This window comes from Pseudarthrobacter sp. Hb11 (genome assembly GCF_059383655.1).
Genome location: NZ_JBWZCM010000006.1, coordinates 1 through 56,778, shown reverse-complemented (window position 1 = coordinate 56,778; position 56,778 = coordinate 1). Strand labels below are relative to the sequence as shown.

Genomic DNA, 56,778 nt, shown 5'->3' with positions numbered 1-56,778 from the left:
GAGGAGATCACGCTCCGCCGGGCCCGCCAGGCCTTCCTGGACATCGAGTTCCGTCCGGGTATCCTGCGTAACGTCTCCGCCATCGACCTGAGCACCGAGATTCTGGGCGAGCCCTCCCGCCTCCCGGTGGGCATCGCCCCCACCGGCTTCACCCGGATGATGCAGTCCGAGGGCGAGTATGCCGGGTCCCAGGCCGCCGAAGCTGCCGGGATCCCCTATACCCTCTCCACCATGGGCACCGCCTCGATCGAGGACGTTGCCGCCGCCGCCCCGAACGGCCGCAACTGGTTCCAGCTGTACCTGTGGACGGACCGCGACCGGTCCCTTGAGCTCATCGAGCGTGCGGCCAAAGCCGGCAATGACACCCTGATGGTCACCGTGGACACCGCTGTGGCCGGCGCCCGCCTCCGCGATGTCCGCAACGGCATGACCATCCCGCCGGCGCTGACCATCAAGACCGTCCTGGATGCCTCCTACCGCCCGGCCTGGTGGTTCAACTTCCTCACCCACGAGCCGCTCACGTTCGCCTCGCTGTCCCGCTACACGGGCACCGTGGCCGACCTGATCAATTCCATGTTCGACCCGACCCTCACCTTCGAGGACCTGGACTGGCTGCGCGAAACCTGGAAGGGCAAGCTGGTGGTCAAGGGTATCCAGACCGTCGAAGACGCCCGCCGGGTGGTGGATCATGGCGCGGACGGTGTAATCCTCTCCAACCACGGCGGCCGCCAGCTGGACCGGGCACCCATCCCGTTCCACCTGCTCCCCGAGGTCAAGCAGGCCTTCACCGCGGACAACACCGACGCCGCGATCATGCTGGACACCGGCATCATGAGCGGCGCGGACATCGTGGCAGCCCTTGCCCTCGGCGCGGACTTCACCCTGATCGGCCGCGCTTACCTCTACGGCTTGATGGCCGGCGGCCGCGCCGGCGTTGACCGCACCATCCAGATCCTCGAAAAGGACATGGCCCGCACCATGGCCCTGCTGGGTGTCAGCAAGATCTCCGAGCTGACCCCCGACCACGTGCGGCTGCTGAACAAGTAGGGCGCACCCCAACCTGACTCGCAGTCAACGCACCCAAAATGCCATTTGGGGACGGTATCTGCGAGTCAGTTGGGTTAGGCGGCTACTTTTTGCGGCCGAATTTGGGAAGGTTGGGCAGGTTCGCCAGCAGGTCGGCCGCCTTGGTGGCGGCGCGGCCTACTGTCCGGCCGATCTGCTGGGGCACGCTGTCATCGCTGAGCGGCGCGGTTGTTCCGCCAGGGATCACGACGGCGGGACTCAGGTCAGTGCCGTCCGGTGCCAGCACGCCGGCTGAGACAGCGTCGGCGGCGACTGCATCGGCTGTGACGTCTTCCCGTGTGGTTTCAGCAGCAGGCGCCGCGGAGGCGCCGTCCGGGGTGGGGGCAACAGCCGCCGGTGATTGCGGAGCGGGAGCCGCAGCGCCGACGTCGAACGTCTCAAGCCAGCTGGCGATCCCTTCCAGCGGCTTGCGGTTCAGCGCGTAGTAGCGCTTCTGGCCCTGCGCCCGCATGCTCACCAGCTGGGCTTCACGCAGGACCTTCAGGTGCTTGGAAATGGTGGGCTGGCTTGCCGCCAGTTCCTCCACGAGCTCCCCCACTGCCTTGTCTCCGGAACGAAGGGAGGTCAGGATGTCCCGCCGGGTCGATTCCGCAATGACGGCAAATACGTCGTCTGTCACCATGCCTCCCACCCTAGCGACATATGCCCCGAAAGGCATCAACTATTTCGCCGGGTCAGGGGCATGAGGAAGAGGAGGTCCTCAATCGAACCAGGGGTCCAGTCCGTGCAGCGGAAAGACTGCCTTGCGGGTGGCCATAACTGTGCGGTCCACGGCGTCGTTGGGGTCGAACCCCACTTCCCAGGACCGCCACCAGAGCTCCACGTCATCCCCCATCAATCCAGGCGCCTCGGCCCCGAACTTCTCCTCGACGTACCTCCGCCAGTCCTCCGGCACCGGGGTCCGCAGCGGCACCGGCCTGCCCGCGGCGATGGCAATCAGGTGGCTCCAGGACCGGGGAACCACGTGCAGTACGTTGTACCCGCCGCCGCCGGTGGCAATCCAGCGGTTGCCGCAGTAGCGGGCCGCAAGGTTCCCGACGGCGGTGGCCGCCTCCCGCTGCCCGTCCACGCTGAGGTTGAGGTGCGTGAGCGGATCCGTCCGGTGCGAGTCGCAGCCGTGCTGGCTCACGATCACCTCGGGCTCGAACGCTGCCACCAGCTGCGGCACCACGGCGTGGAAGGCCCGCAACCAGCCGGCGTCATTCGTCCCTGACGGCAGGGCGATGTTCACGGCAGTCCCCTCAGCACGGGGTCCGCCGATTTCGTTGGAAAACCCGGTACCGGGGAACAGGGTGAGTCCGCTTTCGTGCAGGGACAAGGTGAGCACCCGGGGATCGTCCCAAAAGATGCTTTCCGTCCCGTCCCCATGGTGGGCGTCCACATCGATGTACGCCACCTTGCGGATGCCGCCATCGAGCAGCTTCTGCACGGCAAGCGCGGCGTCGTTATAGATGCAGAACCCGCTGGCCTTGTCCCGGGCGGCATGGTGCATGCCGCCGCCGAAGTTCACCGCGTGCAGGGCAGACCCGTCCAGGATCCGGGAAGCGGCGAGCAGAGAGCCGCCTGCCAGCCTTGCGGCGGCCTCGTGCATTCCGGCGAACGCGGGATCGTCCTCTGTGCCCAGGCCGCGCGACTCGTCAGTCGCGTACGGGTTCTCACTGACCCTGCGGACCGCGGCCACGAATTCGGCCGAGTGCACGGACTCGAGCTCGGCGTCGGTGGCGACGTCGGGGGCTGCCACTGCGAGGTGCTCGAGGTCGAAAAGTCCCAGGCTTTGGGCAAGGCGGGCCGTGAGGTCCATCCGTTCGGGCGCCATGGGGTGGCCCGGACCGAAGTTGTAGGCAGTCATGTCAGCGCCCCACACCACCGTCGTTGGCGGCGCGGGCTTGCTGAGACCGGGCAGATATGTCATCAATCACAGGCTACCTGAGCCTGCAGCCCTTCCCGCCCGGCCATTACGCGGGCATAAGTGGTTTACTACTGAGGGAAGCAAACCAACCGAGGAAAAAGCCACACATGACGCAAAGCCAGTCGAGGCCCCGGACTCCGGCCAGCTGGCATCCCGCCGCGCAGGAACGGGAGGGCCTCTGGGTTCTCACGCGGATCCGCGACTTCATCGACGACATTGCCAACACGTCGCCGGCCCGGCTTGCCCTGAGTGCGTTCGCTGCTGTGTGCCTGGTGTTCACGTTCCTGCTGTCCCTGCCCATTTCCTCCGCCGCCGGCATTGTCACGCCACCCCACCAGGCTTTGTTCACGGCCGTCTCGGCGGTCTGCGTTACGGGCCTGACGGTGGTTTCGACGGCGGTGCACTGGTCCTTCTTCGGCCAGCTGGTAATCCTGATCGGCATCTTCATCGGAGGCCTCGGCACCCTGACCCTGGCGTCGCTGCTGGCGCTGATGGTGAGCAAACGCCTCGGTGTTCGCGGAAAAATCATTGCCGCGGAATCCATGAACAACGCCGGCCGCCTCGGCGAAGTGGGTACCCTGCTGCGGATCGTTATCACCACCTCCGTGGTCATCGAGGGAATCCTCGCACTTGCCCTCATCCCACGGTTCCTCACTTTGGGCGAGCCGTTCTGGCAATCCGTCTGGCACGGCATCTTCTACGCCATTTCCTCCTTCAACAACGCCGGTTTCACCCCGCATTCGGACGGCATCGTCCCCTATGAGACAGACCTGTGGATCCTGGTTCCGCTGATGCTGGGCGTCTTCCTGGGCAGCCTCGGTTTCCCCGTGGTGATGGTCCTCCAGCAGAACGGCCTGAACTGGAAGAAATGGAACCTCCACACCAAGCTCACCATCCAGGTGTCCCTGATCCTGCTGGTGGCGGGCACGTTCCTGTGGGGGCTGATGGAGTGGGACAACGCCCGGACCATCGGCGGGATGGACCTGGGTGAGAAGATCACGCATTCGCTCTTCGCTTCGGTTATGACGCGGTCCGGCGGATTCAACCTGGTGGACCAGAACCAGATGGAGTCCACCACCATGCTCCTGACCGACGCGCTGATGTTCGCCGGCGGCGGATCAGCCTCGACGGCGGGTGGAATCAAAGTGACCACGATCGCCGTGATGTTCCTGGCCATCATCGCCGAAGCCCGTGGCGACGCAGACGTGAAGGTTTACGGCAGGACCATCCCCCAGGGCAGCATGCGCGTGGCCATTTCGGTGATCGTCGCCGGAGCCACCCTGGTGTCCGTCTCCGCGTTCCTCCTGCTGCAGATCAGCGGCGCTTCCCTGGACCGGGTGCTGTTTGAAACCATTTCCGCGTTCGCCACGGTGGGGCTGAGCACCAACCTCAGTGCCGAGCTGCCGCCGTCGGGCGTGTATGTCCTCAGTGCCCTGATGTTCGCCGGCCGTGTGGGCACTGTGACGCTCGCCGCTGCCCTGACCCTGCGCCAGCGCAGCCAGTTGTACCACTACCCCGAAGAGAGGCCCATCATTGGCTAGTTCACCAGACGCTCCCAGGCGCCCCGCCCACAATGCCCCGGTGCTGGTCATCGGGCTGGGCCGCTTCGGTTCCTCCACGGCTGAGCAGCTCGTCAAGCAGGGCCGTGAAGTGCTGGCCATCGAACGCGACAGGACCCTCGTGCAGAAATGGGCGCCGCTCCTGACGCACGTGGTGGAGGCCGACGCCACCAACATCGACGCCCTCCGCCAGCTGGGCGCACAGGAGTTCAGCTCCGCCGTCGTGGGAGTCGGCACGTCCATCGAGTCCTCGGTGCTTATCACCGTGAACCTGGTGGATCTTGGCATCGAGCACCTTTGGGTGAAGGCCATTACACCTTCGCACGGCAAGATCCTTACCCGCATCGGCGCCAACCACGTCATTTATCCTGAGGCCGACGCCGGTGTCCGGGCAGCCCACCTGGTGTCCGGGCGCATGCTGGACTTCATTGAATTCGACGACGACTTCGCAATCGTGAAGATGTACCCGCCGCGCGAGACAGTCGGGTTCACCCTCGACGAGTCCAAGGTCCGGTCCAAGTACGGCGTGACAATCGTGGGCGTCAAGTCGCCCGGCGAGGACTTCACCTACGCCCGGCCGGAGACCAAGGTGTCCTCCCGCGACATGCTCATTGTGTCCGGGCACGTGGACCTCCTGGAACGCTTCGCCGCCCGCCCGTGACCACTGGGCCCTACCCTCGCAAGCTCGGCCAGGTCAACCGAGCTGTTTGGTGATCTCCGCGGCCCTGTCTGCAGCAGCACGTGCACCGGCAGCGATGATGGACGGAATGCCCCGCTCGTCGAAGGTTGCGATGGCCCGCTCCGTGGTGCCGTTGGGGCTGGTCACCGCCTTGCGCAGTGCCGAGGGATCGGCGCCCGGCTCGGCGAGCATGAACCCGGCCCCCGCCACGGTCTCGCGGGCAAGAAGCAGGGACAGTTCGGCGTCGAGGCCCAGCTCCCGGCCTGCGGCTGCCATGGCCTCGGCCAGGTAGAAAGCGTAGGCCGGTCCTGAGCCGCTGATGGCTGAAAGCGCGTCCACCTGCTCCTCGGGAACTTCGACGACGGTTCCCGCACCCTGCAGGATGTCCTTGACCTTCTGGAGTTGTTCGGGGGTGCAGTTGGAGCCCGGCGAGACTGACACCACGCCGCGGCCCAGCTTGGCAGGAGTGTTGGGCATGGTCCTGATGACCGGCTGGCCGGCGGGGAGCGCGGCTTCCAGTTGGGCGATGGATACCGCCGCGGCCACGCTGACCACCACTGTGTCCGGCGCGAGGGCGTCGCTGATTTCCCTGGCCAGGTCCGTGATGCCAACCGGCTTCACACCCAGAATCACGACGCCGGACCCCTTGGTTGCCTGCTTGTTGTTGTCCGGCTCCTCCTCACCGGCGATCGCCGTGATGCCGTGATGGCGTTCCGCCAGTTCCGCGGCACGCTCGGCGCGGCGGACGGTGGCGACGATGTCAGCCGGGTCCGTCCCGGCTTCCAGCAGACCGCCAAGGATGGCTTCGTTCATGGATCCACAGCCAAGGAATGCGATTCGGTTGCTCATGGCTCCATCATTGCAGTTCGGCCCTGCCCGTGCAGAAATCCGTTAGGCGGCAGAAACTCGGTGTCCGGGAACTCGCAAAATTAGGTTCACAGGTGGCTCACATGTTGAATGCAGCTTCTTCACAAGTGGCGTCCCTAATGTAGTTATTACCTCATTGAGGGTGCGAGTGATGCGGCAGGCATGGGGATGCCTGCCCGGGCACCGGCGTACGCAACAGGTTTTCCCCCATTTTCCTGTCGCGGCCGCCGGTGCTTCCGCGTTTAAGCAGCGAAAGAACCGGTAAGCAGTGGCTTTCTTTTCAGACCGCAGCTTCAATGGCCGCCGGCGCAACGTGCGGGGCGGGCTCCAGGGGCCCGGAGAACACGAGCTGATCGAGGCGGCGCAGGATCAGGCCCTCGCGGAGTGCCCACGGGCAGATCTTGATCTTTTTGAACTTGAAGAGCTCCAGCGCCGCCTCCGCCACCAATGCACCTGCCAGCAGCTGATGCGCACGCGCTTCTGAAACGCCCGGCAGATGGAGCCGGTCTTCAGCTTTCATGGCCGATATCCGCTGTGCCCAGACCCCAAGATCCGAGGCGTGCAGGTCGCGCTTGACGTAAGGGCCGGCAGCGCTGGGGGCGGCACCCGCGATCCGGGCCAGCGACCGGAATGTTTTGGAGGTTCCCGCGACGACGTTGGCCCGGCCGAGCCCGTCGAATTCCCGGACGGCGGGCTTGAGGGTGGCCTGGATGTAGCGCCGCAGCTCTTTGACACTCTTGGCCGAGGGCGGGTCCTCAGCCAGCCAGTCCCGGGTAAGCCGGCTCGCACCCAAGGGCACAGACGTGGCAACCTCCGGCAGTTCGTCCTGGCCGAAGGCCATCTCGAAGGAGCCGCCGCCAATGTCCAGGTTCAGGATGGGTCCGGCGCCCCAGCCATGCCAGCGCCGGACGGCGAAGAATGTCATGGACGCTTCTTCGCTTCCCGTAAGCTCTTGCAGCGTCACGGTGGTTTCGTGCTTGACCCGGGCCAGGACCTCGGGGCCGTTGGTGGCCTCTCGGATGGCTGAGGTACAGAAGGCAAGCAGGTCCTCGGCCTTGTGCCGGGCCGCAAACTCCCACGCTTCCAGCACAAATTCGGTGAGCTCGTGCTGCCCCGCGTCACTGATGCTGCCGTCGGCCTCCAGATACTGCACCAGGGAAAGCGGGCGCTTGTGGGAGGCGAACGGAACTGGCCGCGCGCCGGGGTGGGCATCCACCAGTAGGAGGTGGACAGTGTTGGACCCGATATCGAGGACGCCTAGCCGCATGCTGCCATTATTCCCCGGCGCGGTGGTTCTGGCCCAACCGGGACGTCATGTCAAACCACTCCGGGGAGAAAGTCAGTTCTCGGCCGGGTCGGCAGGTGCGCCGTCGGGAAGCTCATCGGCGCGCTTGAAGTCGCGCTTGATGTTTGCAACGCCTTCGGGGTTGATCTCGAAACCGTAGGCTGCGCCCGGGTTGATTACCATGCCCAGCTCCTCGCCGATGTTGGCGATGATGGCAGCACCCTGGGTGCCGAGGACGTTTGGCGCTGCCTCCAGGTACTGCTGGTCAACGCGACTGGGGTGGGAGAAGACGGCCAGGACGGGGTCACCGTCGGCATTGGCCAGGACGAGCGGCTCCACCTGGGAATCCTCGCCCTCGATGCCGTCGGAGCTGATGATGTAGACCTCGCTGTTCAGGAACGACAGGATGACGTCCACCGGACTGGCATCAGGCTGTCCGCCCTGGGCGAGCTTTTCCTCGAGGTCATTAAGCGGAGTGGTGTCGGCAATTCCGGGCTGTTCAGTCATACATCTACCCGACCACGTTGCGGTGCGCTGCGCAAACGTGGCCGCCCCTACTTCTTTGCGGTGGCCTTCTTCTTGGCCGGAGCCTTGCGGGTGGCGGTGCGCTTGACCGGACCCTTGGCCCGCTTCTCGGCGAGGAGCTCAACGGCCTGTTCACGGGTGAGTTCCTCCAGCGAAGTGGCCCGTGGAACGGTGATGTTGGTGATGCCGTCGGTGATGTAGGGGCCGAAGCGGCCTTCCTTCACCACGATGTTCTTCTCCGACACTGGGTCCGGCCCGAACTCCGCCAGCGGCGGCACGGCTGCACGGGCACCGCGCTGCTTCGGCTGGGAGTAGATCTCCAGCGCCTGCTCCAGCGTGATGGTGAAGATTTCCTCTTCTGAGCCGATCGAGCGGGAGTCAGTCCCCTTCTTCAGGTACGGACCAAACCGGCCGTTCTGCACGGTGATGAGGTTGCCTTCGGCGTCCTCACCCAACGCGCGCGGCAGGCTCATCAGCTGCAGTGCCTCGTCCAGGGTCACGGACTCCACGGTCATGGACTTGAACAGTGAACCCGTCCGCGGCTTGGCCTTCACCGGTTTCTTGGGCGGCTTGGGCTTGCCGTTCTTGTAGTACTCCACCGGCTGGTTGGCGATTTGTTCCTCGGTCATCTCGGGAATGACCTCGGTGACGTACGCACCGTAGCGGCCGTTCTTGGCGACGACGGTGTGCCCAGTGTGGGGATCGGTGCCCAGCACGCGCTCTTCGGGAGCTGCGGTCTCCATCAGCTCGATGGCCTTGGCAGCGGTCAGTTCGTCCGGTGCGAGGTCCTCGGGCACGTTGGCCCGCGCCGACTCCACAATCTCCCCCGTCTTGGGGTCAACAGTGGCAGCGGAGCTTTCAAGGTACGGCCCGAACTTGCCTACCCGGAGCGTGATCTCGTCCGTGATGGGAATCGAGTTGATTTCCCGTGCGTCGATCTCGCCCAGGTTGTTGACGATGCTCAGCAGGCCCGGATCGGCGTCCTCGCCGAAGTAGAAGTGCCGGAGCCAGGAGGCGCCCAAGGCCTGTCCGTTGGCGATCTTGTCCAGGTCGCCTTCCATGTCGGCGGTGAATTCGTAGTCCACGTAGTCGCTGAAGTGCTGTTCCAGCAGCCGGATCACGGAGAACGCGATCCAGCTGGGAACCAGAGCTGAACCCTGCTTCCGGACGTAACCGCGGTCCTGGATGGTGGAAATGGTGGAGGCGTACGTGGAAGGGCGGCCGATGCCCTTCTTTTCCAGTTCCGCCGTCAGTGATGCTTCGGTGTAGCGCGGCGGAGGGGACGTTTCGTGGCCGATGGCGATGATGTCGGCGGCGGTGAGGGAATCGCCCTTGGCGACGTTCGGCAGGCGGCGCGCCTCATCCGAATCGTCGTCGCCGCGGGTCTCGTCCTTGCCCTCCTCGTAGGCAGCCAGGAAGCCCGGGAAGGTGATGACAGTACCGGAGGCGGAGAACTCTGCGTCCCGCCCGTCCGAAGCCACGGCACCCAGCCGGATGGTCGCCGTCGAACCCTTGGCGTCAGCCATCTGGGACGCGACCGTCCGCTTCCAGATCAGCTCGTAGAGCCGGAACTCGTCGCCGGAGAGCTGTTTCGCCACCTGCGCGGGGGTGCGGAACGAGTCGCCGGCGGGGCGGATGGCCTCGTGCGCTTCCTGCGCGTTGGCTGCCTTGCCGGTGTACACGCGCGGTGACTGCGGGATGTACTCGGGACCGTAGAGCTCGGAGGCCTGCCGCCGGGCAGCCGTCACGGCCTCGTCGCTCAACGCCGAGGAGTCAGTACGCATATAGGTGATGTAGCCGTTTTCGTACAGCCGCTGGGCCACCTGCATGGTGCTCTTGGAGGAAAAGCGCAGCTTGCGGCCGGCCTCCTGCTGCAGCGTTGAGGTGGTGAAGGGTGCAGCCGGACGCCGGGTGTAGGGCTTGGTGTCGACGGAACGGACACGGAACTCCGCGTCCTGCAGCCCGGCGGCCAGAGAGGTGGCCAGCTCCTCGTTAAGGTGGGCGACGTTCTTGGACGTGAGGACGCCGTCGTCGTTGAAGTCCCTGCCGCTGGCCACTTTGGCGCCGTCAACGTTGGCGAGCTTCGCCTTGAAGGAACCGGCGTCGGCGCCGAACTGGCCGGTGAGGTCCCAGTAGGAGGCGGCCTTGAACGCCATGCGCTCGCGTTCCCGGTCCACCACCATGCGCGTGACCACTGACTGCACGCGTCCGGCGGAAAGGCCGCGGGCCACTTTGCGCCAGAGCACGGGGGAAATTTCGTAGCCGTAAAGGCGGTCCAGGACACGACGGGTTTCCTGCGCGTCCACCAGCGCCGTGTCGACGTCCCGCAGGTTGCCCATGGCGCGCTGGATGGCTTCCTTGGTGATTTCGCCGAACGTCATCCGGTACACCGGGACCTTGGGCTTGAGCACTTCGAGCAGGTGCCACGCGATGGCTTCGCCCTCGCGGTCCCCATCGGTTGCGAGGTAAAGTTCGTCGGCGTCCTTGAGCGCAGCCTTGAGCTCAGTCACCTTTTTCTTTTTGTCAGCGGACACCACGTAGTAGGGCTTGAAGTCGTGTTCAATGTCGACGGCGAACTTGCCTACCGAAGTTTTCTTTAGTTCGGCAGGGAGCTCCGACGGCTGCGGCAGGTCGCGGATGTGACCAATGGAGGCCTCTACGATGAAGCCCTCGCCCAGGTACTTGGCGATGGTCTTGCTCTTGGCCGGAGACTCCACAATCACGAGTTTCTTGCCGGTTTTGGCCTTGCTTGGCACGGTGCTCCTACAGAAAAAGGTTGCTCGGGCAGATGCGCCCATACTGGCCTAGTTCACCATATTTTGGACAATTTTGCGCATTCATGTGGAAAACAAGGGGGTTATCCGGTAGGCCTTCCGCGCCTTATTCAGGGACCGGTATCAGGAAGCCGTCGCGGACCAGGTTGGCCACTTCGGCGAGCAAACCAGTCCGGAACGAGCCGGCGTCGAACCCTTCCCCGCCCGCTCCACCGCCGCCCAACAGAGCCTCCAGGGCACCGGCAATCTGGCCGGCGCTCAGGTCGCCGTCGCAGGCTGAAATGAATCCGGCGAGTTCCGTGCTGAGGAGGTTGGTCCGGCGCAAACCTGCGCCCTGGCGGAGCAGGATCACCCCGGGGTGCTCGGCGCCGGGCCGCTGGTGGCGTTCCTCGGTGACGTCGTCCGCCACCAGCAGGTGCGCATCACTGATGCTGTTCGCGGACAGCCAGTCCTGGCGCTCCAAAGCCGCGCCCAGGTGGGGCCCGATGGGCTGCTCAATTGGATACGTGATTTCCTCGAACCGGCTGACCGGTTCCTGTCCGGGAGACAGGGGCCGGCGGAGCAGCACCATCCCGAACCCGATCCCTTCCACGCTCCGGGACTCGAAGTCTGCCAGGTAGGCCGCGTAGGCGTCCTTGTAATGCTGCCGGTCCCGGCTCTCGGACGCGTCGCGCAGCCACGTCTCGGCGTATTCCTCCGGGCTCACCACTTCGCGCTGGATGAACCAGGCGTCGGTGCCGTCAGGGACCCACCCCTCGGGGCGCTCCTGCCAGGCAGCGCCGGCGGGCACCTCCCAGTTTCCGAGCATCTGTGCCGTGCCGCCGGGAGCCAGTACAGCGGGCAGTCCCGCCACGAGGGCTGCCACAATCTCATCGCCCGGAAGGCCGCCGTCGCGGTAGGTAAACTGCCCGGACGCCTCCTCCCCGACGCCCCGCGGTGTGATGACGAAGGGCGGGTTGGAGACCACCAGCCCGAATTCCTCGCCGGCTACGGGCTCCAGGAGCGAGCCAACCCGCAGGCTCACCCTGTCCTCGAGCCGGGCCGGATCCACCGACAGTGCCTCGGCGTTAAGCAGGATGTTGAAGCGGGTAAAAGCCAGCGCCCTTTCGGAGATGTCGGTGGCCGTGACGTGCTCGCAGTGGTGCAGCAGGTGGAAGGCCTGGATGCCGCAGCCCGTCCCCAGATCCAGCGCCCGCCCGGTGTGACGCCGGAACGTGGTCTGCACGAGGGTGGTGGAGGCTTGGCCGATGCCCAGGACGTGATCGTGCCGGAGAACGCCCTCCTGCTGGTGTGCCGCCAAGTCGCTGGCAACCCACAGCTCGGCACCGCCGCTGCCGTCTGTCTTGTCACCTTCGGTACCCTCCCAGCCGTAGGGCCGCAGGTCAGCCTTGGCAGCCATAAGGGTGCCGCCGGGAACGGGCTCCACCAGCCCCAGCAGCTGCAGGCCTTCCGCGCGGATGCCCTTCAGCGCGGCGTCGAGCGTTTCGCTGGGCTGCGGCTCGGCGAGCAGCCACAAACGGACGACGGCGGCGAGTGCCGCATTGCCCTCGTCCTGCCGCACGGCCCGCTCGGCAGCCAGCAGAGCCGGGATGATCTGGTCGCGGTTCAGCGCGGCGTAGGCCGATTCGCCGAGGAGCCGGGCGACGCCGTCGAGCGTGTAATTAACCAGGCGCAGGTCCTCGGCAAGTGCCGAGAGCAGCTCCAGGAGGTCGCTGCGGGGAGCGTCGGGGGTGTTGCCGGCGGTGAACTCGTATGGGGATTTAGGCACCGCCCAAGTTTAGTCCGGCGCCGGGAGCTGGAAATCGGGTTAGGCCCTGGACGGGGTAGCGTGGAGGTATGCCAGCACCGCTTTCCATCCTTCCGCGCGCCCGGACGCAGCCTGCCAACACCCGGCGCTTCCCGCTTACGGCCTGGGCACTTGCGGGTGTGGCGGCGGTGGCCCTGGCGGGGTGTTCACCCGTGGTCTCGATCGAGAACGCGGACGTACCGGAGTGGCGCGCCACTGCACTGCCAGCCGCCCCTGGCAGCGTTATCGGAGATGCCGGCAAGATCCTCAACCGGGACCGGATTATCCAGGAGGCGGCCGATGTCCCCGCCGGCCCGTACACCCTGACGGCAACCTGCGAGGGCGGCGGCAAGGCCTTCTTCGCGGTGTCGCTGGAAGGGGAGGCTGTGGTGGACGCGGGAGCGGCCTGCAACGGCAGTAAGGAAATCACCAGGATCACTTTGCCCCGGTCCGGCAAACTGGAAATCAGCACCTCCAGCGTGGACTCACCCCTTATTTATGCCTACCAACTGACGCCCGCAGAATAGGTATGGCCCGCAGGAGCGCGCGGGTTTAAAGTCGGACTATGCCCAGCGTGCGGACGTCCTCCGCGCCTTCTCCGGGGCGGACAGCCGGGGTGCCGTTGATGCGGAACCCGGCAGCCGCCGTCGTCCTCGGTGTGCTGACGGCAGGGCTTGCGCTGGGCGGCTGTGAATACACGTACGACGACGGCCGGACCTGGGGCGACTCTGCCGAGGCCGGGGAGACGGTCGCCCCGGCGCCGGTGTTCACCCGGGACCCGCCACGGCGCGAGCCCGTCAGTGAGGCCGAGCTTGGAGCCTGGGTGGCGCGGACCCTGCCGGACACCGGGCATCCGGTGGTCCATGCGGGAGCCGGGCTGCTGGCCGCGGGCGAGGTGCGGACTGAAACCACCGCCGTGGTGGGAACCGGTACCTACGCGCTGGCGCTGACCTGCCGAAGCCAGCGGCGTGTGACGTTCACCGTAGAGAGCGACTCACTCACCCTGGTGGACCTGGGGCTCCGGTGCGGGGTCAACCGCGAAAACGTCATCTACCTTTCTGCTGAAACTGCCTTGACGATCACGGTGGAGGCCAGGAGGGATGCCAATTACGCCTACCGCCTCCGGCGCCTGTGACATCTGTTTGCCTGGCAGCCTGGCACGTTCCCCACTTGACGGATTCTAGGCGGTGCAGCCTTCCGGGCACCGCAGGGATTCCGGGCTGGAAGCGCACTCGGCGCAGTACAGGGTGAGGGTGCGGCAACTGGGGTTGGAGCAGTTTTCGAACTTGCTGGTGGGGGCCGCGCAGCGGGTGCATTCTCCGATGGTTTTCGCGTCCTCGCTGAACTCGAGGTGCATACGCTTGTCGAAGACGTACAGCGAACCTTCCCACAGGCCCTGGTCCTTGAAGGTTTCGCCGTACCGGACAATGCCGCCGTCCAGCTGGTACACCTCTTTGAAGCCGCGGTTGACCATGAGGCTGGAGAGCACCTCGCAGCGGATACCGCCGGTGCAGTAGGTCACTACAGGCTTGTCTTTGAGGGAGTCGTACTTGCCGGAATCGAGCTCCCTGATGAAGTCGTGGGTAGTGGCGACGTCCGGCACCACCGCGTCCTTGAAGCGGCCGATCTGGGCCTCGAACGCGTTCCGGCCGTCGAAGAAAACCACCTCTTCGCCGCCCTGCTTTTTGGCGTCAACGAGTTCGTGCAGCTCTTCGGGCTTGAGGTGGGTGCCGCCGCCCACCACGCCGTTGGTGTCAACCTTGAGTTCGCCCGGCGCACCGAAGGAGACGATCTCATCGCGCACTTTGACGCTGAGCCGCGGAAAATCCTCCGCGCCGCCGTCGGACCATTTGACGTCGATGCCGTGGAACCCCTTGTATTCACGGGTGGTCTTGACATACTGCTTGACGGCGCCGATTTCGCCGCCCACCGTGGCGTTGATGCCGTCCGTGGAGATGAGGATGCGGCCGGTCAGCCCCAGCTTCTCGCAGAGCGCACGCTGCCAGAGCCGCACCGCTTCCGGGTCCGCGATGGGGGTAAAGCCGTAAAAGAGCACAATTCGGTTCAAAGCCACGTATTTAAGGGTACCGGCTTGGGTTCCGGCAACCTCCCCGCCCCGTTCTTGGGCACTTTAGGAGGATCGTCATCGTGGCTCATCACAATTGCATAAGCACCGGGTTTCTGCCCTGCCTACCCCTGTTGCTTGTGACCGCGCTGGAATAGTCTCATCCCATGAGTCCGGAAACCATGGTTAACGACATCACTGGCCTTCTCGAAGTATGGGTGGCCGGCTGGGCAGGCTGTCGCGGGTACCGGACATCCTCGGAAGGCCGATTCCCCGCCGCACTCCGCGCTGACACCACCGGCGAATGGGAGTTCTTTGGTTCCGAGCCCACGGATGTGGAATTTGCGGCTTTGGCTGCGAAGACGGCGGAAGTGCAAACCAGGGGCCTGACCATTCTGACCAACGACCTCGCCCGCTTTTCCGTCCTTGCCCTGCAGCATGGGTTGAACGTCACCTCCGACTCCCAGGCCATGATGATCGTGGACATGGAGACCCAGGATGCTGAGGATCCCTGGCTTTCGGATGACGACTTGGCCCTGACTACATCAGTGCAGGACGGTGTGCACTACGCGGTTGTCCGTTCCGGGGAGACTCTTGCCGCCAGCGGCCGCGTTTTTGTGGTGGGCGAAACCGCAGTGTTCGACAAAATCATCACAGAACCGGCCTTCCAGCGGCGTGGACTGGGCAGTTTCATCATGCGGGCACTGGCGGCGAAGGCCTTTGAACATGACGTTCAAACTGGCCTGCTCCTGGCCTCCCTGGACGGCCAAAAGCTTTATTCCCACCTGGGCTGGACCACCGTCTCACGCGTGCTGATGCTTTCGGCATCCCGCGACGGGGCCGACCTGTCCCTGAGCTGAGCACGCGTCACCGGCCCGGCTTGCCCGGTTACCCCTAGGGCGAACCGGGCCTGCTGGTCAGTTGCGGGGTGAAAGAATATTGGGGTGAACCCCCATGACTCGCTGATTCCCTTGCTGGGCCGCGGCCCGGACCCGGAACAGCTCCGTCATGTCCGCACCATCCCTGCCCGCGAAGCCGTCCACGAGCAGTGGCCGGGCTGGGTTCACCCGGATCTGGTGGCTGCTTATGGTTTGCTTGGCGTCCAGGAGCCTTACCGCCATCAGGTTGAAGCGGCAAACACCGCCCACGGCGGGGAACATGTTGTGGTTGCCACCGGGACCGCCTCCGGAAAGTCCCTCGCCTATCAGTTACCGGCGCTGGATGCCATCCACCGTTCGGAACTGCGGGTTCTTGCCGACCCCGGAAAAATTCACGACGACGGCGCCGTCACCCTTTATTTGTCCCCCACCAAGGCCCTCGCGGCCGACCAGCTGAACGCCATCAGGGCGTTGAAACTGCCCACGGTCCGCGCGGAAACCTACGACGGCGACACCGACCCGGCTTCCCGGCGGTGGATCCGCGACCACGCCAATTTCATCCTGGCCAACCCGGACATGCTGCATTTCGGCATCCTTCCCAACCACGCCTGGTGGGCGGGGTTTTTCCGCCGCCTTCGCTACGTGGTCGTGGACGAGGCGCACAGCTACCGGGGCGTTTTCGGCTCGCACGTCGCCAACCTGATGCGCCGCCTGCGGCGGATCTGCGCGTACTACGGCGCGGGCTCGGCCTTCCCCGAACCTGTTTTCATCGCGGCTTCAGCGACCGCTTCCGAGCCTGACGTTTCCTTCGCCCGGCTTATCGGGGCGCCGGTCAAGGCGGTGTCGGAGGATGGTTCACCGCATGGTGCCACCACGGTGGCGTTCTGGGAACCTGCCCTGACCGAACTGAAGGGCGAGAACGGTGCCAACGAGCGGCGCACCGCCGTCGCTGAAACTGCGGACCTGCTGGCGAACCTGGTGTCAGCCCAGATCCGCACCATCGCCTTCATCAAGTCCCGACGCGGAGCCGAGACCATCTCGTCCATCACCAAACGCCTCCTGGATGAGGTGGATCCCAGCCTTCCGCAACGTGTGGCTGCCTACCGTTCCGGGTATCTTCCGGAGGAACGCCGGGCGGTGGAGAAGGCGCTGCGCTCGGGCAGGCTCCTGGGTGTTTCGAGCACCTCCGCCCTGGAGCTGGGCATCGACATTTCCGGGCTGGACGCTGTCCTGGTAGCCGGCTGGCCAGGCACCAGGGCTTCGCTTTTCCAACAGATCGGGCGGGCCGGCCGTGCCGGGCAGGACGCCATCGCGGCGTTTGTTGCCAGCGACGATCCGCTGGACACATTCCTGGTGAACCATCCGGAAGCTATCTTCGATGTCTCGGTGGAAGCTACCGTCTTCGACCCGTCGAATCCGTACGTGCTGGGCCCGCACCTGTGCGCCGCCGCGGCCGAACTTCCGCTCGGCGTCGGCGAGCTTGAGCTGTTCGGGAGCACAGCGGGAGGGCTCCTGGACCGCCTGGTAGCCCAGGGATATCTCCGTCGCCGGCCGGCCGGCTGGTTTTGGACGCATTCCCAGAGCGCCGCGGCAATGGTGAACCTGAGGGCCGACGGGGGCGGGCCGGTGAGTATTGTTGACGCTGACACCGGCTCCCTCCTCGGGACGATGGACTCTCCCCAGACCCACTACCAGGCGCACACCGGTGCCGTTTACATTCACCAGGGCGACAGCTACGTGGTGGAGGACCTCAACGAGGACGACCACTGCGTAGTGGTCCGCCGAGCCAACCCGGACTACTACACCACGGCGCGGGATGTGACCCAGATCGAGGTGCTGGAAACCCAGCGCAGCGCAACGTGGGGTGACGTTTCGCTGCACTTCGGCGACGTGAAGGTCACCACCCAGGTGGTCTCCTTTCAACGCAAGGCCCTGATTTCCAACGAGATCCTCGGCGAGGAACCGCTCGATCTTGGCGCCAGGGACCTGTTCACCAAGGCCGTATGGTTCGTGGTGGACAACCGGTCCCTCGCAGCAGCCGGACTGATCGAAGCGCAGTTCCCGGGCGCCCTGCACGCGGCGGAGCACGCAGCCATCGGACTCCTTCCCCTAGTGGCCTCCAGTGACCGGTGGGATATCGGTGGTGTATCCACTGCCCTGCATGCCGACACCGGGATGCCCACCATATTTGTGTATGACGGGCACCCGGGCGGGGCCGGCTTTGCCGAACGCGGTTTCGACAAGGCCAAGGTGTGGCTGGCCGCGACACGGGACGCCATCAAGGCCTGCGAGTGCGAATCCGGCTGTCCCTCCTGCGTCCAGTCGCCCAAGTGCGGGAACAAAAACAATCCCCTGGACAAGGCGGCCGCAGTCACCCTGCTCGATGTCCTGCTCAAGGACGCCACCGAAGCCAGCGCGGTGAGTGTGGAAGCCCAGCGCTGACAGTGAACCACCGCTTGCTTCCCGGGAGATCGCGCCTTCCTGGGGAGCTCCGCGCGTGCTAAGGGAGCGCCCTCTCGTGGGAGGACCAGCCAGCTAAGGGGGAGGTCCCGCCCGGGCGCGGCCGGTGGCTGTACCCAGGATGGTCCTTTCCGTCAGCTCAGTCATGACTTCAAGGGTGTGGCCCTCCCCTTCTGAGCAGCTGAGCACGGCGGCAGCATGCCGTGCAGCAACTTCCGCGGCCACCGTACAAGGATCCCCGTCTGTGACGCCGCGCAGGGCATCCGCCCCGGCGAGCGCAGCAAGATCAGCGGCGGCGGCTGCCCTGCTGGCCATCACGGCCGACTGCGCCAGAAGCAGCAACAGCGCCATGGCCGTCATCACCACCAGGGCCAGTCCCGCGGCCAGGACCGTCCCGGATCCGCGTTCCCGGCGGTTCGGTCCTTGCTTCGCCGGCGCGGTGGACTTTCGTTGCACAGCGCTCCTTCCTGTTGTGCTGCACCAGCCCGTCATCCGGCGCCTGCCCCGGCCCCCGCCCCGGCAGCCAGCAGTGCGTGGGAGCGTGCGACTGCTGTTTCGCTGCGGGTCGACGCACGGGCCGTCAGCGTCCAGGGAATTGCTGCCCCCAGCGGGCCACCGACCCGGTCAGTGACGGTGACGTTGAGCCACTCGCCCTCAGTTGCGACAACCGCCGAGGCTGACGCGCCCGAGAGGGTCCTGACGATCCGTTCCACCGAGGCGGAATCGTCACCGCGGGCCAAGGCCCGGGCGCCGGCGCGTGCTCCCTCTTCCAACCGCAGCTGGGTAACACCGGCCGCGGCACCTGTGAGGAGCATGGCAAGCAGCAGCAGGACGGCAGGCAGCGTCACGGCAAACTCTGCGGTGACGGCACCACGGGATTTGACCAGCCGCCAGCTCCTTCTTCTGTGCCAACGATCCCCTGGCCCGCGACGACCGGCCGCTTCCGCCATCAGCCACGGGCCCTTCTGGTTGCTTTCATCCGGAAGCAGGCGAAGGAGCGCGTCCGGTGCGCAGGTCATGGCAAGGCCAGCGCCGTGCGGATCAGATTCAGCAGGAACCCCCGTACTTCCTCGCTGCGGAGGATGAAGACCAGCAGCCCGGCAAAGCCGACAGCGGCGAGAGTGGTGATGGCGTACTCCGCGGTGGCCATCCCTGTTTCCGACCCCAACAGCCGGCGCACACCCGAACGGTTGCGGGCAGCAGTTACTCCGGGGTAAAGCTCCACGACGTTGGCTGGCAGTGAAGGAGTGCCGGCCTGGTGCGGGTAAGCGGACGGGCCGCCGGGGATGCGTCGCTTTGTGTTCAATCGGGCTGCTGCGAGCGCTGCTGATCCAGCGGCGTAGTGGCGGTCCTGGTTGATGGACATGGGGTGTTTCCTTTCTGTGGGCCGGCAGGGTTGCCGGCTGCTTCGACTCTTCCGGGCCCCGCCCGGAGCGATAAGGCCCGCGCTTGTGTAAGTGGAAAAGTCAGGCCTGTTCCTCGTTGTGGAGGGAAAGAGCGGGGCCGTGTCAGTCCGGTACGTCTCCGGCTGGCGGCCTTGATCCGGCTGATAACCCTGTCCCGGCTACGATCCGGACGGCACCAGGGCAAGCAGGACGGGTACCACGCCGAGGCAGATGAAGGCCGGAAGTGAACACAGGCCCAGCGGGACCACCAGCTTCACGCCCAGCGAGGCTGCCCGCTTTTCGGCAGCGCGGAACCTTTCGCGGCGGAGCCTGGCGGCTTGGGCGTAGAGAATTGCCGAGGACGGGGCACCCGTCAGCGCCGCGAACCCCAAAGCGTCCCGCAGCTCGATAATTTCAGGCAATCGGACAGCAGAGCTGCGCCACGCGGTTTCCCAGTCCGCTCCAATCGCCAGCGCCGAAACAACCGGCCGGAGGGCCTCCTTGTACCGCACGGAGGCAGAGGCTGATACCAGTTCGAGGGAGCGCCCAATGCCGGACCCGGCGTCCAGCATGGCCGCCACGAGTTCGAGCATCATGGCAGTGTCCTTCAGGCCTTCAGGACCTGCCCGGTTCCGAGGCCGCCCGTCCGCGTCCGGCACGGTGTCCGAAGGCCCGATCTCCCCCGGCGCCAGGTGGAGCAGCCGCCTCCGAATACTGCCTTGGCCCGGACACAGGAGACAGGCGGCGCCAGCCATGGCGAGGAAGAGTGCTAAACCCAAAATACGGGGATCGGTCATGGCGCCCCCACGCCGGCCGCTGCTGCCACCAGCTTTGCTGACCACACCCTGCCCGCCACAGTCAGCGAAATCCCGGCTGCCAGCGTTGCGAGCCCCAGCGGAGTACCCAGCAGTATGGCCAGCGGGTCCACGCCAAGGGCGATTCCCAGGCCCAGCCCCATGAGGGGAAGCCAGGTCAACAGATTGACCGTAGCCTTGGGCCCGGCCAGGGCGGTCTGCCGGGCGGCGTCGGCGTCGTCCTCCACCTCGAGCTGAGCCGCGAACCTCGTGAGCACGTCGGCCAACGGGCAGCCGCTTGTTTCTGCGATGTCAAAGCACGCTGCCAGTTCCGACCAGATCCGGAATTCCCTGTCTGGCCTCGGGAAGGCCGCAGGCAAAGAACGGCGAATGGCGTTCGATACCGGAGTTCCGGTCCCGGCAGCAGCGCGGGCTGCGGCCAGCATTGCAACCGATCCTCGGGTCAGGCCGCTGGCCCTCATTCTTCCCGCTTCTGCATCTACCGCGTCGGACGTTGATACCGATTGCATCCCGGGACCAAGCCCGGACGCCGAGGGGCCCATGGATCCGTGCGGGGTGGCAGCGCCGTATACAAACCACAGCTCGTCCCACAGCCGTGCGGGGGTTCGCCCGCCTTTGAGCAGTGCAGCCAGTTGCTGAACCACAAGGGTCATGGGTACCGCGGCACCAGGTTCTGCCGCTTTCCTGCCGCCGGGCTTGGACCGTCGGAGCCGAGTAAACCAGATCCTGCCAGCCATTGAACGGTCAGAACCACCAGTTGCACGCCGGAACCTCGCTGGCGCGCCCCGGGGCGGGCGAAGAATCATCACCGCAGCCAGCACCAGGGCACCGGCAAGAACAGCCGTCACAGAGATTCCCCCGGATCGAATCCAAGCCGGCCGGCGAGGACCGGCCATCCCGGGCCAGGAACGGGGACGCCTGCAGCTGCTTCCAGCGCAGGCAGGACGCGCAGACCGTCGGGGCCGTCATTGACGACGCCAACACAGGTCACTTCCCTGCCGCGAATGGTCCTTTCGACATGGATCACCACGTCCAGGGCGCTGGACGCCTGAAGCCGCACCCCGTCCGGGCTCAAACCGGCCAACGCACCAAGTGCGGTAAGCCGCGCCGGAACTGCCGTGGCAGTGTTCGCATGGATGGTTCCGCCCCCGCCGCTGTGGCCGGTGTTCATTGCGGTGAGCAGTTCCCGTACCTCCGCACCACGGCACTCCCCCACCACCAGCCGGTCAGGCCTCATGCGCAGGGCCTGCCGGACAAGTTCGCCCAAGCCCACTTCCCCGCCGCCTTCAAGATTTCCGTGCCGGGATTCCAGGGAAACCACATGCGGATGGACCGGGTTCAGTTCAGAAGCATCCTCAATGAGGACCAGCCGCTCCGCCGGTGCGCAGAGCCCCAGCAAGGTGGACAGCAGCGTTGTCTTGCCGGAACCGGTGGCGCCACTGATCAAGAAAGTCAACCGATGCTCCAGCACCCTCGCCAAAACGTCCTTGACGAGGGGACCGAACAGGCCGGCGGCCTGCAGTTCCTCCATCGTGAATACACGCTCGCGGCGGATCCTGACACTGAGCAGGGTACCGGCGGTGGACACCGGCGGCAGCACGGCATGGACACGGTAGCCGCCCGGCAACCGCACATCCACGCAGGGCGAGCCGTCATCCAGGCGCCGCCCGCCGGCAGCAACCAGCCTGCAGGCAAGCGCCCGCAGCTTCGTCTCGTCGCCAAAAACCACGGGAACGCGTTCAATGCCCCGGCCACGGTCCACCCACACAGCGTCCGGTGCATTAACAAAGATGTCCGTGACCGCCGGGTCGCGGGTGAGCACCTGCAGAGGTCCCAGGCCGTTCAATTCGGCGCTGATCCGCTCCACCGCCGCGAGCGAACCCGCCGTGCCCAACAACTTTCCCGTGGCCTGCACCGCGGCTGCCACCCGGGAGGGAGTCACCACCCCGGCGTCCGCCATCATTGACTCGCGGACCGATTCCAGCAGCCCGGAGTCCAGCGGCAGGCGGGCATCCCGGCGCGGATCACGGCGCTGGCCCTCAAGGTTCCGGGTACGCCGCCGCAGACCATCCGCCTGCCCAACTCCATGAGAGGAAGGTTGCTGCTTCATCCGGGCTCCCCAGCCGGCAACTCGTCCCCGAGGGAATCGAGCACCGAGGCAGCAAAATGCCGGACACTTCGACGCTTGCCCAGGTCCAGGAGCCGGCCGGACTCCATGGCCGCACTGACGCCGCGCAGCTCAGGAACGCGTCCCAGCACGGGAAGCCCGATGGCCTCGGAAATCAGTGAGCTGTCCAGTGCGGCGCCCGGCCTCCCCCGCACCAGGAGTGCAGCCTCAATCGGTGGAAACTCCTGCAGCAGCCGTACCGCCGCAACGGCCGCCTTCAGCTGCGCGGGAACCACCATCATGATGCGGTCACAGTCCCAGGCATAGGCCAGCAGCGGCCCTGTCCCCCTGCCAATGTCGACGACAACGAGCTCATAGCCACGGCGCGCGGCATCGAGGACCCCGGCGGTGGTAGCAGCTGCCACGGGAACGGGCTGTTCCCGGCTGGCTGGCCAGGACAGGAACGAGAACCCACCTGAGACGGGCAGCGAATCAGAAAGCTGGCCGGGATCGATGCTGCCGCGGGCTTCAGAGAGGTCAGGCCAGCGCAGGCCGGCGCTCTCTTCCGCGGCAATGGCAAGTTCCAGCCCGCCACCCCATGGGTCGCCGTCAACCAGCAACACGCTGGCCCCCATCCCGGCGGCCGCCTGTGCTATCCAGATGGCGGCCGTGGTGGCTCCGGCCCCGCCGCACCCGCCCGTCACCCCGAGGATGACTCCGCCAGGGCCGGGCGACCGGGAGCGGCTCAGGTGGTCGGCGAGCCACGCGGCGGCATCCGGCAGCACTGCCACCCGCTCGGCGCCGAGGGCGGCAGCGAGGTGCCACAGGCTGTCCCCTTCCCCATCCAGCCCAACCAGGACTGCCGGTGCCTGCCGTCGGGGCGGCAGTTCCCGGATGTCACTTCCCACCAGAACTGCCGCTGCCCCGTCCCAGTATCTGCCGCCCTCAAGCGCATCGACCACAACTCGAAGGCGGGCTCCGGCCGCAGCGACAATACGCTCCACTTCCGCGCGCAGAAAGGGGGATGAGGTAACCAGCAGCACTTCTTCCGCACCTTCCGGCAGCCAGGCCTCGCCACTCCCTACCGGATTCCCGGCGTAAGCGGCCGCGCCAGGCGGGGGCTCATCTGCAACCCGCCGGGACGAGGGCGCGGACCGGCCTGGATCAGAATGGGAGGGGGTCAGCTGGTGCCTGCTCATGGAGCCACTGTCCACCCGCTGCCCCGCTTGGATAAGGAGACCGGGCCCGTATGTGGATAGCGCCCCTTCCAACAGCCCTGTGCAGGAAGAGTCGTCCGGCTTGAGGGGCCTCGCAGACAAGGCAGAATTGGAGCATGTACCTCCTGCTGGCCGCCCACCCCCAGGGCGCGGTCCTGCAGGAACTCACACAGGCCGGCCACCCCCACCCCTCCAACCCGGAACCCCGGCCTGTTCCCGTAAGTGAACTGCCCGCCGTCGTACGCGGCCTGGAACGCCGGCGGCAGGGCGGGCCTCCCCGCTGGATCTGGCAACGGACGCAGGACTGGTACCCGTCCCTGCTGGCATCCGGGGTGGAACTGGACAGGTGCCATGACCTGGGTTTGTGCGGAAACATCCTGGCCCATTCGCAGTTCACAGCCCACACCGAATATGCCCTGAACGCGGACCGGGTCACCCTCGACGACCCGCAACAGCCGCCCCGGGTCCTCCAACCGCCTCCACCGCCACCCGAACAGGGCGCCCTTTTCGATGATCCGGGCACCGGCGTCGAAACCCGGCACACGCTGGAGGACCTCCGGGAGGAATACGCCGCCCAGCAGATAGCCCTGGCATCCGTCAGCCCCGAGGAGAACCGGCGCAGCCGGCTGCAGCTGCTCCTGGCCGCGGAATCGGCCAGCGCCATGATCGCCGCCGAGATGCAGCACGCCGGCGTCCCTTGGCGGGAGGACCTGCATGAGGAGATCCTGGCGGATTATCTCGGGCCCCGCCCGCCCATGGGCCACCGCCCGGTGAAACTTGAGGCCTTGAACCTTGAACTGCGCGGCCTGTTGAACGCGCCAACCCTGAACCCGGATTCCCCGCAGGACCTGATGCGGGCCCTCCACCGGAACGGGATCGAAGTCAAAAGCACCCGGCAGTGGGAGCTGAAGGAATCCAAGCACCCCGCCATCGCCCCGCTCCTGGCCTACAAAAAACTTTCGCGGCTGCACGCGGCCAACGGCTGGGCCTGGCTTGATGCGTGGGTGGCCGGCGGACGGTTCCGCCCTGAGTATGTTGTGGGCGGCGTGGTTTCGGGCCGCTGGGCGTCCAGGGGCGGTGGTGCCCTGCAGATACCGCGCCAGATCCGCGGCGCCGTGCACGCCGATCCCGGCTACAAACTGATCGTGGCGGACGCCTCACAGCTCGAACCCCGTGTCCTCGTGGCGCTGGCAAAGGACTCGACCATGGCCGAGGCCGCCAGGAACCAGGACCTCTACGCAGGCATCGCCGCCAAAGGGTTCGGCGGCGACCGCGCGAAAGCGAAAGTAGCGCTGCTGGGTGCCATGTACGGAGCCACCTCCGGTGAAGCCGGGCGCCTCATGCCGCAGGTCGCCAGGACGTATCCCCGGGCCGTGGACTTCGTGGAACGCGCGGCCCGCGCCGGCGAGTCCGGCGGAACGGTCACCACCAGGCTCGGCCGCAGCTCCCCACCGCCGTCGGAACGCTGGTTCCAGAGCCAGCGCTCGTCGTCGGCGGAGGAGCAGCGCCGGGCGGAATCGATTGCCCGTTCCCGGGGGCGTTTTACACGGAACTTCGTGGTCCAGGGCTCCGCGGCGGACTGGGCCGCGTGCTGGCTTGCGGAATTACGACGGCGGCTGCGCGCCTTGGCCGCGGAAGGTCCGGCCCGGGCGGAGCTTGTTTTCTTCCTCCACGACGAAGTGATGGTCCACGCGCCTGAGGACCTGGTGGATGCCTGTATCAAAGCAATCGAGGATGCCGCGGGCGCGGCCAAGGACCTGCTGTTCGGACCTATACCTGTGGAGTTTCCAGTGAGTGTGGCGGTGGTTGATTCCTACGACCACGCAAAATAGGACCTCCCCTGAACGGGCACCAGAAGCCCTCCAAGGCGACATTTGTCGAGAAAAGTAACCTACCCGGCGGTAGCTCGCCGGGGTCCCGTGACCCGGGATACAGTCGTGTGGTGACTGAAACAGATCGGTTCAGAGGTTGATGCAACGACGCACACCAAGGGGAGGTCCGGCACATGGCGGGCAGGTTTGAAATTCATCGGGTAGGCGACGAGTCGTACCGGCTTCGGCTGACGGACGGAGAGGGCAACATCGTTGCCGTCTCACCGAACTTCAAGTCCCTCAACACATTGCTGGAGGGCATCGACGCCATGCGGGAGAACGCGGCCACGGGAATCGTGGTGGATCTCCGCCAGCAGCAGGCCTGACACCCGTCGAGGCGAAAGAAGCCGGCCGGGGCCAGCAACCCGGACGTCAGACACCCATCGGGTGGACCCGGCTCCGGTCCCAGGGCACAGCCCAGCCGAGCTGTTCAAATAGGCCATTCAGGACAATTCCGGTGAACCCCCACACCACCACGCCGTTGACGGTGAAAGCCGGGCTGTCGAAAGTGCGCCCGGCCCGGTGGACTGTGGCCATGACCCTGTTGTCCGGGTCCAGCAGGTCCCGCACCGGGACCCGGAACACCTGGGCGGATTCGGCATAGTCCACCACATGGACGGGCGACGGCGACTTCCACCACCCGAGCACTGGGGTGACGAGGAAGTTGCTGTGGGCAAGGCCAAGCTCCTGCAGGGTGCCCAGCACCTCGACACCGTCTGAGTTCAGGCCCGTTTCCTCTTCCGCTTCGCGCAAAGCTGCCTGTACCGGCGTTTCCCGGGCATCAATGCCGCCGCCCGGAAACGCCATCTGGCCGGGGTGGGATCCCAGGGTGTGGGCCCGCTCCAGCAGCAGGACATCCAGGTCCGCCGGTGCCAGCGGTTTCCCGGAAACCGCCGGAACGTCGTCCAATGCACCGAAAAGCATCAGGACGGCAGCCCTGCGCGCCCGTTGCGCATCAACGGTGAGGGCGGCCCACAGGGGATCAGGGGACGCCGCGGATCCGGCCTTTGCCCTGCGGGCCAATTCCATCAGGTCATCACGCGCGCTCAAGGTGTCCTCTTCTGGGATTCCATCCTGATTTCGGCGGCCCTGTCCGTTTCAGCCAACAGTTGAGACAGCAGGGCTTCGTTGCCCGGGGCGAGCTCGTACTTGAGCAGCTTGGCTGCCTTGACGGAGTCCGTTTCGCCCAGGCCGTAGCTGGGGCACCAGTTCGCCACGGGGCATGCACCGCAGGCAGGCCTCCGGGAGTGGCACACGCGCCGCCCGTGGAATACCACCCGGTGGGACAGCATGGTCCAGTCCCGTTTCTCGAAAAGTTCGGCGACGTCGTACTCGATTTGGACCGGGTCCTCGGACGTCGTCCAACCGAACCTGCGGGCGAGGCGGCCAAAGTGGGTGTCCACTGTAATGCCGGGGATGCCGAAGGCGTTGCCGAGCACGACGTTGGCAGTCTTCCTGCCCACGCCCGGCAGCGTTACCAGGTCCTCCAGCCGCCCCGGCACCACGCCGTTGTATTCGTCCACCACCCGGGTGCACAACGCGATCAGGTTCCGTGTTTTGGCCCGGAAGAACCCCGTGGGCTTGATAATTTCTTCCACCACGGCCGGATCCGCTTCCGCCATGGACCTCGGATCCGGGAAACGTGCGAACAGCAGGGGCGTAACTTGGTTGACGGTGACGTCCGTGGTCTGCGCCGACAGGACGGTGGCCACCAGCAGTTCAAACGGGCTGCGGAAATCAAGCTCCGCGTGCGCGTAGGGGTACTTCTCGGCCAAAGCCCTGTTGATACGCCTCGCCCGCCGCTTCAGGCCAAGCATCGACTCTGCGGAGACCACGGGCATGCCCGGAGCCGGGCCGGCGGGCGCTGCCACTCCGCCGGCCCTTGAAGCCCGGGGCGAGGCCATGCGTTAGCCGCGCTCGATATTGCTGAGGTCGCGCAGCACGCCCAGCCGTCCATCGGTGTGCTGGACCAGGAACTCGTGTCCGCGGTCTTCGAGGGCGAGCACCCAGCCGCCCGGCTCAATGACGAAAGCGGGGGCCCCGGTGCGGGGGTCGAAGGCTGTACGGTGCTGCGCCACAGCAAACCAGAAAGCCTCGTGGATGGGCTGTTCCTCTGATTCCTCGGGCCGGCTTGACGGGTCCACCGTTGCCCCGATGGGCTCTTCGACACGGACCTGCTGGTGCACCGCCGTAGCGGCGGGCGGCTCCCATGTCCCCTGGGCCGCAGGCGCCGCCGTGGCGCCGCCGTCGTGTTGGCCGGCAGACTGATGAGCCGCAGCAGTCGAGGCACCCGGGGCGGCAGCAGCACCGGCCGTGGGGATGTCTCCCAACTGCGTCTCTTCCGCCGCCGGAGCTGCGGAGGGACGGACGACGTCGGCGGCCTGGGTTGCAGGCCCCGGGTCACCTGCGGAGGTGAAGTCGGAGACCTCGGGTGCGGTTGAAACCGGGGCAGCGCCCGTGCCCCCGGCCCCGGCGGCGGGCGCCGCAGTGGGAACCGCCGCTGTTGCGGGTGCGTGGTGCGAGGTGCCCGGCTGGACGGCGGAGGAACCGGCTCCGGCACCGCCGAACAGCGCTCCGCCTGCTGCCTTGGACGCGGAAGCGGGCACAGCCTTGCTGGAGTCTGCCTTGCCTGACTCAGCCTTCGGCGGTTTGGGCGCCCGCGGCTTCCGGACGGGAACGGCTGCTTCCCGGGCCACCACATGCGCCGGGGCTTCGGCCCGGCCCTGGAAGTCCGGGGAGATGTACCGAAGGAACCGGCCGAGGACCGTCACGGCGAAAAGCACCACGGCCCCGATCAGGCCCACCAGGAGACTGGGAACGTAGGCTCCGGCCACGGACAGGAAGAAAAAGGCGACGGCGAAAGACGCCACCACGGAAGCGAACTGGTCAATGGACAGCGAACCGATGCGAATCTTCGTGCCCGGCGCCAGCCTCCGCGCGGCAAAGAGGGCGCTCACTGCCAGGGGCAGGACGATGCCCAGCCCCAGGAAGAAGAGGTTGTTCAGGTTCCACAGGTTGTACCGCCCGCCGAACATGGGGAGCAGGGAAGCGACGAACAGGATGACGGTGGCGGCAAACACGGCGAGGTCGCGGATGGTGAATGGACCGAGCACCGCCTGGTGGGCGTTCGCGCCGCCCTTCAATCCGGTTGTGGCCTGTTGGCTGGTGCCCGAAGCCGAGCCGGCGCCGGTGGTGCTGGAGCCTGCCTCCGTATCGGGGCCCGTTTTCTGGCCAAAGCTCTGCTGGTTCATTCTGTTCTCCTTAGCGTGGCGGCACCAGGGCTGGAGGCCCCGAAACCGTGCCGTCTTAAAGCGGATCCGACCCGTCCCGGGCGCTTGCCCGGGGCGGGAAGGGCGGTCCGCAGTGAAGTCACAATTCCATCTCAGCCTAGTCAACAGCCTGACTGATCACTAGCTGGGCACGGCGCGGAATGACTGCCGGAGGCCGGGCCTGCAGCCATTCATCGCTTAACAAATGCCGTTCACGGGGTGGTCTGTGACACCGCACACATGCACTGCCGGGCAAGCATTAGTCTTGATTTCGGAACGGCTCTTTGCGGAAGTCCGTAACCAGCAGGTGCCCGGCGTCGTGCAGGCGGCGGAGCCCGGCGGCGGATCTCCGCGCAGCAAAGATCGATGAATGATGAGGTTCACATGTCCCACGACACTTCAAGCTCCACGGCCACCGCTCCTTCGGGCTCGGGGCAGGGCGGCCAGCAGGGCGATGCCTTTGAAAACCTGCTTCACGAGACCCGGGCGTTTCCGCCGTCTCCTGAGTTCGCTGCTGACGCCGTTATCACCGCCGGGGAGTATGAGGAAGCTGCTGCTGACCGTCCCGCTTTCTGGGCGAAGCAGGCGCGTGAGCTGCTGACCTGGTCCAAGGACTTCGACCAGGCACTTGACTGGTCCAACCCGCCGTTCGCGAAATGGTTCGTGGGCGGGGAAGTCAACGCGGCCTACAACGCGCTGGACCGGCATGTGGAGAACGGACGCGGTGACCGGGTGGCCATCTACTTCGAGGGCGAACCCGGCGACACCCGCACCTACACTTACTCCCAGCTCACCGAAGAGGTGAAGAAGGCCGCCAACGCCTTCGAGTCCTTGGGCGTGGTCAAGGGTGACCGCGTGGCCGTCTACCTGCCGATGATTCCCGAAGCAGTCATCACCCTGCTGGCCTGCGCCCGGATCGGTGCCGTGCACTCGGTGGTGTTCGGCGGCTTCTCCGCGGACGCCCTGCGGTCCAGGATCGACGACGCCGAGGCCAAACTCGTGGTCACCGCGGACGGCACCTACCGGCGGGGCAAGCCCAGCGCCCTGAAGTCCGCCGTTGACGACGCGCTTTCCCGCCCCGGACATACGGTGCAGAACGTGGTGGTGGTCAAGCGCAACGGCCAGGACGTGGACTGGCACGAGGGCCGGGACCACTGGTGGGCCGACACCGTGGACGCCGCCTCCCCCGAGCACACCGCGGTGGGCCATGATTCCGAGCACCCGCTCTTCATCCTCTACACCTCCGGCACCACCGGGAAGCCCAAGGGCATCCTGCACACCACGGGCGGATACCTCACCCAGACCGCGTACACCCATAAGGTAGTGTTCGACCTGCACCCGGACACGGACGTGTACTGGTGCACGGCCGACGTCGGCTGGGTCACCGGCCACTCCTACGTCGCCTACGCCCCGCTCATCAACGGCGCCACCCAGGTGATGTACGAAGGCACCCCCGATTCCCCGCACCAGGGCCGCTGGTGGGAGATCGTGGAGAAGTACAAGGTCTCCATCCTCTACACCGCCCCCACGGCTATCCGGACGTTTATGAAGTGGGGCCGGGAAGTCCCGGACAAGTACGACCTCTCCTCCCTCCGGGTGCTCGGTTCCGTGGGCGAACCCATCAACCCCGAGGCCTGGATGTGGTACCGGAAGGTCATCGGCGGGGACCGGACCCCCATCGTGGACACGTGGTGGCAGACCGAGACCGGCGCGCAGATGATCGCCCCACTGCCCGGCGTCACCGCCACCAAGCCGGGCTCGGCACAGGTCCCGCTGCCCGGCATCGCCGTGGACGTGGTGGATGAAATGGGCGAATCCGTGCCCGACGGTCACGGCGGATTCCTGGTGATCCGCGAACCCTGGCCAGCCATGCTCCGCGGCATCTGGGGCGACCCCGAACGTTTCAAGGACACCTACTGGTCCCGCTTCGAGAACATGTACTTCGCCGGGGACGGCGCCAAGAAGGACGAGGACGGCGACATCTGGCTCCTGGGCCGGGTGGACGATGTCATGAACATCTCCGGGCACCGGCTCTCCACCACCGAAATCGAATCCGCCCTCGTATCCCACCCCGCCGTGGCCGAGGCCGCCGTCGTGGGCGCCACCGACGAGACAACCGGGCAGGCCGTCGTCGCGTTCGTGATCCTGCGCGGGGACGCCGCCAACAACGGCGACGAAACCGTCCAGGAACTCCGCAACCACGTGGGTAAGGAGATCGGCCCCATCGCGAAGCCGAAGAACATCCTGGTGGTCCCCGAACTGCCCAAGACCCGCTCCGGCAAGATCATGCGGCGCCTCCTCAAGGACGTCGCCGAAGGCCGCGACCCGGGCGACGCCACCACCCTCTCGGACCCGACCATCATGCAACAGATCGCGGAGTCGCTCCGGAAGTAGGCAAAGCAGGCGTACGACGACGGCGCCGCCCACCGAACGGCCGGGCGGCGCCGTCGTCGTATGCTGGGAGCAGCCCTGCCCCCTGCCCTGAAGGATCGCTTAGATGCTTGCCGTCGCACGCCACCAGGCTATTTTGGACGCTCTTCAGCGCGAACGGGTTGTCCGGGTCTCAGACCTGGCGCAGCAGCTGGGCGTATCCCTGATGACAGTCCGCCGTGACATCGAAGTGCTGGAGGAGGGCGGCCGCCTTGAGCGCATCCACGGCGGGGCTAAAATTCCGGGCGACACCAGTACCCACGAGCCCGGCTTCGACCTCAAATCCACCCAGTTGACCGCTGAGAAGCGGGCCATCGCGGTGGAAGCAGCCGGCCTGGTACAGGAAGGCATGGCGGTAGGCCTCAGCGCAGGCACCACCACGTGGGCGCTGGCCAAGGAACTCACCAACGGCCCCCGTATCACGGTGGTCACCAACTCGGTGCGCATCGCAGACTTGTTCCATCACGGCGCTTCCGCCGGTTCCGCCCGCTTCGCCTCAACGGTGATCCTGATCGGCGGCGAGCGCACGCCGTCGGACGCGCTGGTGGGCCCCATTGCCACGGGGGCGCTCAAGCAGCTGCACCTGGACGTGCTGTTCCTTGGTGTTCACGGGATGGATGCCGCCGCAGGATTCACTACTCCCAACTTGCTGGAAGCCGAGACGGACCGGGCGTTCGTGGCCGCCGCACGCAAAACCGTGGTGCTCGCCGACCACACCAAGTGGGGGCTGCTGGGCATCAGTTCAATCGCTGCGCTTGAGGAGGTGGACGAGGTCATCAGTGATCCTGGCCTGGGCAACGAGGCGCAGCGCATCCTTCAGGAGCGGGTGGGCCGGCTGCGGCTCGCGGAGCTCTAGCCCGGAAGGCATTACGGGCAGCCGCAGGATTGCCGGACGTGCAGGGTGGTGTCGAAGATCCGGTGCCGGGGCTTCTCGCCGCGGCTGGCTCCCACCAGCGCTGCCACCGCAGCTTCCGCCATGCCGGCAACAGGCTGTTCAACCGTGGTCAGCGGCGGCCAGGAGTATTCGGACTCGGCGGAACCGTCAAAGGAGGCCACCGCGATCTCGCCCGGGACGGCCAGCCCTGCCTCATGGACCGCCGGGAGCAGGCCGATCGCCTGCATGTCCGAGGTGGCGAAAATGGCTGTAGGCGGACCGAAGGGATGTCCGCCGTTTCCAGGACCTCCAGGTCAGGTTCAAAAAGGACACTGGCCAGCAGCACGCCGTCCACCTGCCTGGCAGCGAGGTTCCGGATATTCCGCCGTTCCTTGGCGAGGTTCCCGTCCGAGTTGCTCAATACCAGGGCATACCCCAGGGCAGCGGCGGCATCTTCCACGGCATGGGAGAACAGGGAGAAGAACGGGTTTGGAGATATCCGGAACCACAAGCAGCAGCGTCGCACTGGAACCCAGCTTGAGCGCGCGGGCGGCCGCGTTGGGGCGGTAGCCCAGGACGCGGATGGCGTCCTGGACCTTGGCTTCGGTGGCAGGAGCCACCTTCTTCAGCCCGCCGTTGACCACGTAACTGACGACGGCGGTGCTGACGCCGGCATAGCGCGCAACGTCCTTACGGGTCACGGCTCCGCCTCGCGCCACCTGCACTGCCGGAGTAGTCACGCTGTCCATATTAAGTACTTGCACCCGGAGCATCACCGAAGTCACGGATCGGAAGCCGCGCGCCGTCTTGAAGGGCAGACTGGTGGGCCACAATTCCCGGGAGGGTAAAGCGGGCCGCCACCCAGGCGTTCACAGGAGGAAGGGTGCCATGGTTGACCGCCGTCACGAAGTCGTCCACCAGGAAGTGGTGGCTTCCTTCATGCCCGTTGGGTGCGCCGCGGAACTCCTTTGGAAGCCGCTCGGGGTTATGGACCGGGGCCAGACCGGAAACAAAAGCGTCCCGCAACTCCGGTGCCACGTTGGCCAGTGAGGGGTCGTCCAAGGGCACGCTGGGCCGTGTTTCCAGATGCTCGGAGATGTCGTGGACGTTGATCTTGTCCTGCCAGACAGTGACTTTCGCCAATTGCTCGAAGCTGGCCTCGGTGCCGAAGAACCGGAACCGGGATTCACGGATGTGTGAGGGGTAACCCACGCGGCGCATCTCGTTGGTGCGCATCACGCCGCCGTCGTTCAGTTCAAAGAGTGCGCTGGCGTTGGAGAAGTCGTTACCGAACATGCTGACGGCCTTGTCGAAGACGCCATCAATGCGGTCATCCCTGACCCCTACGCAGCTGACGCTGACCGCGTGGGCAGGGTTGTAGTAGCTGGTCTCCCCCATTATGTACACCAGGCCGGTCTCCCGGACCGCCTCAATGATGACCGGCTGTTCGACGCGCTCAAGAAGGCACACCCCGGCGTCGAAATTGAAAGCTGCTCCTCCGGCGGCGCGCGCGTGGACCTGGGAATCCTGGAGCGGACGGACCGCATCTGGGCATCGGACTGCAACGACGCACTGGAGCGGCAGACCACCCAGCGCTGGACCGGGCTCGTGGTTCCCCCGGAACTGGTGGGCGGGCACATCGGGCCCACCACGTCGCACACCACGGCCCGCACGCATCATCTGTCCTTCCGGGCCATCACGGCCCTCTTCGGGCACTTCGGCAGGTGGAGGCGATCTCCCCCACCCCTGGCGACACCGACTAGGCCCACACGTTCACGCAGGTCCAGCCGCCGGTCTGGCTGGCGGACGGGGCAGTGGCCAACGGCCGCTTCCTGGCCGAGGTGGGGGTGCCGATGCCGATCCTCAACCCTGAGCACGCGCTGCTGGTGCGCTTTACGGCTCTCTAAAATCCATCGATTGCTCCGTACGCGCCCTTTCCACACCTCATAACGGCGCGTACGGAGCACTGGACGGTAAGAATGCGCGCCAGCCGGTTCAAAGCACTAGATTTGCTGGCATGACCGAACCCTCTTCATCAATCAGCCGCGGAACAATCCTGGTAATCAACGGACCCAACCTGAATCTCCTGGGCACCCGCGAACCGGAAAAATACGGCACCTCCACCCTGGCCGACGTGGAGGAACTGGCCGCCCGGACTGCAGAGGCGCACGGGTTTGCGGCCGAGTGTGTCCAGTCAAACCATGAGGGCGTCCTGCTGGATACCATCCACGCGGCCCGTGGCTCCGCCGTCGGAATTGTCCTGAACGCCGGTGCCTTCACGCATACGTCGGTTGCCCTGCGTGATGCCCTGGCTGCAGTGCAGCTGCCGGCGGTGGAAGTCCACATCACCAACGTGCACCAGCGCGAGGAGTTCCGGCACCACTCATTCCTCTCGCCGGTCTGCTCAGCTGTGATTGTGGGCGCGGGGGTGTTCGGCTACAAGCTGGCCATCGACTACCTGGCTGAGGTTCTTTAAGCAGCTATTTCTGAATGCACTGTCCCGAGGAAACCGGCGCACTCAGTGACGGCGCCTGGGCTGCCACGGGGTTGAGGTCGTCCATGGTGATGGCGAATCCCATCTCTGCATCCGACGTCGCCTTCGCAAAGATCACTCCCGCCACCTGCCCTTCGGTGGTCAGCAGCGGACCGCCGGAGTTCCCGGGCTGGACGTTTCCAGCCAGCCGGTAGATCTCTTCCGGCGAGGGGTTTGTGCCGTAGATGTCCGGCACCAGCACCGTGGTGATGTCCTGGACAGTGGCTGGCCGGGACTGAAAGGGGCCGCCGTGCGGATAGCCTGCGAACGCGGCCGCGCTGCCGTTCGGCAGGTCCGCGCTGAGGGCCAGCGGCTGGGCAGGCAGGTCCTCAACCGCCAGCACCGCCAGGTCATGCCGGGTGTCGAAGTAGACCACCTGCCCGGGCATCGCGCCGCCGTCGGGCATCTCCACGACGGGCTGCGACACGCCCGCCACCACGTGCGCATTCGTGACTACGCGGTCCTCGGAAACAACGAAGCCGGTGCCGGTCTGGTTCTGGCCGCACTGGTAAGCGGTGCCGGCAATTCTCAGGACGGATTCGGCGGCCCTGTTCAGGGCAGGGGTGTCGGTGCTGGCGTCCGACACTGGCACTGGCACTGCAGGGCCATGGTCCAGTCCCTGAATCAGGGTAGGAATCCCGTTGCCGATGACCGTCGAGCGCAACTGCGCCATCGTAGCTTTTACGGGGTCCGGCGTCAGGCCGTCGATGAAACGGATGACCCGGGATTCGGCCAGCTGCTGGGAAACAAAGGGGACACCAAGGGAGCTGACACTGAAGGCCAGCATGGACATAACCAATGCGGAAACCACCACGTTGACGGCGCCGCCCACCAGCCGGTCAACGGCGCGGAGGGGCCGGATCCGCACTGCGCCGCGGATTGTCCGGCCAATCATGGTGCCCAGGCCATGCCCCAGAACCACCAGCGCGACGGCGGCGGCAATGATGGCGGTCAGCCGCCACCCGGAGTCCTCGACAAAGCCGCTGACGAGGGGGACCGCGAAGAATGCTGCCACGGCTCCTGCAGCGAATCCGGCGATGCCGCCCACTGTCACAAGGAAGCCGTTTCGCAGGCCGTAGATCAGGTAGGACAGCAGCGCCAGGATCAGGACCAGGTCCAGGACAGTCAAGCCGACCACTAAGGCTCCTTATAAGCAGTTGTAACCCCATTCTATCGGCGTAGGCTGACAATCTTCTGTGGGTCCCCGCCGCCCCCGGCGCCCGCCGTTTGGGCGTTTTGGCTGCCAAGTTCGTCACAGAACCTTGAAAATTCTGAAACAATGGCACAAGCGCCACAGCCGACACTTTTATTCAGGAGATTTTATGGACATCGAGGTACTGCGCCGAGCACCACTTTTCGCCACGCTCGACGACGACGCATTCCGTCTGCTGACGGACGAGCTCACCGAGGTGGACCTTTCCCGCGGTGCTTCGGTTTTCCGTGAGGGCGACCAGGGCGACCAGCTCTACTTCATCGTCTCCGGCAAGGTGAAGCTTGGGCGCACCTCGCCCGACGGCCGGGAATCACTGCTGGCCATCCTCGGCCCGGGCGAACTTTTCGGCGAAATGGCCCTGTTCGATCCGAGCCCGCGCACTGCCACCGCCACTGCGGTGTCCGAGACCCGCCTGGCGGGGCTGAAGAACGAAAGCCTGAACAACCTGCTGCGCACCCGGCCCGAGGTTTCCGCGCAGCTCCTGCAGGCCCTGGCCCGCCGGCTGCGCCGCACCAACGACTCCTTGTCGGACCTGGTGTTCTCCGACGTTCCCGGCCGCGTCGCCAAGGCCCTCCTGGACCTGGCAGACCGCTTCGGCCGGCCCGCCACGGACGGTGTCCTGGTGGCCCACGAACTCACGCAGGAAGAACTGGCCCAGCTGGTGGGCGCCTCCCGCGAGACCGTGAACAAGGCCCTCGCCGAATTCGTCCAGCGCGGTTGGCTGCGCCTGGAAGCCCGCGCCGTGGTCATCCTGGACATGCAGCGCCTCCGCCAGCGCTCCCGCTAGTCCTCTCAGCACAAAGGCCGCCCCAAGGGGTGGCCTTTTGCGTGTCCACTGCAGCCCGGCGGTAAAATTAGGGCTAGAGGTGCATGGCGATGTCCGTGGCTATGGCTGTTGTGTTGATCCTGTTGGGCCTGGCGTCAGTTGCCGCGATAATCGGCACGGTGGTCCTGGTGGTCAAGGACGGCCACGGGCAGATTCCGCTGGAACCGCCCGTGAGGCCATGGACCGCAGGCAACCTGCCCAGCCGCCCGTATTCGACGCTCCGCCGCATTTAGCGTTCGCGCTGGGGATCCCCCGCGGTGGTCTTTGCGGCTTCGACTTCGAGCAGCAGCCTTCCGTCTTCTTCCACGAGCTGCGGCTGGTACACGTGGGCCTTGCGTTTGTAGCTGAGGTAGGCGATGCACCCGTTGGCAGCCGCCATTTTTTCGAGCATGATTTCGGAGCCGGGCACCAGGAGGCCGCCGAGGGTGCGCCCCACGGTGTTTTCCTGGCCCACCTCGTCGCCGAGGTCAGTGGTGTCACGACCGGCGATGACATTGGCCGCATTCACCCACCGGCCCCACACCCCTTTGCCGTCCAGCAGGGTGGGCTGCTGGTTCAGGGGCACCGTTGCGGCGAAGTAGCGGGTGTCGAACCTGCGGTGCGCGAAGTCCGGGCTGCGCCAGTTCACCAGGGACTTCAGCAGGTCGGTCCGGACGGACAGCCCACGCTTGGCCAGGACCTCCGGAAAGGTTCTTTCCTGCTCGGCCACGGCAAGGCGGGCCCGCATGTACTCCGGCGTGGACGTGGCCTCGACTGTGCTTGCCATATCGGCACCGGCAAGCAGTACTCCGGTTTCCTCGAAGAGTTCGCGGATGGCGCCCAACACGTGCCGCCGCGCCAGCCCGACGTCGTCCGTCCCCATCTGCTCAGCCCAATGCTGTGGTGAGGGGCCCAGCCAGCCGACAGGGTCGTCGTCGGCAGCGTCCAGGGAACCGCCGGGGAACGCGAGGACCCCCAGCGGCGAGGAGCCGGGCCGGTAACCCAGCCACGTTTCCAGGCCGGTGGGGGAATCACGCAGCAGGACAACGGATGAAGCAAGGCGCGCGGCCCGCGGGGTCCGTTCGCCGTGTTCGAGCCAGCTCTGCGCTGCCCCTTCAAGATCCTGAGGGAGCGCAAACAGGCGTCGGGCGAGCTGAGGCAAAGGAAGCGACCGGTCCTAGCTGAATTCGGCGATCAGTTCGACCTCTACGGGAGAGTCGAGAGGCAGCACGGAAACGCCGACGGCGGAACGTGCGTGCTGGCCTGCGTCACCGAGGACGCGGCCCAGCAGCTCCGACGCACCGTTGATGACGCCGGGCTGTCCCGTAAAGGAGGGGTCGGACGAGACGAATCCCACAACCTTGACAATGCGGGTGATGCGGTCCAGATCCCCAATGACGCTCTTAACGGCGGCCAGGGCGTTGACTGCGCAGACTGCGGCGAACCGCTGTGCGTCCTCCGGCGAAACGGTGGGCTCGTCTGCGAAGCCTCCGGTTCCGGCGGAAACCTTGCCGGTGGCCTCGAGCTTGCCGTTGACGAAGGGCAACTGGCCGGAGGTGTACACGTGGTTGCCGGAGATTACTGCCGGAACGTAGGCGGCTACCGGCGCGGCAACCTCAGGAAGTGTGATTCCCAGCTCGGCGAGCCGCTGCTCAACGGCCGAGATCGGCGCAGCGGACGTGCCGGAGTGGGCTTCTGCAGAAGCGCTCATGCTACGGCTTCTCCCTCTTCAGGTAGGCAACCAGACCGTTTCCGTCCGGTCCGGGGACTACCTGGACGAGCTCCCAGCCGTCATCTCCCCACTGGTCCAGAATCTGCTTTGTGGCGTGAATAATGAGCGGAATCGTGGCGTACTCCCATTTGGTCATGAGAGAAAGACTAGTCCTTGCCGGTAAAGTGGAAAACATGGCTCCTCGTAAGAACCCATTATTCGACACTGCCACCACCCTTGGAAAGATCCTGGTCTTCCTTGGCGTGAGTGCCATTTGCGGTGTCCTGGTAGCAGGCCTGCTGGTCCCCGCGGCGGCCGTTTCAGGCAGCGCAGCCAGCGGTTCGATCGAGTTCTTCGACACCCTTCCGGCGGAGCTGAAGGTGGATCCGCCCAACCAGACCACCCGGATCCTGGCAGCGGACGGCAGCGAGATCGCCAGCGTCTACAAGGAAAACCGCACCAAGGTTGCCCTCAACCAGATTTCGCCTTTCGTGAAGGAAGCTGTCATCGCCGTCGAGGACAGCCGTTTTTATGAGCACGGCGGTGTGGACACCACAGGCATCCTGCGCGCAGTTGTCAGCACCGCACGCGGAAACAGGCAGGGCGCCTCCACCATCACCCAGCAGTACGTGAACAATGTCCTCAACTCCAATCTCGCCGCCGAGGGCAGGGACGAGGACATCAAGCTCAATGGTGTGAACAAGGGTGTGGGCGACAAGCTCCGCGAAATGAAGCTGGCCATCGCCCTGGAGAAAGAGTTCAGCAAGGAGCAGATCCTTGAGGGCTACCTGAACATCGTCTTCTTCAACCGCGACGCGTACGGCATCGAAGCCGCCTCCCGTTTCTTCTTCAGCACCACAGCCAAGAACCTGAGCCTTCCCCAGGCTGCTCTGCTCGCCGGCCTGGTCAACAGTCCGTCCGCGTTCGACCCCATCAGCAATCCGGAGAACGCCAAGCAGCGCCGCGACCTGGTGCTGAGCCTGATGCTCAGCCAGGGCAAAATCACCAAGGCTGAGCACGACGCCGCTGTTGCCACTCCGGTGAAAACCAAGGTGACCCAGCCGAAGCAGGGCTGCGCTTACGCTTCCACCGCCCCGTACTTCTGTGACTATGTTCTCCATCTGTTGGAGAACAACCCGGCCTACGGCGCCGAACTTGCAGAGCGGCAACGCCTTATCTACGGCGGCGGCCTGACCATCAAAACCACATTGGATCCGAACGCGCAGGCCGTGGCTCAGGAGCAGGTCAACGCTTCGGCCGGCGCCAACCCGGACAAGTGGGGCGCAGCCATGGTCTCCGTGCAGCCCAACAGCGGCAAAATCGTCTCAATGGCCCAGAACACGAAGTTCCTGCCGGCCAAGGGGTCCTTCGACTCGCAGGTGAACTTCAACGTGGACAAGCTGGATAAGGACGGCAACGACCTTAATGGCTTGGGTGGCGCACAGCCCGGGTCCACCATGAAGCCATTTACGTTCGCGCAGTGGCTCAATGAGGGCAAGTCCATGAACACCGTGGTTGACGCAGCCCAGCGCGTCTACCCGCTGGGCTTCCCCTGGCGCAACTCCTGCGGCCAGGTGACCGGCGGGTACAGCACCGAACAGAAGAACCAGAACCTGGGCACGGCAGACGACCTGCAGAACGCCGAACCCCAGTGGTACCGCCCCCTGTCCGTCCTTGAAGGCCTGTACAACTCCATCAACACCGTCACGTTCGCCTCAGCAGCGCAGCTGGACTTCTGCGGCATCCAGAAGATTGTGGACGCAACCGGACTCCACGGCGGGCTTCCGGCTGACGGCGAACCGAACCCGAAAATCAACATGTCCACGCTGGCCAACCTGCTGGGTTCCACCCAGACGGCTCCGCTGACCATGGCCAGTGCCTTCGCTACGTTCGCCAATGACGGAAAGTACTGCGAGCCCATTGCCATCTCGTCCGTCACGGACCAGACCGGCGCCCAGTTGCCGGCACAGTCCACCAGCTGCCGGGACGCCGTGACGCCGGAGGTCGCCCGCGGCGTGAACTACGCCCTGCAGGAAGTCCTCAACCAGGGATCGGGTTCGTTGATCCAGCCCCGTATTTCCACCCGGACCAGCTTCCCGATCGGCGCAAAGACCGGTACGTCCAACAACAACGGATCCACCTGGGTTGTTGGCCACACCACCGGACTGGCCACAGCTGCCTGGTTCGGTGACCCGCTGGGCGCCCAGGGCCGTTCCGGCCAGAACATCACCGTCAACGGAACGTTTTATCAGGGCATCGACGGCTACATGATCGCCGGACCCATGTTCTCCAACTTCATGTCGCGGGTCGCGCCGTCGTTCGGGACTGAGCCCTTCCCCGCGCCGCCAAGCGAGATGCTGTTCGGCGGCGGCGGATTCAACCCCGACAACAATCCCACCGCACCCGAAGCGCCCCAGGAGCAGGGGCCCGCTAACTCCGCCCCGGCAGCCCCTGAGCCCGCCCCCGAGCCGAGCAACAACGGGAACGGCAATGGAAACGGGAACAATGACGATTAGCCCGATGATCCCAATCGGTGCATTGGCCGGCCGCGCCCGAACCATCGGGCGCGGCTTTGCCGTCACCGCAGGAGCCGGGGCCGCGGCCGGAATCGCCGCCTTTGGTTATGGCCTGTGGGAGAAGAACCAGTTTGAGCTCCGCGAAGAGACGCTAAACATCCTCCCTCCCGGGCAGTCGCCGTTCCGCGTCCTCCATCTGAGCGACATCCACTTTGTCCCCGGGCAGCAAAAGAAGGCTGCCTGGCTGGAATCACTTGCCGGTCTTGAACCCGACCTGGTGGTCAACACGGGCGACAACCTCAGCCACGCCAAGGCGGTGGACCCGCTTCTGCAGGCCCTCCGCCCCCTCCTGGAGTTCCCCGGCGTCTTCGTCCCCGGCTCCAATGACTACTTCGCCCCCACCCTGAAAAACCCGGCTTCGTACCTGCGGGGACCATCCAGGGCCAAACCGAAACCCACTGTGCTGGACTGGCCGCGGCTGCGTTCCGGCTTCGGCATGGGTGGCTGGGTGGACCTGACCAACCGGCACCAGTCCGTGGTCCTGAAAGGCATCCGTTTCGACTTCTCCGGCGTGGACGATCCGCACCTGAACCGGGAAAGCTACGCGGGCTGGCCCCGGGGCACCGTCAACCAAAATGCCACTCCGCACCTCAAGGTCGCCGTCATCCACGCCCCCTACCAGCGCGTGCTGGACCACTTCACGGAGGACGGCGCGGACCTCCTGCTCGCCGGCCATACGCACGGCGGTCAGTTGTGCCTCCCCGGTTACGGCGCGCTGGTGTCAAACTGTGATCTCCCCACATGGCGGGCCAAGGGGCTTAACGACTGGCAAAGCAACGGAAGTACGACGCCAGTCAACGTCTCCGGCGGCATCGGCACTTCCCGCTTCGCCCCGGTCCGCATCGCCTGCAGGCCGGAAGCCGTCCTGCTTACCCTCACCTCACCCAGCTAACCGCCTTGCAGGTACGCGGACACGGGAGTCATTGCGCATCCCAATAACTGGCCAACCTCTGAACGCAGCATAGTTGCCTGTGAATCGGCTCACTCCATGGCATAGGGTAGTTGCTACGGGAAACTACATTCGTTTTAGAGCTTGAGAAGCGGGCATGGCCAAGCAGACATCTTTTTTTCGATCCATCAGCCGTCTCTATCCCCATGTCAGGCCAATCATCCCCCGGCTTCTCATGGGACTTCTGTGCGCACTTCTGGCCAGTGTTGTTGCCTTGGCCATCCCGCAGGTTCTCCGGGTACTGATCAACGAATCGCTCCAGCCGGGCGGCACCACCGAAGCCGTCTGGATCCCGGCCGGCGTCATCCTGGCACTGGGTGTGGCGGAGGCCGGGCTGGTGGCCCTTCGCCGGCAGTTCGTCATCAATCCCGCCACCTCCGTTGAGACCCGGATGCGGGTTTCCTTGTATGGCCACCTGCAGGACCTGACGGTCTCGTTCCACGACCGTTGGGGTTCCGGCCAACTTCTCTCCCGCGCCATGACGGACCTGAACTTTTTGCGCCGCTGGATGGCCTTCGGCGCCATCATGCTGGTGGTCACCACCCTGACGGTCATCATCGGTATCGGGGTCATGTTCGCGATGAGCTGGCAACTGGCCCTCATCTTCCTGGCCGCTGCCGTGCCCATCATGGCCTACAGTTTCCGGTTCCGGACCCGCTTCAGCAGGGTGGCGCGCCGCAGCCAGGACCAGGCCGGCGACCTTGCCACCACCGTTGAGGAGTCGGTCCACGGCATCCGCGTGCTCAAAGCCTTTGGCCGCAGCCGGGAAGCCCTCGAAAACTTCGAGGAACAAGCCGAGGAACTGCGCCAGACGGAGATCGATAAGGCGCGCCAGCAGGCCACCTTCACGATGGTGGTCACCTTGTTGCCGGAACTAGCCCTTGGCGCGGGACTCGTGGTGGGTGTCATGCTGTGCGCCGGCGGGCAGCTGAGCATCGGCGCGCTGGTAGCCTTTTTTGCCACTGCCGCCGTCATCGCCTCCCCCGTTGAGTTCTCCGGCATGCTGCTGGCCATGGCACTCACCGCCAAGACCGCCGTCGACCGTCACTTCGAGGTAATGGACACAGCCAACAGCATCACCAGTCCCCCTGAGCCCCGGCTGCCCAGCCGGCTCGTCGGCGCCCTCCGCTTCAACAACGCCACTTTCGCCTTCGAGGACGCTCCGGACAAGCCCATCCTGAAGGAGATCAACCTCGATCTCCGGCCCGGCGAAACGATGGCCCTGGTGGGCATCACCGGAAGCGGCAAAAGCGCCATGATCCAGCTCGTGCCCCGCCTGTACGACGTCACCGATGGCTCCATCACCATCGACGGCGTGGACCTGCGGGACTTCGACGTGGAGGAACTCCGCCGCATCGTGGGAGTGGCCTTCGAGGACACCACCCTGTTCTCCACTTCCGTCCGTGACAACATCCTCCTCGGCGCCCCGGTCCGCAACGATGCGGTTCTCGAGGAGGCGCTGGACGTGGCCCAGGCGCACTTCGCCTACTCCCTGCCCGAAGGCCTGGAGACCCTCATCGGCGAGGAAGGCCTGAGCCTGTCCGGCGGGCAGCGGCAGCGCATTGCCCTGGCCCGTGCCATCGCCGCACGCCCGCTCGTGCTGGTGCTCGACGATCCGCTGTCCGCCCTGGACGTCCACACCGAGGAACTCGTGGAGACCCGGCTCCGGGCCGTGCTGAAGGACACCACCACTCTGATCGTGGCCCACCGGCCGTCCACAGTTGCGCTGGCGGACCGGGTGGCGCTGCTGGAGGACGGGCGCATCACCGCCGTCGGGACCCACACCGAGCTGCTGGCCGGCAACGACCACTACCGCTACGTCATCGCCAGCCTCGACCAGGAACCACGGGACCTGGACTCCGAGCTGTCGGAGCTCAAAGAAGCCGGTATCCAGGCAGAGGAAGTCACCCGATGAGCACGGCCACCTTCGGCACCGCCAACGAAGACAACGCCCACCTGAGCAGGAGTGACAGCAGGGCTGTACGACGGCGGTCGCTGGCACTGCTGCGCTCCCTCATCCGGCCCGTGCGGCTGCGGTTCTGGCTGACGATAGCCACAGTGGTCCTCTCGCAGGCGGCGCGGGTGGCCGGCCCGGCGCTCATCGCCTTTGGCATCGACCATGCCCTGCCCGCGCTTCAGGCCGGAGATAACCTGCCCCTGGTGCTCACCGGCGTCGCCTATCTGCTCGCGGCGATTGCGACGGCGGGACTCACCGCCCTGTACGTCACGTCCACGGCGAGGTTGAGCCAGGCCATGCTGCTGGACTTGCGCGTCAAGGTTTTCCGGCACACTCAGCGGCTAAGCCTCGAGTTCCACGAGAAGTACACGTCCGGCCGGATCATTGCACGGCAGACTTCGGACTTGGAGGCTCTTCGCGAACTCCTGGATTCCGGGGTCAGCTCGCTGGCGTCCGGAATGCTGTTCATGATCTTCACCGCTATTACCGTGTTCGCCCTGGACTGGCGCAGCGGCCTGCTGGTGCTGGCCGCCGGCGTGCCGATGTATTTCCTGGCCCGCTGGTACCAAAAGCATTCACAGATCGCCTTCCGCGAATCCCGGGTGGTGTCTGCCCGGCTGATCGTGCACTTCGTGGAGACCATGACCGGCATCCGGGCCGTGAAAGCATTCCGCAAGGAACGGGAAAATTCCGAACGGTACGGAAAACTTGCGGAGGACTACCGGTTGGTCACCGTCCGCTCCATTAACCTCAACGGCATTTTCCAGCCAGGACTGGTGCTGATCGGCAACGTCTGCGTGGCCGTGGTCCTGCTCTTCGGCGGTTTCCGCGTCCTCACCGGCGATCTTGCAGTGGGAGTGCTGTTGGCGCTCATCCTCTCCACGAAAAGGTTTTTCCAGCCGGTGGACCAGATGGCAATGTTCTACAACTCCTTCCAGAGTGCGCAGGCAGCGCTGGAGAAGGTGTCAGGACTGTTGGAAGAAGTACCGACGGTGCGGCCGCCCAAAAATGCTGTCGCACTGAAAAACGCCAAGGGGGCGATCGACTTCAAGGACGTGGAATTCCGCTACGGCGACGGGCCGGTGATCGTCCCCACGCTTAACCTGCACATTCCGGCTGGCCAGACCGTTGCACTGGTAGGCCAGACGGGAGCGGGAAAGTCCACCCTGGCCAAGCTGATTGCCCGCTTCTACGATGTCTCCTCAGGCTCCCTCACCCTTGATGGGGTGGACCTCCGGAACCTGAGCACAACGGACCTGCGGCGGAACATCGTGATGGTGACACAGGAGGCCTTCCTGTTCAGCGGTTCCGTCGCTGACAACATCGCCCTGGGCCGGCCCGAGGCTTCCCGGGCCGAAATCGAGGAAGCAGCGAAGGTCGTAGGGGCACATGAATTCATTCTTGAACTGCCGGACGGCTATGACACAGATGTCAATAAGCGCGGCGGCCGGGTGTCCTCCGGCCAGCGCCAGCTCATCAGTTTCGCAAGGGCGTTCCTTGCCCGCCCGGCCGTGCTGATCCTGGACGAGGCAACGTCCTCGCTTGATATTCCTTCAGAGAGGCTGGTGCAGGCCGGACTGGCCCGGCTCCTCGCGGGCACCGACGCTGCCAGCAGGACTGCGCTGATCATCGCCCACAGGCTGTCCACGGTGGAGACGGCGGACCGCGTGCTGGTGGTTCACAACGGCCGCATTGTTGAGGATGGATCGCCCGCAGAACTTATCGGGGGCGGCGGACGCTTCGCGGACCTGCACGGCGCCTGGAAGGACTCTTTGGTCTGACCGGCCGCGGAGGCTGCGGATTTCGCATCGAGGGCCCGCATCGGCTATTCTTGTAAAGTTGCTTTTGCAGCGGATCGGGATGTAGCGCAGCTTGGTAGCGCGCTTCGTTCGGGACGAAGAGGTCGCAGGTTCAAATCCTGTCATCCCGACCAAACAAGAGAGGGTCTCCATACGGAGGCCCTCTTTTTTGGCGTTCCCGGCTCCCCCGGACCTGCGGCTTCCGGGAAAGGGAAAGGCCCCGGAGCAGATGCTCCGGGGCCTCCCTCGCCTCCTTGTTGAGGAAGCTACTACATCGGGTTAGGCCAGTTGCCGCTGTACGTGTCGTACGTAGCGTCCGTGCTGTTGACCTTCTTCCCGTTCTCTTTCTCTGCCATGGGATTCGGCCAGTTGCCGCTACGGGCAGAGATGCCGGCGTTATCCGCAGGGGAACCGGCCGCCAGTACGGCCGGGGCCGCGGCGGAAAACGCCAGGGCACCCGCAAGTACTGCGGCCGCTGCAATCTTCTTCAACATATTAGTTCCTCTATACGAGTCGGATTCCTCACAAAGCCAGCACTGTCCTTGTTGACACTCATTGTAAAATGTTTTGCACAGGGACTGTCAAGCACCGGTTTCAGGCCGTCCGAATGAAAGGAGATCCCGTGGGCAACGGATTCGGGGAGAAGCTCCGGGCAGAGCGGCTCGAACGTGGGATGACGCAGGCCGAACTGGGGAAGGACCTGTATTCGCCAAGCTATATCTCACTGCTCGAAACCGGCCGACGGGAGCCCACGGCTGAAGTGATTGAGGAGCTGGCCAGAAGGCTCGAATTGGCGCCCAAAGCCCTGGAAGCCTGGAGCCAGCCAATCTCTCTCAGCGACGCGGAATACGTGCTGGCAGGTCTGTACGCCCGGCAAGCGTGGGATTTGCGGGATTACCCCCTGGCAGCCAGCCATGCTGCAACTGCCGCCAAAATCGCTCTCGAGGGGAAGAACACCAGCGCGTGGTGGAATATGACTTACATGCAGGCGGAATGCTTGTTGCGCCATGGTGATTTAGTGGAATGCCAGCAGATTACCGAACGCCTGCTGGAACACCCGATGGCGAGGGAGTCCGTGGGACTGGGTGTGCGCGCCCGTCAAATGCTTGCGGCTGTTTTGCAACGGCAGGGACAGCTGTCTGCCGCTGTGGATCAAGCAATGGAAGCGATGAGGCTGGCGGAGCAGCTGCCGCCAAGTTCCACCATCATAACGGGCGCTTTGCGGGTCCTCATCGGGGCTCTGGCGGAAAGCGGCCGACTGGACGAGGCATGGACCCACTGCCGGGTGCTCATCACGCAAGTGGACGAAGATTCAATGCCCCAGCTTGCCGGTGAAGTGGCATGGGTCGTGGGAAATGTCGCCTTTATGCGGCATGACTACGCAGAGGGAGTCAAGGAACACGAACGTGCGGCAAAGCTGCTTTCCCCGGCCAATGACATCGAGATGTGGGCACGGTTCAACAAAGCTTCTGCGGCCGTGCGGCTACAGGCCGGCATTGTGGAGCCCGAGACGCTCGCCTCGATCGAGCGGGCCGAACTCGCGTTTTCGATTGTTTACGAAATGAAAAGCGACGAGCTGGAAGTCGCTTTCATCCGCGCCCGCTGGCTGTACCTGACCGGTGACATTGTGGCCGCAATCCAGAAGCTCCGGGAGGTCCACGCACAGCGTGACGCACTCGCCAAGCACACGGCCGGCGAGGTTTCATTGCTACTCGGCAAATCGCTCAAGGCCGCAGGCGAAGCCGATGAAGCCCTGATATTCCTTCAGGAAGCACAGAAGGCCTTCAGCTCCGCCGGGGCCCAGGATCTCATCCAGCAGGCATTGGACGCGATGCTGGAGATCCGGCTCGCCCAACAACGGACAGACGCCGCGACTAAAGACGCAAAGGCCAGCTGACTAGGGCCAGCCGGCGTAGGCGAGGGACGGGCCGGGTCCGAACCTGCACACCGGTTTACGCGAAGGCCCGCCCGGTCAGCTTCTCGTAGGCCTCCACGTAGCGGCCGCGGGTCCGCTCTACAACTTCGGCGGGCAGGGCGGGCGGAGGCGTGTCCGTTGCCCTGTCCCAGCCGGACTCGGCCGAGGTCAACCAGTCCCGGACGTACTGCTTGTCGTAGGAGGGCTGCGCCTGTCCCGGCTGGTAGGTGGCAGCGTCCCAGAACCGTGACGAATCCGGCGTCAGGACCTCGTCGCCCAACGTAATGGAACCGGAAACGGCGTCGTAGCCAAACTCCACCTTGGTGTCGGCAAGGATGATGCCGCGTTCGCGAGCGATTCCCTCGGCCTTGGTGTAGATCTCCAGTGTGAGCTGGCTCAGCCGGCCGGCGATATCATCGCCGACCATTGCCACCACGGCGTCATACGTGATGTTCTCGTCATGCTCACCCACTGCCGCCTTGGCCGACGGCGTGAAGATGGCCTGCTCCAGCCGTGAACCGTCCATCAGGCCTTCCGGCAGCGGGATACTGCACACAGTCCCCGCGGCCTTGTACTCCAGCAGGCCTGAGCCCGTGAGATAGCCGCGGGCGATGCACTCCACCGGGAACATGTCCAGCTTCTTGCAGATCATGGCCCGGCCTTCGACGGCCGCCGGCACACCGTCCTCCACTGTGGAGGCCAGGACGTGATGCTCCACGCCCAGCTGGTCGAACCACCAAAGGCTGAGCTGGGTGAGAATTCGCCCCTTGTCCGGAATTTCGCTGGTGAGGACGTGGTCGAAGGCACTGATGCGGTCACTGGCCACCACCAGTACGCAGTCCCGGCCCACCCGCTGCCGGACGGAATCGTCGGCCGGTTCGTAAAGGTCACGGACCTTGCCCGAGTAGACGTGCGTCCAACCCGGCAGGTCCAGGGTGGTGGTACTGAAACCGCGTGCTGCGGAATTTGCGCTCATGCTAGGCCTTCCCCTTCGTTATGGGCAGCGATCCGGTAGCGGCTGACGATACCCGAATCTCGCCACGCGCGGCTTTGCCGCCGATGTCCGTGCGGAACTGCGAGCCTTCAAGCTGGACCAGCTCCACGCCGTCGTACGCTCTTTCCCGCGCCTCCACCAGGTCGCTGCCCAACGCCACGACCGCAAGTACACGCCCGCCGGCGGAGACAACCTTGCCGTCCTCGTCAAAGGAGGTGCCGGCGTGGATCACGTGCACGCCGTCCAGCGCTTCGACCTTTTTCAGCCCGCGGATCCTGTCACCGGTACGGGGGCTGTCAGGGTAGTTTTCGGAAGCGACGACGACGGCGACCGCAGTGTCCTTCGCCCAGCGCAGCTCCTCTGCCTTGTCCAGTTCGCCCTTGGCGGCTGCGAGCAGCAGGGCACCGAGCGGCGTCTTGAGCCGCGCCAGCACGGCCTGGGTTTCCGGGTCGCCAAAACGGACGTTGAATTCGATCACGCGGGTGCCGCGCGAGGTCAGCGCGAGCCCCACAAACAGCACGCCCACGAACGGGGTGCCGCGGCTGGCCATCTCGTTGACCGTGGGCTGGGCTACGCGGTCCAGGACCTCCTGGACCAGCCCTTCCGGTGCCCATTCCAAGGGCGTGTAGGCACCCATTCCGCCGGTGTTAGGTCCTTCGTCGTTGTCGAAGATCCGCTTGAAGTCCTGGGCCGGTGACAGCGCCACGGTGTTGTGCCCGTCGCAGAGGACAAAGAGGGAAACTTCGGGCCCGTCCAGGAACTCCTCGATCACCACGGAGCCGCCGGCATCGAAGCAGGACTGTGCGTGTGCCAGGGCCTCGTCGCGGTTCCTGGTGACCACCACACCCTTGCCGGCAGCGAGGCCGTCGTCCTTCACCACGTACGGCGCGCCGAACGTGTCCAGGGCCGAAGCGGCTTCGTCGGCGTTGGTGGCGACCATTGCCATGGCCGTGGGCACGCCGGCCTCGGCCATGATTTCCTTGGCGAATGCCTTGGAGGCTTCGAGCTGCGCGGCGGCCTTGCTGGGGCCGAACACCGGGATCCCGGCATCGCGGACGGCGTCGGAGACACCTGCCGCCAGCGGCGCCTCGGGTCCCACTACCACGAGGTCCACGGCGAGCTTCGTAGCCAGGGCGGCGACGGCGTCGGGATCATTGCCGTTGATTGTGTGGGTGGGGACCAGCTTGCTGATGCCGGCATTGCCGGGAGCGGCATGGACCTCGGACACGTTGGGGTCGGCGAGCAGGGAGCGGACAATGGCGTGTTCGCGGCCTCCGGGGCCGATGACGAGTACCTTCACAGTCACCAAGGGTACTTTGTGCACCCGCCCGCTCCTAAGCTGTGTCAGCCCTGCAGAACAATCCCCGGCCCGCTTCGCTCCGAACCCATGTCATGAAAAAGCTTCGGAATTGGCTCAAGGGTCCCACCGCCATGGCTGCGCTGGCAGGCGTGGTGGCTGCCGCCGTCGTCCTGGCCGTGGCTGAGCTGGTTGGAGCCTTTTTCACCGCCCGCGCCACACCCGTCATCGCGCTGGGATCCACGTTCATCGACTTCACGCCGTCCTGGCTGAAGGATTTTGCGATTGCCACGTTCGGAACCAATGACAAAGCCGCCCTCTTTGTGGGCATGGGACTGACCATCTTCATCCTGGCCTGCGTACTGGGCGTGGTGGCGTACCGGCGCTGGGCGCTGGGAGTTTTGGGCGTCCTGTTCATGGGTGCGGTGATCGTGGCCAGCGTGGTGACCCGGGCAGGCGTAGGGCCGGCGGATGCCATACCGTCGTTGGTGGGCACGCTCGCGGGCCTGGCCGCCCTGCGGTTCCTGATTGCCCCGCTGTGGGACACGAATGTTGCACCCGCCGACGCCGCAGCGGACACTCCGGGCGGCAGCCGCCGCCGCTTCTTCACCGCAGCCGGGATCACCGCAGCCGCTGCCGGCATCGCCGCCACGGGCGGCCGCCTCCTGAGCACTGCCCGCAGCAATATCGCCCAGGCGCGGGATGCCGTGCAGCTTCCCGTGCCTGTGAAGGCTGCTGCTGCCGTTCCAGCCGGCGTCCAGTCGCCGGTGCCGGGGGTCGCGCCGTGGGTCACGCCCAATGGTGAGTTCTACCGCATTGACACGGCCCTCAGCGTCCCGGAAGTTAACGTGGACGAGTGGGAGCTGCGGGTCCATGGGCTGGTGGAGGAGGAGGTCCGGCTCACGTTCCAGGACCTGCTCGACGCCGACCTGATCGAATCGCACGTGACGCTCACCTGCGTCTCCAATCCGGTCGGCGGCAACCTCACCGGCAACGCCAAATGGCTGGGCCTGCCCATCCGCGAGGTGTTGAAGCGGGCGAAGCCGAAGGACGGGGCGGACATGGTGCTCTCAACCTCCGTCGACGGCTTCAGCGCGTCCACACCGCTCGAGGTCCTGCAGGACGGCCGTGACGCCATCCTGGCCATTGGCATGAACGACGAGCCGCTCCCTCTCGAACACGGCTACCCGGTGCGGATGGTGGTTCCGGGACTGTACGGGTTCGTTTCCGCCACCAAATGGGTGGTGGACCTCGAAGTGACCCGGTTCGCCGACAGCAAGGCCTACTGGACCCAGCGTGGATGGTCCGAACGCGGGCCCATCAAGACCATGGCACGGGTGGACGTCCCCAAATCCTTTGCTAAAGTCCCCGCCGGGAAGGTTGCCGTGGGCGGTACCGCCTGGGCCCAGACCCGCGGCATCACCAAGGTGGAGATCCAGATCGACAACGCCGGCTGGGTGGAGGCGGACCTGTCCACCGAGGCGTCCGTGGTGACATGGCGCCAGTGGTCCTATGAATGGGACGCCGCACCCGGGCCGCACTACATCAAAGTCCGTGCCACCGACGGCTCAGGTGAGGTGCAGACTGACCAGCGGGCGGATCCCGTTCCCGACGGCGCCTCCGGCTGGCAGTCGGTCATGGTCACCGTGGAGTAGCCGGGCATCCGGCATGCGGGCCCCTAGACTGGCAGCATGCCGCATAATCCGCACGCCACTTTCACCGTGGACTCCGCCGTCGAACTGGCCGTGATCGAGCGCAGCGGCTTTGTGGAGTCGCGGCACATCGGCTCGGCCGTGCTGCTCGCAGCGGACGGGACAGTGGTCACAGAGCTTGGCGACATCAACACCCCCATTTTCGCCAGGTCAGCCCTGAAGCCGTTCCAAGCACTGGCGTCGATGCAGTCCGGAGTACCGCTCCGGGGCGCACAGGTGGCCCTGGCCTGTGCAAGCCACGTGGGCTCGCTGGACCATATGGACGTGGTGTCAGGCATGCTCAAGGCGGCCGGCGTCCGCGAGGACCAGCTGCAGTGCCCGGAGGCCTGGCCGCAGGATGAAACGGCCCGAAACTGGCTGGTGCGCTCGGAGCGCGGCAAGTCCAGGCTCGCGTTCAACTGTTCCGGCAAGCACGCTGCCTTCCTGTGGGCATGCACGGAAAACGGCTGGGATACCCACAGTTATTTGGAGCCCAACCACCCGCTGCAGCAGCGGGTCCGCACGGTCATCGAGGAGTACGCGGGCGAAAAGATCGCGCATCTGGGAATTGACGGCTGCGGCGCGCCTGTGGCGGCGGTTTCCCTCAAGGGCCTCGCGCGGGGCTTCTCCCAGCTGGCCAAGGCACCCGGCGACCAGAGTTTCAGCGCCCGTGCCGCCACCATCGCAACGTCAATGCTTGACTACCCCTGGGCGGTCCAGGGCCGCGGCGAAGCCAACACCCTGGTGATGGACGAGCTGGAGGTCATCGCCAAGGTTGGCGCCGAAGGCGTGCTCGCCATGGCAACGCAGCAGGGTGTTTCCGTGGCCGTCAAGATATTGGACGGGAATGTCCGGGCCACCTCGCTGGTGGCGCTGACCCTTCTCGCTGCGGCCGGCGCGGTGGAAATTCCGGGGGTTGCGAGTGTCCTGGAGAAAGTCGTGGAGCCCGTGCTGGGCGGCGGCCGCCCGGTGGGACAGATCCGGCTGGGCCCGGCCGTTTCAGCGCTCCTGGATTAGGGCTCGCGGCAGCAACGGATTCTCAGACGTGCTGGTCCACGATCACCGGATTGCCGTCCGGATCCACCACAATGAAGCTCGCCGGCCCGGTTGTTCCTTCATCTGCTTCCGCGAGGAACTGGATGCCATGGCCCTGGAGTTCCTGCTGAAGCTCCCGCACGTCGGTGAAGGAGCCCACCGGCTGCGCGTCCTGGTCCCAGCCCGGGTTGAAGGTCAGGGCGTTCCGCTCCAGCACTCCCTCGAAGAGCCCGACGACGGCCTGGCCGTTCTTCAGGATCAGCCAGTTTTGCGACATATCGCCGGCCAACCGGCTGAAACCGAGTTTTTCGTAGAAAGCAGTTGAGGCCCCAATGTCCTTGACGTTGAGGCTGACCGAGAAAGCGCCGAGCTGCACGGGTAGCTCCGTTCTGTTCTGACGATGGTGCTACCGATGGTACCCGCGGGCTGCCGCGATTCCGTCCCGATGGCTGTTCGCGGTACCCTGATTGCCTTTGCCACTGCGTCCCCACCCGAAGGAAGCCGGAAACATGCCTGTAGCCCGCCGTCGTATCGACGTTGAAGAAGGCGCCGCGGCGCTGGCGGCGTGGCGGAAAGCCGCCGGGCCGTCGTCGGACGTTCCTGTCCCCCGGCCCCTTCTGGCCACCGCGGTGAGGTACACCCTTGAGGAAGTCACCGCGCGGGCACCGGGAAATTCGGTAGAGGTGCGCGTCCCGCCCTTCGGCGTGACGCAGTGCGTGGAGGGGCCGCGCCACACGCGCGGTACGCCGCCTAACGTGATTGAGTGCGACGCCGCCACCTGGCTTGCCATGGTGACCGGCCAGTTGGGCTGGGCGGACGCAGTGGCCGCCGGCAAGGTGGCCGCTTCAGGCTTGCGCGCCGACCTTTCGGCCTTGCTGCCGCTCTGACCCGATGGTCAGCCGCGGCCGATGAACGGCATGCCGGCAGCGGTCACAACTACTGATCCGACACTGGCCGTCGGTGGCATGTTGGCCATCATCAGCACCGCGCGGGCAGCATCCTCCACAGGAAAAGTGGGTTCCACCCGGCGGCTTCCGTCAGCCTGGAGCGCGCCCGCCCCGACGCCGATGGTGTCCATGATCTCCGTGGCCGTGTTGCCTATGTCGATCTGCCCGCACGTGACCCCGAAGCCACGCCCGTCCAGTTCGATGCTTTTGGTCAGGCCGGTCATGGCGTGCTTGGTGACGGCGTAGGCCACCGTCCGGGGCCGGGGTGAGTGCGCTGAGATGGAGCCGTTGTTGATGATCCGCCCGCCCTGCGGATCCTGCGCCTTCATCGCCCGGACGGCGGCCGCAGCACACAGCATGGATCCGGTCAGGTTGACCGCAACAACGGCGTCCCAGTCTGCCAGCGAGATCTCATCCACACCCGCCGCCGGCCCGAACACCCCGGCGTTGTTGAACAGGAGGTCCACCCGGCCCCAGCGCTGGCGAACCGCCTCGAAAAGATGCTCCACGTCGTCGGGCCGGGTGACGTCGCAAACCACCGGAAGCGCGTGCTCATGACCGCCTGCCGTCTCCACCAGCTGCGGCTCGCGCCGCCCGGCGAGGGCAACGGCGTAGCCATCGGCCAGGAGGAGGCGGGCCACCGCCCGGCCAATGCCGGAGCCGGCACCGGTTACCACGGCGACGCGCCGCCCCGGATGCTGGGGTTGATTCAAACTCTTCTCCTGTTGCCGAGGGCTGCACGGTACTTTGCCCTGCCGGGAGGGTTGCCGGCTACAGCGAAGCCGGCACCCCTGTGTTGTTCAGCGGCCAGCCTATGACGGTCTTGGGCCGCGGCGCAGCGTAGGTCCGGACTTTGGAGGTGGACAGCCGCATGCGGACCAGGGATTCGGCGATGGCCACGGCAGACGCAACACCGTCCACCACCGGGACGCCCGAACGCTGCCGGATCTGCTCATCAAGGCCGGCCATGCCGCCACAGCCAAGCACAATCACCTCAGCCTTGTCCTGGGTTACGGCCAGCATCGCCTGGTTGATGATCGCTTCGACCGCCCGCCCGGGTTCTTCTTCAAGTTCCAGGACGGCCATGCCGCTGGCCCGGACCGATGCGCAGCGGGCATCCAGGCCGGCAAGTTTGAGCCGGTCCTCGATGAGCGGGACGGTCCGGTCCAGGGTGGTGACCACCGAGTACTTGTGGCCCAGGAACATGGCGGTGCTGGCCGCTGCCTCGGTGATGTCCACCACCGGAACGTCCAGCAACTCCTGCAGCCCCTCGCGTCCGTGCTCGCCGTATCCTGCCTGGACCACGGCGTCGTACGGTTCCGGATAACGGGTCACGGCGTCCATCACGGCGATGGCCGCCAGGTAGCTTTCAAAGTTTCCTTCACAGGAGTCGGCACCGAACCGCGGCGTTATCCCGACGATTTCCGTACCGGGAGCAGCGATGCTGCGGGCCTGGGCGGCGATGGAGTCCGTCATGGACGCGGTGGTGTTGACGTTCGCTACGAGTATGCGCATTGGGGTTTCCTCCCTCAGTGGGTGCTGGCGACGGCGATGGCCTCGCCGTCGCGGTCTTCCAGCCGCTGCGAGCGGTCCGCGATGAAGAAATACACCACGGCGGCGATCCCTGCCGCGAAGAACCATGCGAAGGGTGCCGCTGCTGCCAGCCCCGGGACGAAGGCAATGAGGAGAGCGACGACGGCGGCCGGCACCATGGCGACGATCGCCCGGGGGTTGACGCCGTTCCTGTAGAAGTAGGCTCCGGCCGGGGAGGCGGTGTACAGCTCGGCAACGTTGACCTTGCCACGCCGGATCAGCCAGTAGTCTGCCATGACGACGCCGAACAGCGGGCCGAGCAGCGCGCCGAGGCCACCCAGGAAGTACACAATGACCACGGGGTTGTTATAGAGGTTCCAGGGCAGGATGACCAGGCCGATGACGGCGCTGACAATGGCCGCTTTACGGAAGTTCAGTTTCCGGGGAAACAGGTTGGTCAGGGCATAGACGGGCGCCACGAAGTTGGCCATGAGGTTGACCGCGATGGTGAGGATCAGCAGGGCGAGGCAGGCCAGCACCAGGAAAACTGTATTGGGAATGGTCTGGACAATGTCCGAGGGGCTTTCGATGATGGTGCCGTTGATCTTGAACTGCCCTCCGGCCATCACGACGACGATGGCGCCGAAGACCAGCATGTTGATGGGGATGCCCCAGAAGTTGCCCCGGACCACTGCCTTTTTGGATACCGCTGAGCGGGTGAAGTCGCAGAAGTTCAGGACGAAAGTGCCGTAAATGGAGACCCAGAGCGAGCCGCCCGCGAAGATGGTGAGCCACATTTCGGGCCCTTCCAGGGCGTTGTTGGAGGACCAGGCGATGGCGCCGCCGGCCTCAATGAAGATCCAGATGGCGATGGCAGCCATGGTGGCCAGGATGACCGGCCCGGCAAACGCCTCGTATTTGCGGATCATTTCCATGCCGAAGCTGACAATCACCAGCTGTACGACCCAGAGGATGAGGAAGGCGATCCAGCCCAGCGTGGACAACCCGAGGATGGAGTCCTTGTCCATGGCAGCAAGGGACGGAAACATGGCCACGATCATGACGCGGAAGACGACGGACGCGAGATAGGTCTGGATGCCGAACCAGGCGACGGCCACCGCTCCGCGCAGGAGGGCGGCGATTTGCGCGCCCCTGATTCCGAAGCTGATCCGGCTCATCACCGGGAAGGGAACGCCGGTCTTCACGCCCATGAAGCCGGAAAGATTGAGGAGGCCAAACAGCAACGCTGCACCGATTCCGAGTGCCATCAGGATCTGCCATCCACCCAGGCCCAAGGCAAAGAGGCCGATGGCAAAGGCGTAATTGCCCAGGCTGTGCACGTCGTTGGCCCACAGGGTGAAGATGCTGTAGCCGGACCAGCTGCGCCCGGCCCGCTTGGTGGGTGCGAGATCTACGTTATAAAGGGTGGGGCTGATGGCCTGGCCGGATGCTGCGCTGGCCGATTCGCACAGGGCGTCAACGCTCAGGGACGGGTGGGCGGCGGTAACTGACGGCGCTGTCAGATCTGTTGCCGCGTCAACACCGACCGGTGGAGGGGTCTGCATAGGTGTCTCAATTCTGGGAGGATTCCGCCGTGGTGAGGCCGGCTCGGAAGGCCGTTTCTGTTATTCCACATTGCGGAATCGAGATATTGAATAGTGAAATAAGCCTATGACCCACGTCACCTCCGGTCAAGGAGCGGATGGATGACCGTCGGTCACAATCGGTTGGCAGGTAGCCGTACCGCGCCCCGGCAACCCAGCGGACCGCTTCATATTGACCACCTCCTGCCTGCTTGCCTAATCTCATAAGGCAAGAATGTTTTCTCACAATACGAAAACATGGGCCATTCAACGATGAAAAGAGGCTCCCGTGGCTGCAGGAGAAGATACCTCCCATATCCTCAGCGGGTTGACTAACCAGCTGCCTGATCGTGATCCGGAAGAGACCGCCGAGTGGGTTGAGTCCCTGGATTCGTTGAT

53 protein-coding genes, 1 tRNA gene and 1 pseudogene (1 of these 55 only partly in view) are annotated in these 56,778 nt (G+C 65.5%); 24 read left to right on the top strand and 31 right to left on the bottom strand.

What is annotated here, in order from left to right; translation table 11 throughout:
- On the top strand, positions 1-1,047 hold the 3' portion of the coding sequence (locus AC50X7_RS10905) for an alpha-hydroxy acid oxidase (RefSeq protein WP_494979016.1). It extends 303 nt beyond the left edge of the window; 1,047 of the gene's 1,350 nt are visible here — the last part of the coding sequence; the start codon falls outside the window, past its left edge; the stop codon is at positions 1,045-1,047.
- An 82-nt stretch (positions 1,048-1,129) separates the two neighbouring features.
- Here AC50X7_RS10905 and AC50X7_RS10900 read toward each other — a convergent pair whose 3' ends face one another.
- Positions 1,130-1,708 (bottom strand): ArsR/SmtB family transcription factor, encoded by a 579-nt coding sequence (locus AC50X7_RS10900; RefSeq protein WP_494979015.1) that lies wholly within the window; start codon positions 1,706-1,708, stop codon positions 1,130-1,132.
- A gap of 78 nt (positions 1,709-1,786) precedes the next feature.
- Positions 1,787-2,998 (bottom strand): acetoin utilization protein AcuC, encoded by a 1,212-nt coding sequence (locus tag AC50X7_RS10895; RefSeq protein ID WP_494979014.1) that lies wholly within the window; start codon positions 2,996-2,998, stop codon positions 1,787-1,789.
- Between the two features lie 104 nt (positions 2,999-3,102).
- Between AC50X7_RS10895 and AC50X7_RS10890 the strand changes: the two genes are divergently transcribed.
- Entirely contained in the window at positions 3,103-4,536 is a 1,434-nt protein-coding gene (locus AC50X7_RS10890; protein WP_307093967.1) for a TrkH family potassium uptake protein, read from the top strand.
- Positions 4,537-4,576: 40 nt separating this feature from the next.
- Entirely contained in the window at positions 4,577-5,215 is a 639-nt protein-coding gene (locus AC50X7_RS10885) for a potassium channel family protein (RefSeq protein WP_172801511.1), read from the top strand.
- Between the two features lie 33 nt (positions 5,216-5,248).
- Here the strand turns inward: AC50X7_RS10885 and proC are convergent, their stop codons facing one another.
- The 5 genes from proC to AC50X7_RS10860 all read right to left on the bottom strand — a co-directional run bounded on the left by proC (position 5,249) and on the right by AC50X7_RS10860 (position 12,452).
- On the bottom strand, positions 5,249-6,082 hold the full coding sequence (gene proC / locus AC50X7_RS10880) for a pyrroline-5-carboxylate reductase (RefSeq protein WP_494979013.1): 834 nt from the start codon (positions 6,080-6,082) through the stop codon (positions 5,249-5,251).
- Positions 6,083-6,380: 298 nt separating this feature from the next.
- A complete protein-coding gene (locus AC50X7_RS10875) occupies positions 6,381-7,367 on the bottom strand; it encodes a Ppx/GppA phosphatase family protein (protein WP_307093965.1) in 987 nt (328 codons plus the stop codon).
- 72 nt (positions 7,368-7,439) lie between these two features.
- Positions 7,440-7,892 (bottom strand): SseB family protein, encoded by a 453-nt coding sequence (locus AC50X7_RS10870; protein ID WP_307093964.1) that lies wholly within the window; start codon positions 7,890-7,892, stop codon positions 7,440-7,442.
- A gap of 47 nt (positions 7,893-7,939) precedes the next feature.
- Positions 7,940-10,666, bottom strand: a complete 2,727-nt coding sequence (gene topA, locus AC50X7_RS10865) for a type I DNA topoisomerase (RefSeq protein WP_494979012.1) — start codon at positions 10,664-10,666, stop codon at positions 7,940-7,942.
- Between the two features lie 124 nt (positions 10,667-10,790).
- Entirely contained in the window at positions 10,791-12,452 is a 1,662-nt protein-coding gene (locus AC50X7_RS10860) for a DUF7059 domain-containing protein (protein ID WP_494979011.1), read from the bottom strand.
- Between the two features lie 68 nt (positions 12,453-12,520).
- Between AC50X7_RS10860 and AC50X7_RS10855 the strand changes: the two genes are divergently transcribed.
- Positions 12,521-12,997, top strand: a complete 477-nt coding sequence (locus AC50X7_RS10855) for a DUF6023 family protein (RefSeq protein ID WP_494979010.1) — start codon at positions 12,521-12,523, stop codon at positions 12,995-12,997.
- Between the two features lie 38 nt (positions 12,998-13,035).
- Positions 13,036-13,605, top strand: a complete 570-nt coding sequence (locus AC50X7_RS10850; RefSeq protein WP_494979009.1) for a DUF6023 family protein — start codon at positions 13,036-13,038, stop codon at positions 13,603-13,605.
- 45 nt (positions 13,606-13,650) lie between these two features.
- Here AC50X7_RS10850 and trhO read toward each other — a convergent pair whose 3' ends face one another.
- Positions 13,651-14,544, bottom strand: a complete 894-nt coding sequence (gene trhO / locus AC50X7_RS10845) for an oxygen-dependent tRNA uridine(34) hydroxylase TrhO (RefSeq protein ID WP_494979008.1) — start codon at positions 14,542-14,544, stop codon at positions 13,651-13,653.
- 158 nt (positions 14,545-14,702) lie between these two features.
- Between trhO and AC50X7_RS10840 the strand changes: the two genes are divergently transcribed.
- A complete protein-coding gene (locus AC50X7_RS10840; protein ID WP_494979007.1) occupies positions 14,703-15,395 on the top strand; it encodes a GNAT family N-acetyltransferase in 693 nt (230 codons plus the stop codon).
- A gap of 84 nt (positions 15,396-15,479) precedes the next feature.
- Entirely contained in the window at positions 15,480-17,855 is a 2,376-nt protein-coding gene (locus AC50X7_RS10835) for a DEAD/DEAH box helicase (protein WP_494979006.1), read from the top strand.
- Between the two features lie 93 nt (positions 17,856-17,948).
- Here the strand turns inward: AC50X7_RS10835 and AC50X7_RS10830 are convergent, their stop codons facing one another.
- From AC50X7_RS10830 to ssd, 7 genes are all read right to left on the bottom strand, one after another.
- Positions 17,949-18,329: an Rv3654c family TadE-like protein gene (locus tag AC50X7_RS10830; protein ID WP_494979005.1), complete on the bottom strand. Its 381-nt coding sequence runs from the start codon at positions 18,327-18,329 to the stop codon at positions 17,949-17,951.
- A gap of 32 nt (positions 18,330-18,361) precedes the next feature.
- A complete protein-coding gene (locus AC50X7_RS10825) occupies positions 18,362-18,721 on the bottom strand; it encodes a TadE family type IV pilus minor pilin (RefSeq protein ID WP_494979004.1) in 360 nt (119 codons plus the stop codon).
- 167 nt (positions 18,722-18,888) lie between these two features.
- Positions 18,889-19,239: a DUF4244 domain-containing protein gene (locus AC50X7_RS10820; RefSeq protein WP_494979003.1), complete on the bottom strand. Its 351-nt coding sequence runs from the start codon at positions 19,237-19,239 to the stop codon at positions 18,889-18,891.
- A gap of 198 nt (positions 19,240-19,437) precedes the next feature.
- Entirely contained in the window at positions 19,438-20,055 is a 618-nt protein-coding gene (locus AC50X7_RS10815; protein WP_494979002.1) for a type II secretion system F family protein, read from the bottom strand.
- Positions 20,052-20,726, bottom strand: coding sequence for a type II secretion system F family protein (locus tag AC50X7_RS10810; RefSeq protein WP_494979001.1), 675 nt, complete (start codon positions 20,724-20,726; stop codon positions 20,052-20,054). The genes AC50X7_RS10815 and AC50X7_RS10810 overlap by 4 nt, the downstream gene beginning before the upstream one ends.
- 191 nt (positions 20,727-20,917) lie before the next feature.
- Positions 20,918-22,183 carry a TadA family conjugal transfer-associated ATPase gene (locus AC50X7_RS10805; RefSeq protein ID WP_494979000.1) on the bottom strand — a complete coding sequence of 422 codons (1,266 nt, stop codon included), beginning with the start codon at positions 22,181-22,183 and terminating at the stop codon, positions 20,918-20,920.
- Positions 22,180-23,379: a septum site-determining protein Ssd gene (ssd, locus tag AC50X7_RS10800; protein WP_494978999.1), complete on the bottom strand. Its 1,200-nt coding sequence runs from the start codon at positions 23,377-23,379 to the stop codon at positions 22,180-22,182. Before ssd ends, AC50X7_RS10805 begins: the two co-directional genes overlap by 4 nt.
- A gap of 134 nt (positions 23,380-23,513) precedes the next feature.
- Here ssd and AC50X7_RS10795 point away from each other — a divergent pair, with 134 nt between their 5' ends.
- Complete coding sequence (locus AC50X7_RS10795) at positions 23,514-25,229, top strand: bifunctional 3'-5' exonuclease/DNA polymerase (protein WP_494978998.1); 1,716 nt, start codon at positions 23,514-23,516, stop codon at positions 25,227-25,229.
- Between the two features lie 173 nt (positions 25,230-25,402).
- Positions 25,403-25,594 (top strand): YegP family protein, encoded by a 192-nt coding sequence (locus AC50X7_RS10790; protein WP_494978997.1) that lies wholly within the window; start codon positions 25,403-25,405, stop codon positions 25,592-25,594.
- Between the two features lie 46 nt (positions 25,595-25,640).
- On the opposite strand, the gene AC50X7_RS10785 is transcribed toward AC50X7_RS10790, so the two are convergent.
- The 3 genes from AC50X7_RS10785 to AC50X7_RS10775 form a co-directional block, all read right to left on the bottom strand.
- Positions 25,641-26,318: an NUDIX hydrolase gene (locus AC50X7_RS10785; RefSeq protein WP_494978996.1), complete on the bottom strand. Its 678-nt coding sequence runs from the start codon at positions 26,316-26,318 to the stop codon at positions 25,641-25,643.
- On the bottom strand, positions 26,315-27,109 hold the full coding sequence (nth, locus tag AC50X7_RS10780) for an endonuclease III (protein WP_494979130.1): 795 nt from the start codon (positions 27,107-27,109) through the stop codon (positions 26,315-26,317). The genes AC50X7_RS10785 and nth overlap by 4 nt, the downstream gene beginning before the upstream one ends.
- Before the next feature lie 66 nt (positions 27,110-27,175).
- On the bottom strand, positions 27,176-28,519 hold the full coding sequence (locus AC50X7_RS10775) for a reticulon family protein (protein ID WP_494978995.1): 1,344 nt from the start codon (positions 28,517-28,519) through the stop codon (positions 27,176-27,178).
- A gap of 402 nt (positions 28,520-28,921) precedes the next feature.
- Here AC50X7_RS10775 and acs point away from each other — a divergent pair, with 402 nt between their 5' ends.
- The gene (gene acs / locus AC50X7_RS10770; protein WP_494978994.1) at positions 28,922-30,931 is read left to right on the top strand and encodes an acetate--CoA ligase; all 2,010 of its coding nucleotides are present in this window, start codon (positions 28,922-28,924) and stop codon (positions 30,929-30,931) included.
- Positions 30,932-31,034: 103 nt separating this feature from the next.
- Positions 31,035-31,823, top strand: a complete 789-nt coding sequence (locus tag AC50X7_RS10765; protein WP_494978993.1) for a DeoR/GlpR family DNA-binding transcription regulator — start codon at positions 31,035-31,037, stop codon at positions 31,821-31,823.
- An 11-nt stretch (positions 31,824-31,834) separates the two neighbouring features.
- Here the strand turns inward: AC50X7_RS10765 and AC50X7_RS10760 are convergent.
- Positions 31,835-32,590: pseudogene (locus AC50X7_RS10760) on the bottom strand (LacI family DNA-binding transcriptional regulator).
- A gap of 1 nt (position 32,591) precedes the next feature.
- Positions 32,592-33,425 (bottom strand): hypothetical protein, encoded by an 834-nt coding sequence (locus AC50X7_RS10755; protein WP_494979129.1) that lies wholly within the window; start codon positions 33,423-33,425, stop codon positions 32,592-32,594.
- Here AC50X7_RS10755 and AC50X7_RS10750 point away from each other — a divergent pair.
- Positions 33,324-33,791 carry an alpha-galactosidase gene (locus AC50X7_RS10750; RefSeq protein ID WP_494979128.1) on the top strand — a complete coding sequence of 156 codons (468 nt, stop codon included), beginning with the start codon at positions 33,324-33,326 and terminating at the stop codon, positions 33,789-33,791. The two genes, AC50X7_RS10755 and AC50X7_RS10750, sit on opposite strands and share 102 nt — an antisense overlap.
- A 67-nt stretch (positions 33,792-33,858) precedes the next feature.
- Positions 33,859-34,317, top strand: coding sequence for a type II 3-dehydroquinate dehydratase (gene aroQ / locus AC50X7_RS10745; RefSeq protein WP_387550321.1), 459 nt, complete (start codon positions 33,859-33,861; stop codon positions 34,315-34,317).
- A 4-nt stretch (positions 34,318-34,321) separates the two neighbouring features.
- Here aroQ and AC50X7_RS10740 read toward each other — a convergent pair whose 3' ends face one another.
- On the bottom strand, positions 34,322-35,512 hold the full coding sequence (locus AC50X7_RS10740) for a MarP family serine protease (RefSeq protein WP_494978992.1): 1,191 nt from the start codon (positions 35,510-35,512) through the stop codon (positions 34,322-34,324).
- Positions 35,513-35,696: 184 nt separating this feature from the next.
- Between AC50X7_RS10740 and AC50X7_RS10735 the strand changes: the two genes are divergently transcribed.
- Both AC50X7_RS10735 and AC50X7_RS10730 read left to right on the top strand, forming a co-directional pair.
- Positions 35,697-36,374: a Crp/Fnr family transcriptional regulator gene (locus tag AC50X7_RS10735; RefSeq protein WP_009359192.1), complete on the top strand. Its 678-nt coding sequence runs from the start codon at positions 35,697-35,699 to the stop codon at positions 36,372-36,374.
- An 89-nt stretch (positions 36,375-36,463) separates the two neighbouring features.
- The gene (locus AC50X7_RS10730; RefSeq protein ID WP_494978991.1) at positions 36,464-36,646 is read left to right on the top strand and encodes a hypothetical protein; all 183 of its coding nucleotides are present in this window, start codon (positions 36,464-36,466) and stop codon (positions 36,644-36,646) included.
- Here AC50X7_RS10730 and AC50X7_RS10725 read toward each other — a convergent pair.
- The 3 genes from AC50X7_RS10725 to sp36 are packed head-to-tail and all read right to left on the bottom strand — an operon-like array spanning position 36,643 to position 38,260.
- Positions 36,643-37,554, bottom strand: a complete 912-nt coding sequence (locus AC50X7_RS10725; protein ID WP_494978990.1) for an NUDIX hydrolase — start codon at positions 37,552-37,554, stop codon at positions 36,643-36,645. The genes AC50X7_RS10730 and AC50X7_RS10725 overlap by 4 nt on opposite strands.
- Positions 37,555-37,569: 15 nt before the next feature.
- Positions 37,570-38,103 carry a RidA family protein gene (locus AC50X7_RS10720; protein WP_307093937.1) on the bottom strand — a complete coding sequence of 178 codons (534 nt, stop codon included), beginning with the start codon at positions 38,101-38,103 and terminating at the stop codon, positions 37,570-37,572.
- Position 38,104: 1 nt separating this feature from the next.
- Positions 38,105-38,260 (bottom strand): Sp36 family protein, encoded by a 156-nt coding sequence (gene sp36 / locus AC50X7_RS10715; protein WP_146336647.1) that lies wholly within the window; start codon positions 38,258-38,260, stop codon positions 38,105-38,107.
- 37 nt (positions 38,261-38,297) lie between these two features.
- Here sp36 and AC50X7_RS10710 point away from each other — a divergent pair, with 37 nt between their 5' ends.
- From AC50X7_RS10710 to AC50X7_RS10690, 5 genes are all read left to right on the top strand, one after another.
- Positions 38,298-40,619, top strand: a complete 2,322-nt coding sequence (locus AC50X7_RS10710; protein ID WP_494978989.1) for a transglycosylase domain-containing protein — start codon at positions 38,298-38,300, stop codon at positions 40,617-40,619.
- Positions 40,609-41,571 carry a metallophosphoesterase gene (locus AC50X7_RS10705; RefSeq protein ID WP_494978988.1) on the top strand — a complete coding sequence of 321 codons (963 nt, stop codon included), beginning with the start codon at positions 40,609-40,611 and terminating at the stop codon, positions 41,569-41,571. Before AC50X7_RS10710 ends, AC50X7_RS10705 begins: the two co-directional genes overlap by 11 nt.
- 154 nt (positions 41,572-41,725) lie before the next feature.
- Positions 41,726-43,543 (top strand): ABC transporter ATP-binding protein, encoded by a 1,818-nt coding sequence (locus tag AC50X7_RS10700; protein ID WP_494978987.1) that lies wholly within the window; start codon positions 41,726-41,728, stop codon positions 43,541-43,543.
- The gene (locus AC50X7_RS10695; RefSeq protein ID WP_494978986.1) at positions 43,540-45,366 is read left to right on the top strand and encodes an ABC transporter ATP-binding protein; all 1,827 of its coding nucleotides are present in this window, start codon (positions 43,540-43,542) and stop codon (positions 45,364-45,366) included. The genes AC50X7_RS10700 and AC50X7_RS10695 overlap by 4 nt, the downstream gene beginning before the upstream one ends.
- A gap of 75 nt (positions 45,367-45,441) precedes the next feature.
- Positions 45,442-45,518, top strand: a tRNA-Pro gene (locus tag AC50X7_RS10690).
- Between the two features lie 135 nt (positions 45,519-45,653).
- Here AC50X7_RS10690 and AC50X7_RS10685 read toward each other — a convergent pair.
- Positions 45,654-45,878, bottom strand: a complete 225-nt coding sequence (locus tag AC50X7_RS10685) for a hypothetical protein (RefSeq protein WP_494978985.1) — start codon at positions 45,876-45,878, stop codon at positions 45,654-45,656.
- A 128-nt stretch (positions 45,879-46,006) separates the two neighbouring features.
- Here AC50X7_RS10685 and AC50X7_RS10680 point away from each other — a divergent pair, with 128 nt between their 5' ends.
- Entirely contained in the window at positions 46,007-47,281 is a 1,275-nt protein-coding gene (locus AC50X7_RS10680) for a helix-turn-helix domain-containing protein (protein WP_494978984.1), read from the top strand.
- A 55-nt stretch (positions 47,282-47,336) separates the two neighbouring features.
- Here the strand turns inward: AC50X7_RS10680 and AC50X7_RS10675 are convergent, their stop codons facing one another.
- Both AC50X7_RS10675 and purD read right to left on the bottom strand, forming a co-directional pair.
- A complete protein-coding gene (locus AC50X7_RS10675; RefSeq protein ID WP_494978983.1) occupies positions 47,337-48,275 on the bottom strand; it encodes a phosphoribosylaminoimidazolesuccinocarboxamide synthase in 939 nt (312 codons plus the stop codon).
- Position 48,276: 1 nt separating this feature from the next.
- Entirely contained in the window at positions 48,277-49,593 is a 1,317-nt protein-coding gene (gene purD / locus AC50X7_RS10670) for a phosphoribosylamine--glycine ligase (protein WP_494979127.1), read from the bottom strand.
- Positions 49,594-49,685: 92 nt separating this feature from the next.
- Here purD and AC50X7_RS10665 point away from each other — a divergent pair, with 92 nt between their 5' ends.
- Together AC50X7_RS10665 and AC50X7_RS10660 are read left to right on the top strand one after the other, a co-directional pair.
- The gene (locus AC50X7_RS10665) at positions 49,686-51,245 is read left to right on the top strand and encodes a molybdopterin-dependent oxidoreductase (protein ID WP_494978982.1); all 1,560 of its coding nucleotides are present in this window, start codon (positions 49,686-49,688) and stop codon (positions 51,243-51,245) included.
- Positions 51,246-51,281: 36 nt separating this feature from the next.
- Complete coding sequence (locus tag AC50X7_RS10660; RefSeq protein ID WP_494978981.1) at positions 51,282-52,298, top strand: asparaginase; 1,017 nt, start codon at positions 51,282-51,284, stop codon at positions 52,296-52,298.
- Positions 52,299-52,320: 22 nt separating this feature from the next.
- On the opposite strand, the gene AC50X7_RS10655 is transcribed toward AC50X7_RS10660, so the two are convergent.
- Positions 52,321-52,692, bottom strand: a complete 372-nt coding sequence (locus tag AC50X7_RS10655; protein WP_494978980.1) for a VOC family protein — start codon at positions 52,690-52,692, stop codon at positions 52,321-52,323.
- Between the two features lie 133 nt (positions 52,693-52,825).
- On the opposite strand from AC50X7_RS10655, the gene AC50X7_RS10650 reads away from it, so the two are divergent.
- A complete protein-coding gene (locus tag AC50X7_RS10650; protein ID WP_494978979.1) occupies positions 52,826-53,203 on the top strand; it encodes a sterol carrier family protein in 378 nt (125 codons plus the stop codon).
- Positions 53,204-53,211: 8 nt separating this feature from the next.
- Here the strand turns inward: AC50X7_RS10650 and AC50X7_RS10645 are convergent, their stop codons facing one another.
- The 3 genes from AC50X7_RS10645 to AC50X7_RS10635 are packed head-to-tail and all read right to left on the bottom strand — an operon-like array spanning position 53,212 to position 56,361.
- Positions 53,212-53,976 (bottom strand): SDR family oxidoreductase, encoded by a 765-nt coding sequence (locus tag AC50X7_RS10645; protein ID WP_494978978.1) that lies wholly within the window; start codon positions 53,974-53,976, stop codon positions 53,212-53,214.
- A gap of 58 nt (positions 53,977-54,034) precedes the next feature.
- Positions 54,035-54,778 carry an aspartate/glutamate racemase family protein gene (locus tag AC50X7_RS10640; protein WP_494978977.1) on the bottom strand — a complete coding sequence of 248 codons (744 nt, stop codon included), beginning with the start codon at positions 54,776-54,778 and terminating at the stop codon, positions 54,035-54,037.
- A gap of 14 nt (positions 54,779-54,792) precedes the next feature.
- Positions 54,793-56,361, bottom strand: coding sequence for an NCS1 family nucleobase:cation symporter-1 (locus tag AC50X7_RS10635; RefSeq protein WP_494978976.1), 1,569 nt, complete (start codon positions 56,359-56,361; stop codon positions 54,793-54,795).
- Between the last annotated feature and the right edge of the window lie 417 nt (positions 56,362-56,778).

Coding starts and splice junctions, on each gene's coding strand:
- AC50X7_RS10900 (WP_494979015.1), bottom strand. CDS start 1,708: ATGGTGACAGACGACGTATTTGCCGTCATTGCGGAATCGACCCGGCGG.
- AC50X7_RS10895 (WP_494979014.1), bottom strand. CDS start 2,998: ATGACATATCTGCCCGGTCTCAGCAAGCCCGCGCCGCCAACGACGGTG.
- AC50X7_RS10890 (WP_307093967.1), top strand. CDS start 3,103: ATGACGCAAAGCCAGTCGAGGCCCCGGACTCCGGCCAGCTGGCATCCC.
- proC (WP_494979013.1), bottom strand. CDS start 6,082: ATGAGCAACCGAATCGCATTCCTTGGCTGTGGATCCATGAACGAAGCC.
- AC50X7_RS10875 (WP_307093965.1), bottom strand. CDS start 7,367: ATGCGGCTAGGCGTCCTCGATATCGGGTCCAACACTGTCCACCTCCTA.
- AC50X7_RS10870 (WP_307093964.1), bottom strand. CDS start 7,892: ATGACTGAACAGCCCGGAATTGCCGACACCACTCCGCTTAATGACCTC.
- AC50X7_RS10855 (WP_494979010.1), top strand. CDS start 12,521: ATGCCAGCACCGCTTTCCATCCTTCCGCGCGCCCGGACGCAGCCTGCC.
- AC50X7_RS10850 (WP_494979009.1), top strand. CDS start 13,036: ATGCCCAGCGTGCGGACGTCCTCCGCGCCTTCTCCGGGGCGGACAGCC.
- AC50X7_RS10840 (WP_494979007.1), top strand. CDS start 14,703: ATGAGTCCGGAAACCATGGTTAACGACATCACTGGCCTTCTCGAAGTA.
- AC50X7_RS10820 (WP_494979003.1), bottom strand. CDS start 19,239: ATGTCCATCAACCAGGACCGCCACTACGCCGCTGGATCAGCAGCGCTC.
- AC50X7_RS10815 (WP_494979002.1), bottom strand. CDS start 20,055: ATGACCGATCCCCGTATTTTGGGTTTAGCACTCTTCCTCGCCATGGCT.
- AC50X7_RS10810 (WP_494979001.1), bottom strand. CDS start 20,726: ATGACCCTTGTGGTTCAGCAACTGGCTGCACTGCTCAAAGGCGGGCGA.
- AC50X7_RS10805 (WP_494979000.1), bottom strand. CDS start 22,183: ATGAAGCAGCAACCTTCCTCTCATGGAGTTGGGCAGGCGGATGGTCTG.
- ssd (WP_494978999.1), bottom strand. CDS start 23,379: ATGAGCAGGCACCAGCTGACCCCCTCCCATTCTGATCCAGGCCGGTCC.
- AC50X7_RS10795 (WP_494978998.1), top strand. CDS start 23,514: ATGTACCTCCTGCTGGCCGCCCACCCCCAGGGCGCGGTCCTGCAGGAA.
- AC50X7_RS10790 (WP_494978997.1), top strand. CDS start 25,403: ATGGCGGGCAGGTTTGAAATTCATCGGGTAGGCGACGAGTCGTACCGG.
- nth (WP_494979130.1), bottom strand. CDS start 27,109: ATGCCCGTGGTCTCCGCAGAGTCGATGCTTGGCCTGAAGCGGCGGGCG.
- AC50X7_RS10775 (WP_494978995.1), bottom strand. CDS start 28,519: ATGAACCAGCAGAGCTTTGGCCAGAAAACGGGCCCCGATACGGAGGCA.
- acs (WP_494978994.1), top strand. CDS start 28,922: ATGTCCCACGACACTTCAAGCTCCACGGCCACCGCTCCTTCGGGCTCG.
- AC50X7_RS10765 (WP_494978993.1), top strand. CDS start 31,035: ATGCTTGCCGTCGCACGCCACCAGGCTATTTTGGACGCTCTTCAGCGC.
- aroQ (WP_387550321.1), top strand. CDS start 33,859: ATGACCGAACCCTCTTCATCAATCAGCCGCGGAACAATCCTGGTAATC.
- AC50X7_RS10735 (WP_009359192.1), top strand. CDS start 35,697: ATGGACATCGAGGTACTGCGCCGAGCACCACTTTTCGCCACGCTCGAC.
- AC50X7_RS10730 (WP_494978991.1), top strand. CDS start 36,464: ATGTCCGTGGCTATGGCTGTTGTGTTGATCCTGTTGGGCCTGGCGTCA.
- AC50X7_RS10720 (WP_307093937.1), bottom strand. CDS start 38,103: ATGAGCGCTTCTGCAGAAGCCCACTCCGGCACGTCCGCTGCGCCGATC.
- sp36 (WP_146336647.1), bottom strand. CDS start 38,260: ATGACCAAATGGGAGTACGCCACGATTCCGCTCATTATTCACGCCACA.
- AC50X7_RS10710 (WP_494978989.1), top strand. CDS start 38,298: ATGGCTCCTCGTAAGAACCCATTATTCGACACTGCCACCACCCTTGGA.
- AC50X7_RS10705 (WP_494978988.1), top strand. CDS start 40,609: ATGACGATTAGCCCGATGATCCCAATCGGTGCATTGGCCGGCCGCGCC.
- AC50X7_RS10700 (WP_494978987.1), top strand. CDS start 41,726: ATGGCCAAGCAGACATCTTTTTTTCGATCCATCAGCCGTCTCTATCCC.
- AC50X7_RS10695 (WP_494978986.1), top strand. CDS start 43,540: ATGAGCACGGCCACCTTCGGCACCGCCAACGAAGACAACGCCCACCTG.
- AC50X7_RS10685 (WP_494978985.1), bottom strand. CDS start 45,878: ATGTTGAAGAAGATTGCAGCGGCCGCAGTACTTGCGGGTGCCCTGGCG.
- AC50X7_RS10675 (WP_494978983.1), bottom strand. CDS start 48,275: ATGAGCGCAAATTCCGCAGCACGCGGTTTCAGTACCACCACCCTGGAC.
- AC50X7_RS10665 (WP_494978982.1), top strand. CDS start 49,686: ATGAAAAAGCTTCGGAATTGGCTCAAGGGTCCCACCGCCATGGCTGCG.
- AC50X7_RS10660 (WP_494978981.1), top strand. CDS start 51,282: ATGCCGCATAATCCGCACGCCACTTTCACCGTGGACTCCGCCGTCGAA.
- AC50X7_RS10650 (WP_494978979.1), top strand. CDS start 52,826: ATGCCTGTAGCCCGCCGTCGTATCGACGTTGAAGAAGGCGCCGCGGCG.
- AC50X7_RS10640 (WP_494978977.1), bottom strand. CDS start 54,778: ATGCGCATACTCGTAGCGAACGTCAACACCACCGCGTCCATGACGGAC.
- AC50X7_RS10635 (WP_494978976.1), bottom strand. CDS start 56,361: ATGCAGACCCCTCCACCGGTCGGTGTTGACGCGGCAACAGATCTGACA.